This window comes from Mesorhizobium sp. BH1-1-5 (genome assembly GCF_020165615.1).
Classification (GTDB): Bacteria; Pseudomonadota; Alphaproteobacteria; order Rhizobiales; family Rhizobiaceae; genus Mesorhizobium.
The window spans coordinates 1-53222 of record NZ_JAIUIM010000011.1; the positions used below are offsets into that span (position 1 = coordinate 1).

Here is a 53222-nt window from a genome sequence, read left to right on the forward strand (position 1 = left end):
GACCAGGGTCCGGCCGCCTCGAACAAATCCGTTATTTCCTCGCGAGCAGGTCGCGGATTTCGGTCAGAAGCTGCACGTCGGCCGCCGGCGGGGCCGCGGCGGCGGGCTTCTCGCGCTCCAGGCGCTTGCGCAGGTTGTTCACCGCCTTGACCATCAGGAAGATGATGAAAGCAAGGATCAGGAAGTTCAGCACGACGGTGATGAAGCTGCCATAGGCGAAAACCGCGCCCTCTTTCTTGGCGTCGGCCAGCGCGGCCGAGTGGACGTTCGAGGACAGTCCGAAGAAGTAATTGTTGAAGTCCAATCCGCCGAAGATCGCGCCGACGATCGGCATGATGATGTCGTTGACCAGGGAATCGACGATCTTGGAGAAGGCGGCGCCGATGATGACGCCGACGGCCAAGTCCATCACATTGCCCTTGGAAATGAATTCCTGGAATTCTTTCAGCATCCCCATCTCCTGTTAGGGCGTTTCACCGTTTCACGGAAACGGCGAACCGCCCTATCTCCTTGTTTTGACGCAATTCCAGACGGAAGGTTACGGCGAAGACGCCGAACTTAACCGCACACGCTTTTCCTGGAATTGCTCTAGCCCATTTGCCTGTTTTGCGCCGTCAGGCGAAGACGCTCTCGCGCCTGAAATGCTTGACGAGCAGGTAGTAGAAGACCGCGCGATGTTTGTTGCGATTGGTCCGGCCGTACTGGTCGATGACCCTGGCGAGCCCCGAGTCCAGGCCGGCGTCTTCGGCCAGCCCCAGTCTTTTGACGAGAAAGTTCTTCTTGACCCGTTCCAGCTCCTCCTTGTCTGAGGCCGAGACGGTGGATGCATCCTTGTCGTAGATCGCCGGGCCGCAGCCCTTCGTCACCTTGGTCAGGAGATCCATGTCCGCCGTGAGGCCGCACTTCACCTTCAGGTCCGCCGCATATTTGCTGATCAGTTCGTCTTGCTTGCTCACACGCTTGTCCTCTCGTTTTCGGCTGAACGGCGACGCTGCCGTCGAGCCGCGCGGCCTGGTTGCCGCAAAGCCATGTCTGGATTGTCTTGCTGTTCGTCGGTGTCAGCCGCGGCCCGTCGCAAGCGCCCCGTCCGGGCTGGCCTGGTCGACGGCGGCCGGAAGATGCTGCGCCAGGGCGCCGGCCACCTGATCCAGCGGAATCCCGAACTGGCTCGCCAGTTGCTGAAGACGCTGGTCGCCAAGGGCCGCCTTGATCTCGTCGGGCGCGATCGGAAGATTTGCGGCGTTGGTGCTCAGCCAGGATTCGACGCGGTCGCCGAGACCCGACTTCTGCAGCATGGCAAGCACGCCCTGATAACCGCCGACGCTGGTCAGCGCATCGGCCAGGAGGTTCGAGCCTCCGCCCTGCTGCCCGCCCTGCAACGCGCTTTGCAGACTGTCCAAAAATCCCATCCGGAAACCTCCCGTCGAAAATCGCGCACGCCGTCGCGCTGCCGTTCAGGCGTGGTGGTCTAGGCCGTTTCGTGGGGTCGCGACACCTGACGAAGGTCAGGACCGAAAATGACGAAGGTCATATTCGCCAGCGGCCGATCGCATTCAAACCGGGCATCGCTCCTGGCAAGGCGGCTTCGCGTCTTTCGCGGCATAGCGGGGGGGCCGCTCGGCCCGGATCCGATGCGGCTCGAAGGACGACTGGCGTCAGCGCAGTCATTGCGATAGGTGACGATGGACATGACAGCGCAAATGCCACGCCCGACGTGTGACAGCCCGCGACTGCAACAAGTCGATTGCCTGTCACACGAATTAGGATTTGATATAACGGCCGTCACAGTATCAGTGAGCGTGGAAACCACGGGGAATGAAAATGAAAGCCGCCGAGCAAGCCGCAAAAGCCACGGATGGAGCCGCATCCGCGAACGGATCGGAAGCGACAATCCATCCCGAGGCGACGATCGATCAGGTTCGCAATCTCCTGTTCGGAGGCGCGCAGCGATCGCTCGAGACCAACCTTGCCGGCCTGCGCGAGGAAATGCAGGCCACCATCAAGCAGATCCAGGCGGACTTCGCGAAGGAACTCGCGACCCTGCAGGCGCATGTCCTGGAACTCGAGCGGGAGACCGAACAGAAGCGGCTCGCCTCGCAAAGGGACATCGGCGCCGCGATTTCGAACCTTGGAGCAACCATCAGCGGGCTAGGGTCCGGCCGCGCGGGAAAGTAGCATGACGTCCGCCGCCGGCCAGAACCGCGAGATCGAGCAGCTTAGAAAACTGCTCTTTCAAACGGAGGCGGCGCGTCTCGAGGCGCTGGGGGCGGACGTCGCCCTGCTTCAGCAATACATAGGCAACCCCGACCGTCTGGAAACGGCAACGGCCGACATCCTCGTCGCGGCGTTGGAGCGCGCCGAAGTCGTTCGGCCGCGCGAACTGGCGAACGTCATCGCGCCGTCCGTGGTTTCCGCGATCCGCAGCGAGATCAGGAACTCACGCGACCTCATGGTCGACGCGCTCTACCCGATCACGGGCAGGCTGGTCAGCGCGGCCGTGGCAAACGCTTTCAAGGAACTCGTGGCGCGGCTGGAACAGCGCCTCAATGCCCTGACATCGACGGAGCTTTGGATCGGGCGCATCAAGTCGCTGGCGACCGGCCGCCCGATCAGCGAGTTCGTTCTGGCTAACGCCAGTCCGCCGCGCGTCGACCGGCTGCTGATGATCGAGCGCGGCAACGGACGCCTCGTCGCGGATTGGAAGCGCGAAGCGACCTCCGACGAGCGGGCCGACCTGTTGAGCGCGATGGTCGCGGCGATCCTGGAGTTTTCCGTTCAGGCCCTCGCGGGAGAGGGCAACCTGCAGCAGCTCGATTTCGGCGGACGCGAGATCGTGCTTCGCGCCTCGCCCCGGTTCATCCTGGCTGCCGAGTGCATCGGTCCCCTTCGCCCCGTCGACGACGCCAGGATCAATTCGCTTTTCTTCGACACGATCGAGAATATGGATCGCGGCCTCGACTGCGACGCCGCCATGCTGGGGTCCCTGGCCGCCTCCATCGAAGCCGGTCCGGCCGCGGAGCCCAAATCGCGCCGGGGCGGAAAGGTCGTCCTGTTCGTGCTCGCGGCTCTCGTCGCCGCCGGGCTGGCATGGCTGGCGAGCGTCTATTTGACCCGCACGATGCTGGAGCGGCGCACGAACGACGCGCTCGTGGAACTGGCCGGCAAGGAACCGTTGCTGGAAACATTTCCGCTGCATCTGGATTTTGACCACCGCAACCGCAGCGTCTCGGTCTCCGGCATGGAGCCAGGCCAGGTGCGGACGGCTCCGCTGATCGACGCTCTGGCCAAAGCCGCCGCGCCCTATCGGGTCGTCGGCCGGATCGGAGTCGTGCCGGGCACGGAACAGGTGGCGGCGCTCAACGCCGATATCGACGCCCTGCGGCAATCGGTGACCGGCCTCCAGGCGGGCATCGACGAAAACCGCCAGGCGATCGCCGAGCTGCGGCAATCTCTTGCCGGTCTGCGGAAGTCCACCGGCGAAACCAGCGAAGCGGTTGCCGGCCAGCGGCAGTCTCTCGCAGGCTTGCAGGCCCGCATCGATCAGACGCGCGGGCCGAGCCAGGAAGAGCTGCAGTCCCTTGCCGGCCTGCGGGCGGGCATCGACGAAACACGCGCGGCGATCGCCGCGGAAACAAAATCCAGGAACCAGCAATACGAGGCCGTGCGGTCGATCGCCGACGGCCCCGCCGAGCGGCTCGACCGCTTCATGGCCTCGACGGCGATCTTCTTCGGCACGGGCGATGCGTTCGCCGACGACAACGAGGCCGGGCAACAGATCCGCGATCTGGCCGGCCTTCTTGCGGGCAACGACCTGAGGATCCGTGTCGTCGGGCACGCGGACGATACCGGAACGGAATCGACCAACCGCGCGGTCGCCCGCAAGAGAGCCGATCAGGTGGTGAGAGGATTGACCTCGCTCGGCATCGAACCGTCGCGGCTGTTCGTGGTTTCGCGCTCGTCATCGATGCCGATTTCCGACGTGCCGAGCGAAGGCAACCGCCGCGTCACCTTCGAAAATGTGTTCCGCGCCGAGCGCCCTCAATGATGCTCAGCGCAAAGGTCATGCTGCTTGGCGATATGGGTGTAGGCAAGACGTCCATCATGTACCGCCTCGTGCATGATCGTTTCGACGGCGAATACAAATCCACGCTCGGTGTCGAGGTGCTCAGCTACGATGTTCCGGCCGATCCGCTTCGCGGCGGCGACGCGGCGCGCCTCGTTCTGTGGGACACCGACGGCGATTTCGGGACCCGTATCTTCGACACCGTCTACGTCACCGGCGCGTCGGCCGCGATCGTCGTGTCGGACGTGACGCGCCCGCAAACCGTGACGCGCATGGTCGAGCTGGTGCGCAGCTTCGAGGCGAGATTTCCGGGCAGGCCATACAGGGCCCTCGTGAACAAGATCGATCTCGCCGAAGCCCCCGGCAGCGCCGAAGAGATCGGCCAGTTGCCGCGATCGAGCGTCACTTTCGTGAGCGCCAAGAACGGCGAGGGAATCGTCGATGCCTTTGCGGAGCTCGCCGAAACGATACGGCGTAGGCAGCTTTAGAGTGATCGGCGGCCCTGCCTTGCCGACAACAATATTGCCAAATCGTATCCCATAAGATACATATGCTCATGATCGAAGTCATCACGACCAATGTATTCGACGCATGGTTCGAGAGCCTTCGTGATCGCCGGGCGAAAGCCCGGATTCAGGCGCGCATCAGCCGTGTCGAGTTCGGAAACCTTGGCGACGCCAAGTTTTTTGACGGCATTGGCGAGCTGCGCATCGACTAGGGGCCAGGCTACAGGATTTATTTTCTGAAACGCGCAGACGTCATCGTCATCCTTCTGTGCGGCGGCGATAAGGGCAGTCAGAATCGCGACATAAAGCGAGCGCTGTAAATCGCCAAGGAGGTTTAAAATGGCAATCACGAACAGCAAGTGGGACGCGGCCAAATTCCTCGACACAGAAGACGACATCGTCGCCTACCTCGATGCCGTCATGGAGGAAGGCGATCTCTCTTTCCTGTGCAAGGCGCTTGGCGATGTCGCCCGATCCAGAGGAATGACGGAAATCGCCAAGAAAACCGGCATGTCCCGCGAAAGCCTCTACAAGGCGCTCAGCGAAAAAGGGAACCCTTCCCTTTCCACCGTAGCGGCGGTCCTCGACGCCATGGGACTTCGTCTCTCCGTCGCGCCTCGCGACCAAACGCACGCTGCATGATGCCTGGCGTTCGTCGGACATTGCGAAGTAATTTGGAAGCTTGGTACGCCCAAGGGGAATCGAACCCCTGTTCCCGCCGTGAGAGGGCGGTGTCCTGACCGCTAGACGATGGGCGCGCTCAAGAACCGGCTACATAGGCTGGCGGCCGGGAAAAAGCAACTGGGGTTTCTGGCACCCGAACCACTTTACGGATTGGCTGTGTCAGCCCTGGCGTTTCGGCTCGATCAGGTCCCAGAGATTGCCGTAGAGATCGGCGAAGACCGCCACCGTGCCATAGGCCTCGAAGCGAGGCGCTTCGCGGAACTCGACACCCCTGCCGAGCATCGCCTGATGGTCGCGGGAAAAATCGTCGGTCTCGAGGAACAGGAAGACCCGGCCGCCCGTCTGGTTGCCGATGCGGCTTGCCTGCTCTTCGCCGGATGCTTCCGCCAGGAGCAACCGCGCGCCTTGGCCCTTCGCCGGCGCGACGGTGACCCAGCGCTTGCCGCCGCCGAGATCGACATCCTCGGTGAGCAAGAAGCCGAGCCGCTCGACATACCAGGCGATCGCCTCGTCGTAATTGCCGACGACGAGCGCGACGGTCGCGACGCTGCGGCGTTCGGCAAAGACGCTCATTGGTGCGGGCTCATTTGTTGCGGATCGCGAACTGGCCGATGATGCGGCGCTCGGCAATGTCGTAGACGAAGATCGAACGGCTGCCGTCCGCCAACTCGGCATCGATCGACAGGCGGTTGCCGGAGAGCGACTGGCTGACCACCTTGGCGCCCACGGGAAGCACGATGTCGCCCGACAGCGGCGCGCCGGCCGGAGCCTGGACATCGCCGGCGGGCGCTAAGCCGGCCACCGGCGCGTTGCGGGCTTTGTAGACAAGCGCCCCGATCACCACCATAAGGGCGAGGAACAGAAGGCCGAGATTGACGATCATGAAGCGGACGAGCTTGCGGCGCACGTTCTCGGCCGCGGGGTCGAGCGGCTTTTCCTCGTCTTCTTCGGTGATCGGCCGGGCCATGGCTAAGCAATCCGCAACGGGTTTCGATGAGCGCTCATAACGAAGAGGCCCCGATATTGATAGAGGACGAATTGGCGGACGAGGAATCCGGCGAAGCTGTCGTGCTCGAAGCCGGCGCCGATGCCGTCGGCCAGCGTCTCGACCAGTGGCTTGCCGCCCGGCTCGGGCCGGAACTCTCGCGCAGCCGCGTGCAGGCGCTGATCCGCCAAGGCGCCGTCTCCATAGCCGGCAAGCCGGTGCTGGAGGCCAAGCGCAAGCTGGTCGCCGGTGACCGGATCGAAATCCTGGTGCCCGCGCCGGAGCCCGCCGCGCCGCAAGGCGAGGACATCCCCCTCGACATCCTCTACGAGGACGACGAGCTGATCGTCATCGACAAGCCTGCGGGACTGGTCGTCCATCCCGGCGCCGGCAATTGGACCGGCACGCTGGTCAATGCGCTGATCCATCATTGCGGCGACAGCCTGTCCGGCATCGGCGGCGTCAGGCGGCCGGGCATCGTCCACCGGCTGGACAAGGAGACCAGCGGCGTCATGGTCGTGGCCAAGACCGACCGCGCGCACAGGGCTCTGTCGGAGGCCTTTGCCGACCACGGCCGCACCGGCAATCTCGAACGCGCCTATTTGGCGCTGGTCTGGGGCATCCCGCAACGGCCGAACGGCACCATCGACGCCGCCTTGGGCCGTGCCGCCGACCGCGTGCGCCGCGCGGTGGTGCCGGAAAGCCGCGACGACGCGCGCCACGCCGTCACCCATTTCAGCGTCGTCGAGCGCTTCGGCGAAGGGCAGCAGGCTTTCGCCGCCGCAAGCCTGGTCGAATGCCGGCTGGAGACCGGCCGCACCCACCAGATCCGCGTGCACATGGCCCATATCGGCCACCCCGTGGTCGGCGACCCTGACTATGGGCTGGCCTTCCGCACCAAGGCCAACCGGCTGCCTGAGCCCTTGAAAAGCAAGGTCAAAGCCTTCCCCCGGCAAGCCCTGCACGCCTGGCTCCTTGAATTCGAGCACCCGACCACCCATCTAACGATGAGGTTCGAAGCGCCGATGCCGGGAGACATGGAGGAACTCGTCGGCGACTTCCGGAAACTTTGAACCCACCCGCCACGAACAAGCTGCAAACCAGCCATCAAAAAACCTGACCGGCGTTGTTCACTTCAACGTGACAGACTGTTTAGCGTTGAACAAATGCCTGTCTTTTCTGGTTTTGTTCCTATATATTGAGGTTGTCTGCGGATGAGCCTTTTGGCATCCGCGACGAATGCCCGCCGCGTTTCGGGGGCATCCACTCCAAAGAGAGAGGGGGCGCTATCATGGCCCAATCATTACCCAGTATCGTTTCCGGTGAAGGCGGTCTCGCCCGCTACCTGGAAGAAATCCGCCGCTTTCCGATGCTTCAGCCGCAGGAAGAGTACATGCTCGCGAAACGTTACGCCGAGCATCAGGACACCACGGCTGCCCACAAGCTCGTCACCAGCCACCTGAGGCTCGTCGCCAAGATCGCCATGGGCTATCGCGGCTACGGCCTGCCGATCGGCGAGGTGATTTCGGAAGGCAATGTCGGCCTCATGCAGGCCGTGAAGAAATTCGAACCGGAGCGTGGTTTCCGGCTTGCCACATATGCCATGTGGTGGATCAAGGCCTCGATCCAGGAATACATCCTGCGCTCGTGGAGCCTGGTCAAGATGGGCACCACCGCCAACCAGAAGCGTCTGTTCTTCAACCTGCGCAAGGTGAAGGGCAAGATCCAGGCGCTCGACGATGGCGACTTGAAGCCCGACCAGATCGCCGAGATTGCCACGCGCCTCAACGTTTCCGAGGCCGAAGTGGTGTCGATGAACCGCCGCCTGTCGGGCGACGCTTCGCTCAACGCCCCCATCCGGGCGAGCGAAGGCGAGTCCGGCGAATGGCAGGACTGGCTGGTCGACGACCACGAAAGCCAGGAAGAGATGCTGATCGAGCAGGACGAGCTGGAGAATCGGCGCGGCATGCTGTCTGGCGCGTTGTCGGTGCTCAACGATCGCGAACGGCGCATCTTCGAGGCCCGTCGTCTGGCCGAAGAGCCGCTGACGCTGGAAGAGCTGTCGGCCGAGTTCGACATCAGCCGCGAGCGCGTGCGCCAGATCGAGGTGCGCGCCTTCGAGAAGGTGCAGGACGCGGTCAAGGCCGCCGCCAAGCGCCAGATGCAGGCGCTGCGCACCATCGAAGCGCAGCCGGCGGCTTAACCGGCTCAAGGCAGAAATCAAAAGGCGGCGCTCCGGCGCCGCCTTTTTTGTTGTTTTCTTCGAATTTGGCTCCCGGTTAGGGCGTGCTGAGATTCAGGCTAGGCCGAGTCGAAAATGGTGGGTTTCGAGAACCGGAGCGGAGCGTACTTAAGTACGTGAGCACCGGAAGCGCAGAAACCCGCCGTTTGCAGACGGGCATCACCTGAATATCGGCTCGCCCTAGGCCGAGGGCTGCTTGGTCTTCCTGAGATAAGGCAGCACCGTCTCGTACGCCCCGAAGCGCTTGATCGCGTCCTCGTTGGAGACGGCGGCGGTGATGATGACGTCGTCGCCTTGCTTCCAGTTGGCCGGCGTCGCCACCTGGTGCTTGGCGGTCAGCTGGATGGAATCGATGACGCGCAGGATCTCGTCGAAGTTGCGGCCCGTGGTCATCGGATAGGTCAGCACCAGCTTGATCTTCTTGTCGGGGCCGATGACATAGACCGAACGCACGGTGGCGTTGTCGGCCGGCGTGCGGCCCTCCGAGCTCTCGCCGGCGCCGCCTGGCAGCATCTCATAGAGCTTTGCGACATGGAGATCTTTGTCGCCGATCAGCGGATAGCTCACCGTGTGGCCGGTGGCGGTCTTGATATCGGCCTGCCACTTGTCGTGGCTCGACACCGGATCGACCGAGATGCCGATGATCTTGACGTTGCGCTTTTTGAAATCGCCTTCCAGGCCGGCCATGGTGCCGAGCTCGGTGGTGCAGACCGGGGTGAAATTCTTCGGATGGCTGAACAGCACCGCCCAGCCGTCGCCGATCCAGTCGTGGAACTTGATGGTGCCCTGCGTGGTCTCGGCCGTGAAATCCGGCGCGACATCGTTGATACGAAGACTCATGACCTATCCCTACCCTTTTTTATGAAACGGTGGCCGGCGCGGCCGGCACGCGTTCTAAGCTAGCACCATCCCCGTATCGGTCAAACGCGGGGAGCCGTAGCCGAGGCCGCTGCAGGCGATTTTTTTTCGCGAGCGCCGGCAATCCGCGGCAGGATTTTCCACTTGCGAGAGGCAGAGACGCTCAGGCCTTCTTTATCGCCAGCGTCGCCGTGAGATCTTCCATGCGCTGCGCAAGCGCGCCGAGCGCGGTGGTGAGCACGCTGTCGCTCTTGTCGGCCTTGGTCAGCGCCTCGTCGCGCGTCTTGCGCAAGGTCAGCACCTCGCTCTCCATGCCCTTGACGCGCTTGATGAGCTCCGAAAGCTCGTCCATCACCATGATGCCGGCCATGACGGTGAGCCTCTGGTCGCCGATCTCGCCGAACGAATCCTTCAGATGCGAGACATAGCGGTCGAAGCGCTCGGCAAGGTCGATCAGGTGCTCTTCCTGGCCCTCGTCGCAGGCCATGCGGTACTGCTTGCCATCGATGGAAACGGTGACCTGTGCCATTGCCTTACCTGTCCAGAACCGCGCGGATGGTTTCCATGGCGGTCACCAGCCGCCGCGACACTTCCTTGTTGGCGTCTTCGAGACGCTCGGCGCGCGATTCGGAATTGTCGAGCTCCTGCGCCAGGCGCGAACGGTCGGCGTTCATGCGCTGCACCTCGGCCTCGGCTTCCGAATAATCGCGCTCATGCTCGAGCTTCGCCGCCACGGCGTTTTCCAGCCCTTCCATGGCCTTGCCCAGCCTGGCGATGACTTCCTTGAGGGTCGTTTCCCCGGTCATGGCCTCGTCCTATGCCCTGCCCATCACCGAATCGCGCGCATTCAGAACGCGTTACCTCGGAAAGATTAGGCGCCGGGTGAAGGGCGCGTCAACAAAGCTCTCGCGACTGTCCCCCGCTATCGCTAATGTAGGGCGCTCGATGCCATCACAAGCCCGGCAAAATCCGTCCCGATTTGTTGACTAAAAGGCCGTGCCTGCTATGTGTCGCGCACCCTTTCCCTAGGGTTCTCCCAAGCCCAACCCGTTCCCGGAGGAAGCATGAGCTCGCGCGAACAACATGACCGGATGGCCAATGCGATCCGTTTTCTTTCCATGGATGCCGTCGAGAAGGCGAACTCCGGTCATCCAGGCCTGCCGATGGGCTGCGCCGACATCGCCACTGTGCTGTTCAGCCGTTTCCTGAAATTCGACGCCAAGGCGCCGCACTGGGCCGACCGCGACCGCTTCATCCTGTCGGCCGGCCACGGCTCGATGCTGCTCTATTCGCTCCTCTACCTCACCGGCTATGAGGACATGACGATCGACCAGATCAAGAATTTCCGCCAGCTCGGCTCCAAGACCGCCGGCCATCCCGAGTACGGCCATGCCGCCGGCATCGAGACCACCACCGGTCCGCTCGGCCAGGGCTTGGCCAATTCGGTCGGCTTCGCGCTCGGCGAGCGCATCATGAACGCCGCCTTCGGCAACGATCTCGTCAGCCACTACACCTATGTGCTGTGCGGCGACGGCTGCCTGATGGAGGGCGTTTCCCAGGAAGCCATCGCGCTGGCCGGGCATCTGAAGCTCAACAAGCTGATCGTCTTCTGGGACAACAACAACATCTCGATCGACGGCCCCGTTTCGCTGGCCGACAACACCGACCAGGTCGCCCGCTTCCAGGCCTCGGGCTGGAACGCCAGCCACATCGACGGCACCGATCCGGAAGCGATCGCCTACGCCATCGAGGCGGCGCGCCATTCCGACAAGCCGACGATGATCGCCTGCAAGACCACCATCGGCTTCGGCGCCCCGACCAAGGCCGGCACCAACAAGGCGCATGGCTCGCCATTGGGTGCCGACGAAATCGCCGGTGTGCGCAAATTCTTCAACTGGGAGTCGCCGCCCTTCGAGATTCCCGCCGACATCCTCGACGCCTGGCGTGCCATCGGCAAAGGCGGCGCCAAGCCGCGCGCCGACTGGGAAGGCCGTCTGGCCAAGGCCGAGCCGAAGCTGAAGGCCGAGTTCGAGCGCCGCCTTGCGGGCAAGCTGCCGTCGAACTTCGACGCCGTCATCGCCGACTACAAGAAGAAGCTCTCGGCCGACAAGCCGAAGGTCGCCACCCGCAAATCCTCGGAAATGGCGTTGGAAGTCATCAACGGCGCGGTTCCCGAAACCATCGGCGGCTCGGCCGACTTGACCGGCTCCAACAACACCAAGACCAGCCAGACCAAGAACATCACGCCCGACGATTACGGCCAGCGCTATGTCCACTATGGCATTCGCGAGCACGGCATGGCGGCGGCGATCAACGGGCTGACGCTGCATGGCGGCCTGATCGCCTATGGCGGCACCTTCCTGTGCTTCTCCGACTATGCCCGCCCCTCGATGCGCCTTGCCTCGCTGATGGGCATCCGCTCGATCTTCGTCATGACGCATGATTCGATCGGCCTCGGCGAGGACGGCCCGACCCACCAGCCGGTCGAGCATCTGGCCGCGCTTCGCGCCATCCCGAACCATAACGTCTTCCGGCCGGCCGACGCGGTCGAAACTGCCGAATGCTGGCAGATCGCGCTCGAATCCGAAAAGACGCCCTCGACGCTGGCGCTGACCCGCCAGAACCTGCCGACCTTGCGCACCGAGCATTCGGCGAAGAACCTCTCCAGCCAGGGCGCCTACGAGCTGGCCGCCGCCAGCGGCGAGGCCGTGGTGACGATCTTCGCCACCGGCTCCGAGGTCGAGATCGCCCTCGGCGCGCGCGACCTGCTCGAAAAGCACGGCCATCCGACCCGCGTCGTCTCGGTGCCGTGCTTCGAGCTGTTCGACCAGCAGAACGAGGATTACCGCAAGAAGACGATCGGCAACGCCAAGGTGAAGGTCGCGATCGAAGCCGGCATCCGCCAGGGCTGGGACCACCTGATCGGCACCGACGGCATCTTCGTCGGCATGCACGGCTTCGGCGCCTCCGGCACGATCGAGCAGCTCTATCCGCATTTCGGCATCACCGCCGACGCCGCGGCCAAAGCGGTCGAAGCCCGTCTGCACGGCAAATAGGAATTGGCCCGGGCCCGGCAACGCCGATTGACGGTCTTGCCGGGCTGGATCAACCTAATCGATTTAGATGCGACCTTCTGCGGCTGGATTCTTGCGCCTTCCGCCGTTATGAAACTGCGGACCCATCCGCTTTCCAGCCCCAAGGGAGAGAACAATGACCGTCAGAGTTGCCATCAACGGATTTGGCCGCATCGGCCGCAACATCCTGCGCGCCATCCACGAATCCGGCCGCAAGGACATCCAGGTCGTCGCCGTCAACGACCTCGGCCCGGTCGAGACCAACGCGCACCTCTTGCGCTACGACAGCGTGCATGGCCGCTTCCCGCATGAGGTGACCGTCGACGGCGACCAGATCTCCGTCGGCAAGGAGAAGTTCAAGGTCACCGCGATCAAGGATCCGACCCAGCTGCCGTGGAAGGAGCTGGGCATCGACATCGCGCTCGAATGCACCGGCATCTTCACTGCCCGCGACAAGGCCGCCGCGCATCTGACCGCTGGCGCCAAGCGCGTCATCGTCTCGGCCCCGGCCGAAGGCGCTGACTTGACCGTCGTCTACGGCATCAATCACGACAAGCTGACCAAGGACCACATCGTCATCTCGAACGCGTCCTGCACCACCAACTGCCTGGCGCCGCTGGCGGCCGTGCTGCACGAGACTGTCGGCATCGAGAAGGGCATGATGACGACGATCCACTCCTATACCGGCGACCAGCCGACGCTGGACACCATGCACAAGGATCTCTACCGCGCCCGCGCCGCGGCGCTGTCGCAGATCCCGACCTCGACGGGTGCCGCCAAGGCGATCGGCCTCGTGCTGCCCGAGCTCAAGGGCAAGCTCGACGGCATTTCGATCCGCGTGCCGACCCCGAACGTCTCGGTCGTCGACTTCAAGTTCATCGCCAAGCGCTCGACCACCGCGCAGGAGATCAACGAAGCGGTCATCGCCGCCTCCAAGGGCAAGCTGAAGGGCGTGCTGTCGGTCACCCATCACCCGAACGTCTCGATCGACTTCAACCACGATCCGCATTCCTCGATCGTCGCCCTCGACCAGACTAAGGTCATGGACGGCAATTTCGTCTCGGTCTTGTCCTGGTACGACAACGAATGGGGCTTCTCGAACCGCATGAGCGACACCGCCGTCGCCTTCGGCAAGACCATCGCCTGATCCCACAGTTCCTTTTGATCGTGTGAAACGCCCGGCTTCGGCCGGGCGTTTTTCGTTTAGTCTCGGCCGTGCACCATTGAGATTAGCCGCAACACCAGTCGCTTCATCATTCTAGGGTGAAGCCCGTGGATGACGACGCAAAAGCGGCTCCTCCATTTTTCTGATATCGCCAGAACCCAAAAAACCACGCTGTCGCCTTGCACTGGTCATGTCTTCGCCCCACTCTCTGGTAAAGCGGGAAACAGTGGGGATTCTGGAGGGGCAATAACGGATGGAGCATGCGATCTATCTCGTGACGCTGGTCGGCACGACGCTCATTGTCGCCGCCGCGTTTTCGAGCTTGATCGCCTTCCGCTTCGGCGCTCCCTTGCTGCTGCTCTTCCTCTGCATCGGGCTTGCCACCGGCGTCGATGGCCTCGGCATCGAATTCGACAATGCCCGCCTTGCTTATTTTGCCGGCTCGCTGGCCTTGGCCATCATCCTGTTCGATTCCGGTTTCGGCACGCCGCTCAACGCGCTCAGGCAAGCGGCCGGGCCGGCGCTGTCGCTGGCCACGATCGGCGTCATCCTGACCACCGGCATCTTCAGCGTCGCCGCTTCCTATTTCCTCAAGCTCAGCTGGCTGGAGTCCTCCCTGCTTGGCGCCGCCGTCGCCTCCACCGACGCGGCCGCCGTGTTCTTCCTGCTGCGCGCCGGCGAGATCCATCTGCGCGAGCGCGTTCGCGCGACGCTCGAAGTGGAATCCGGCACCAATGACCCGATCGCCATCTTCCTCACCATCACCCTGGTCGAGATCATCGCCGCGCATGCCAACCCGGAAGCCAATGTGCTGGCAACCAACCTTTTGCTCGGCTTCCTCGCCAATATGGGACTCGGCGCCGTCGTCGGCGTGCTCGGCGGCTTTGGCATCGTGCGCCTTGTCGAGCGGCTGAATCTCGACCACGGCCTGTTGCCGATCTTCGTGCTGACGCTGTCGCTGATGGTGTTCGCGGCGGCCGGCGCCATCGGCGGCTCGGGCTTCCTCGCCGTCTATCTTGCCGGGCTGATCGCCGGCAATTCCGACATCCGCGCCGTCACCATCCTGAAGCGCTTCCAGGACGGCATGTCGTGGCTGGCGCAGATCATCATGTTCCTGATCCTCGGCCTGTTCGCCACGCCCTCGCAATTTCCGGCGATCCTGCTGCCGGCGATCCTGCTTGGCCTGTTCCTGATCTTCGTCGCCCGGCCTCTGGCCGTCTGGCTCTGCCTGATCCCGTTTCGCCTGCCGCGTCCCGAGGTCGCCTTCGTCTCCTGGGTCGGCCTGCGCGGCGCGGTCTCGATCCTGCTCGCCATCACGCCGCTGCTCGGTGGGCTCGAGCATGGCCGCCTGATCTTCAACGCCGCCTTCATCATCGTGCTGGTGTCGCTGGTGGTGCAGGGCTGGACCGTCGGCCCGCTGGCGCGGCGCCTTGGCCTGATCGTGCCGGCCCGTCTCGGGCCGCTGGACAAGGTGGAGCTCGAATTGCCGGGCTCGGCCCATCACGAGCTGCTTGCCTATCGCGTCGCGCCCGGCAGCCCGGTGGCGCGCGGCGAGCGCATCCCGCGCTGGGCGCGGCCCTCGCTGGTGCTGCGCGACGGGCGCTCGATGCGCTTCCAGGACATGGGCCGGCTCGCCGCCGGCGATCAGGTCTACATCTTCGTGCCGGACCGCTACCCGCGCCTGCTCGACAAGCTTTTCGCCAGCCGCGCCGTGGTCGATCCGGAGGATGCCGACTTCTTCGGCGCCTTTGCCGTCGATCCCGCCCGCTCCGCCGCGGAGCTGGAAGCGGCCTACGGGCCAGGCCTGACCGAGGCGGAACAGAAGCTCAGTGTTGCCGCGATGGTTTCGGATCGGCTCGGCGGCCGCCCCGAATACGCCGACCGCGTGGTGATCGGCCCGATCGAGCTGATCGTGCGCGATGTCGACGAAAAAGGCAGGATCACCGGCCTCGGCCTGTCCTTCGAGCCGACCGCGCCGGTGGCGCGTGTGCCGGTCTTCATGAGCGCCGGCGAGATCGGCGACCGCCTGGCCGCCCTCATCCGCAACTGGCGCAGGCCGGCGGAACAACAGGCGGCAGGAGACGTGCCGATCGACACCGTGGCTCCCGGACCGGACGGGCAGAAGGCAACCGGCGAAGGCTGATGTCTCACGCCGACATCATTTTTGCGCGCGCGCCGTCAACGCGGTGCTTGCATCGTCTTTCGCGCCGGGTATGGTCCCCGCGTTTTCACTAAAAAGGAACGACAATGGCCGGCTTCAAGACACTCGATGATATCGGCGCCGTCAGCGGCAAGCGCGTGCTCGTGCGCGTCGACCTCAACGTTCCCGTCGCCGACGGCAAGGTGACTGACGCCACCCGCATCGAGCGCGTCGCGCCGACCATCGCGGAGCTCTCGAAAAAGGGCGCCAAGGTCATTCTGCTGGCGCATTTCGGCCGCCCCAAGGACGGCCCATCGGCAGAATTCTCGCTGGAGCCGATCGCCAGGGCCACGGCTGAAGTTCTCGGCCGCCCGGTCGGCTTCGCCGCCGACTGCGTCGGCGAAAAGGCCGCGGATGCCGTCGCCGCCATGAAGGACGGCGACGTGCTGCTGTTCGAAAACACCCGCTTCTACAAGGCCGAGGAGAAGAACGAGCCGGCCTTCACCGAAAAGCTCGCCGCCAATGGCGACATCTATGTCAACGACGCCTTTTCCGCCGCGCATCGGGCGCATGCCTCGACCGAGGGCCTGGCCCGTCATTTGCCGGCCTATGCGGGCCGCACCATGCAGGCGGAGCTCGACGCGCTGGAAAAGGGTCTCGGCAATCCGGTTCGGCCGGTGGTCGCCATCGTCGGCGGCGCCAAGGTCTCGAGCAAGATCGACCTGTTGATGAATCTGGTGAAGAAGGTCGACGCGCTGGTGATCGGCGGCGGCATGGCCAACACGTTCCTGGCAGCGCGCGGCACCGACGTCGGCAAGTCGCTCTGCGAGCATGATCTTGCCGGCACCGCCAAGCAGATCATGATCGAGGCGGCCGAAGCCGGCTGCGCCATCATCCTGCCCGCCGACGGCGTGATAGCCAGGGAATTCAAGGCGGGTGCGCCCAGCGAGACCGTCGCCATCTCGGACGTGCCGGCCGATGGCATGATCCTCGATGTCGGCGCAAAGACCGTGCAGAGCGTCAACGACTGGATCGACCGCGCCGCCACCTTGGTCTGGAACGGCCCGCTTGGCGCTTTCGAGATCGAGCCCTTCGACCGCGCCACGGTAGCGGCGGCCAAGCATGCGGCGGCCCGCACCAAGGCAGGCAAGCTGGTGTCGGTCGCCGGCGGCGGCGACACGGTGGCGGCGCTCAACCATGCCGGCGTCGCCGACGACTTTACCTATGTCTCGACCGCCGGCGGCGCCTTCCTCGAATGGATGGAAGGCAAGCCGCTGCCCGGCGTCGAGGTGCTCAAGCGGTAAACAGTCCGGGAGCGGTAAAAGCGCCCGGGACTTTCAATCGATTCACGCTTTCCGGGGTCATTCCTTTGGCAGTAATGTTCTGCTAGCGCGGAACAAACGCACCATAGGAGAGCACCCATGAGCGAACGTCTCGAAGACATTGCCGCTGCCATCGTGGCCGATGGCAAGGGCCTGCTGGCCGCCGATGAGAGCTCCGGCACCATCAAGAAACGCTTCGACGTCATCGGCGTCGAATCGACCGCCGACAACCGGCGCGACTATCGCGAGATGATGTTCCGCTCCAAGGAAGCGATGACAAAATACATCTCCGGCGTCATCCTCTATGACGAGACCATCCGCCAGAACGCCGCCGACGGCACGCCGCTGGTCGACATCATCAAGGCGGCCGGCGCCATCCCGGGCATCAAGGTCGACGCCGGCGCCAAGCCTCTCGCGGGCTTTCCCGGCGACACCATCACCGAGGGCCTGGATGGGCTGCGCGAGCGGCTCGCCGACTACTACAAGCTTGGCGCCCGCTTCGCCAAATGGCGCGCGGTGATCGACATCGACACCGCCAGGGGCGTGCCGTCGGCCAATTCGACCGCCTCGAACACCCATGCGTTGGCCCGCTATGCCGCGCTTTGCCAGGAAGCCGGCATCGTGCCGATCGTCGAGCCGGAAGTGCTGATGGACGGCGCGCATTCCATCGATGTCTGCTACGACGTTTCGAAGGCGACGCTGGTCAAGCTCTATGACGAGCTCTATGCGGCGCGCGTCGTGCTGGAGGGCTCGATCCTGAAGCCGAACATGGTCATCTCCGGCAAGAAGTCCGGCAGGACCGACAGCCCCGAGGAAATCGCCGAGAAGACGATAAAGCTGTTCCGCGAAGTGGTCCCGGCGGCGGTGCCGGGCATCGCCTTCCTCTCCGGCGGCCAGGAGGACGAGGAGGCGACGGCCAACCTCAACGCCATCAATGCCATCGGCCCGCACCCGTGGAAGCTGACCTTCTCCTACGGCCGCGCGCTGCAGGCCGCGCCGCAGAAGGCATGGAGCGGCAAGGCCTCGAACGTCGCCGCCGGCCAGGCAGCCTTCACCCACCGCGCCCATATGAACCATCTGGCGGCGCTTGGAAAATGGCAGCCGGCGCTGGAAAAGGCCGCCTGACGCTACTCTCTTTCGTGTACCGAAAACCCGGGCCACCAGCCCGGGTTTTGTTTTTTGTGCGCCGCATTCCTACCTGATGCAGCGAAACAGCGGCTGCTGTGTCGGGTTGAGCCGATGTCGAACGTCCTTGGCAGGAGAGGACAGGAGATGGTCATGCAACGCAATGCCGTGGTTTCGCGCGAAGACTGGTTCGAGGCGCACAGAAAGCACCTTGAGCGCGAGAAGGAACTGACAAAGCTCCGCGAAGTTATCGCCGCCGAACGGCGGCAGTTGCCCTGGTTCAAGCTGCGCAAGGACTACGTCTTCGAAAGCGAAGCGGGACCGAGGCGCCTTGGCGACCTGTTCGCCGGCAAGAGCCAGCTCATCGTCTATCATTTCATGATGGCTCCGGGTTGCGACCACCGTTGCCAGGGCTGCTCGTTCCTTGCCGACCATATCGACGGCGCCAACCAGCATCTGAAGCATCATGACGTGTCGCTGGTCGTCGTCGCACGCGCGCCGCTGGCCGAGATCCTGCCTTACAAGCAGCGCATGGGCTGGAAGTTCGGCTGGGTGTCGTCCTATGCATCCGATTTCAACTTCGATCTGCAGGTTTCCTTCACCGACAAGCAGATCGCTGCAGGCGAGACCACCTACAATTTCGAGAAGCGTTCGTTGCGGTCGAAGGACCTGCCCGGCACCAGCATCTTCTATCGCAACGAGTGCGGCGACATCTTCCTCACCTTCATGTCGCGCGCCCGCGGCGGCGACGCGCTGATCGGCGCCTATCATTACCTCGACATGACCCCGAAGGGCCGCGACGAGGCCGGTCCATATCACAACCTGATGGACTGGGTGCGCCTGCACGACGAATACCAGGACAAAAGTGGAGAGCAACCGGACTGCTGCGAGTAATCGGCCTCGTTCACCTCGGACGAAACATGCGCTAATGGCTTGCGGGTCACGGCAACGGAACCGCCATGCAGCGCCTGCTTGCTCTTCTCACCTGGTTCGCCTTCCCGGTCTATGTCTGGCAGGGCCTCGGCGTGCGCCGGCGCACCACGCGCATGCTGCCGGCGCGAGGCCCGGTGCTGCACGAAACACCGGGGCAGGCGCCGGCCATCGCATTGCTGGTCCTGGGCGACTCTTCCGCCGCATCGGTCGGCATCGAGCAATCCGAATATGGGCTTGCCGCGCAGCTTGCCGGCCTGATCGCCGAGCGCACCGGCAGCGCCGTGCGCTGGCGCGCCGCCGGCTTCAATTCGGCGACCTCCGGCCAGATCCGAGACTTCGTCCTGCCAAACCTGTCGGCCGATCCGTGGACGCATATCGTGCTCGCCATCGGCACCAACGACACCAAGAATTTTCATTCCGCGCCGCGCTTCAAGAAGGAGTTCGGCGGCCTGCTCTACGCGCTGCGCGCCAAATGGCCGGAAGCGCGCGTGGTGTGGTCGCCGGTGCTGGAATTCACCCGTGCGCCGGCCATGCCGAGATTGCTCGGCAAAATCCTCGAAATCCGCGCCGCGGAGATGAACGGCATGGGCGTGCGGCTCTGCAACGAGCGCGGCGCCATTGCCGCCGCGCGCCTGCCGATCACCAATCCCGAGGCCGGCTTCGCTTCCGATGGGTTCCACGCCTCGGAAGCAGGTTACCGCGCCTGGGCGGAGCATCTGCTGGATTTCGTGTTGGGCGATTAAGCAAGCAGCCCAGCTTAGGTCCAATGTCCGAGTATGGCGGCAAGCGAGATTGCGGCCATGGCCAGCAGCGCCAGCTTCCAGAAATCGCCGCGCCGCTTCAGCCCCGGCCATCCCAGCGGCTTGATGACCTGGATCAGCATGATGCCGATGATGACAAGGGCGAGCAGTTTCGTCATGCCGCCTTTGACCAGCAACGATGGCGACTGTCAAAGCCGTTCTTAAGGCACCCTTGGGGCGCAACATTCCCGACAGAAATCGGGGGCATTTGAACCCTTCGAAGGGCGCCGCACCGCCTTCTTCGATACCCTGCCAACCTCCTGACAGACTGCTGTCAGGAGGGGTGTGAGATACTCCTCTCGTCAAAAGAGAGGAGTGAGGTCAATGAACGGTTTTACAATTCTGCGCAGCGTGCAGCATTATGTCGGCAGGATCCGCACCGTGCGCAACGAGATCCGCACCCAGCGTTTCCTGAACACCTTGCCGGCGGACATCCGCAAGGACATCGGCTGGCCGGACCTTTACACCGGCCGCGTGCGCGAAAACTGAAATTTTCCCGCCGCGACTTGGATTATGGCGGCACGGCGCCCAGATGTAATGGCAGCCAGTGATGTTGAGTTCAGAGAAAGAAGCTTTTGTTTGCCGGTAGCGTCGCCGCATTCCTCCTGACAGTATGTTGTCAGGAGGAATGCGGTAATTGGAGCAGCTTCGATCCTGACAACAACGAACATGATCCGACGATCCGGAGTAGTCCGCGTATGGTGAAAAGCTGGAACGACAGGCTGAACACGCCAGGCATCAACGGCATCAAGCCGTCGCCGCGCACGGTCGGCGATGTCGTTGAAGGCCAGTCGATGCTGGTGCCGACCGCGCGCCAGGTCGACGACTTCATCCGCTCGATTCCCGAAGGGGTGGAGATGGATGTGCGCGCGCTGCGCACCGCCCTAGCCGTCGAGCACGGCGCCGAAGTGACGTGTCCGGTGACGATCGGCTATCATCTGCGCACCGTTGCCGAGGCCGCCCACGAGGATATCGAGCGCGGCATGGCGCTGAGCGACGTCGCGCCGTTCTGGCGCGTGCTGGATGCCGAGACGCCGACCACGGGCAGATTGTCCTTTGGTGCGAAATTCGTCGCCGCGCAGCGCAAGCGCGAAGGGCTGAAGCCATAAACCCCGGGGGAGAAACAGATGCGCCGCGCAGACAGGCTTTTCCAGATCGTGCAGCATTTGCGGGGCGGCCGGCTGGTCACCGCGCAGAAGCTCGGCGCGTGGCTAGAGGTTTCCGAGCGCACCATTTACCGCGACATTGCCGACCTGCAGTCGACCGGCGTGCCGATCGACGGCGAAGCGGGCGTCGGCTACATGATGAGGGAGGGGTTCGACCTTCCGCCGCTGATGTTCACGCGTGACGAGATCGTGGCGCTGGTTGCCGGCGCCCGCATGGTGCGCGCCTTTGGCGGCGCCGCTATGGCGAGGGCCGCCGACGAGGCGCTGGTCAAGATCGGCGCCGTGCTGCCCGACACCGAGAAAGACCGCATCGCCCGCACCGAGATCCACACGCCGATGTGGGTGGTGAGCGACGCCGCGCGCGAGGCCATCGACTTGATCGAGCGTGCCGTCGAGAAACGCCAGGTGCTGACGATCGACTATTCCGACGAGGCCGGCCGCGGCACCGCGCGCGACATCAGGCCGCTCGGCCTGTGGTTCTGGGGCAAGGTCTGGACCCTCGTCGCCTGGTGCGAGATGCGCGACGATTTTCGCGCCTTCCGCATCGACCGCATCGCCTCGGTCGTCATCGCCGGCCGCATCTTCAAGCCGGAGCGCGGCAAGCAGCTCGCCGATTTCTACCGCGCCGTCGAGCGCAGCGAGGATTACGGCATGGCGCCCGACCGCGCCGCGCGGACGTGACTTCCTCCCAAGCCATTGTCCGACAAAAAAGCCCGCCTCGAAGCGGGCTTTTTTGTTGGTCGCGCCGGGCGCTTACTCCTGGTCGTCGTCCTCGTCCTTGTCCTTCGACTTGAGCGCCGAGAGCTTGGCGAAGACGGCGTTGGCGTCGAGCTCCTGATCCTCGTCCTTCGGCTTCTCCGGCGCCGGCACCAGCCGTTCGGTGAGCGCGGCGGGCAGCAGCGTGTCGCCGACCGGCTGCGCCGGCTCGCGGCCGCGCGAGGCGCGGTTGACTTCGAGGTCGAGGTCGATCTGCGAGGTGAGGCCGAGCGTCACCGGATCCATCGGCTGCAGATTGGCCGAATTCCAGTGCTTGCGCTCGCGGATCTGCTCGATCGTCGACTTGGTGGTGCCGACAAGACGCGAGATCTGCGCGTCCTTGAGCTCGGGATGGTTGCGCACCAGCCACAGGATGGCGTTCGGCCGGTCCTGGCGCTTCGACAGCGGCGTGTAGCGCGGGCCCTTGCGCTTCGATTCCGGCACCCGCACCTTCGGCTCCGACAGCTTCAGCCGGTAGTTGATGTCCTTCTCGCCGCGAGCGATCTCGTCGCGCGTCAGCTGGCCGGTGATGATCGGGTCCATGCCCTTGATGCCCTGCGCCGACTCGCCGTCGGCGATCGCCTTGACCTCGAGCGGATGCAGCCCGCAGAACTGCGCGATCTGCTCGAAGGAGAGCGCGGTGTTGTCGACCAGCCAGACGGCGGTCGCCTTGGGCATCAGCAGCGAATTGGCCATATCAAAAATCCTTCTCGTTCGCCCGCGTTCCCGCGCGGGCGGTGGTTTAGAGCCACCAAAATGGGAAATTCGCGGCCTGTATAAACGCTCCCTGGAGTTTTCGCAATGTTTTTGGGAAAGCGGTCGATCGCAGCACGTCACCCGGGCGCGGTGCGCTTTTAATGCATGTCGCCCAAAAGTGCGCAGCGGTTTTGGCGGGACGACATGCATCAAAACAAAGACTTAAAGCGCGTCGCCTGAATCCGTTTCAGCGCGGTGCGCTTTTAGACCTTAAAAAGACAAAACCCGCTGGACGAGGTCCAGCGGGCTCGGAACCGGAAACAAAGCAAGCGTCTCGACGGCTCTGGCTTGCATGTCGCAGCCCGGCCTTGCGGTCGGGCCGGGTCTGATTACACCGCCTGGCGGGCGATACGCTCGATGTCGGCACGGTTGATGCCGAGGTCGCTCAGCTGGCGGGCATTGAGCTTGTTCAATTCACGCACGGTCTCGTTGTACATGCGCCACTTACGGAAAGCACTGATGGGGTTCATTTTGGTTCTCCAGTCGTTTGGTCAAATCGTTTGATGCCGCGTAAATAGGCATGCTTGCTCAAGAAATGAACGGACGCTTTTGCATGGCCGCAATGCGTTTTGTGCATTGCACCATTAAGCCTTCGTTCAGCTTGGAATGGGGGACACGCGCCAACCCCAGGATGGGTCGACATTCAGGTCAGGCCGAGTCGAAAACGGTGGGCTTCGAAAACCGGAGCGGAGCGTACTTCCGCATGTCCCGGAAAAGTGGGTTCCGGTTTTCCGACAAGGATATGCGGCAACCAAAAAATACGTGAGCACCGGAAGCGCAGAAGGCCAGCATTTGCAGGCAGGCCTCACCTGGATATCGACCCATCCTAGCCTACGTCGAGGACGATCTTGCCGATATGCTCGCCCTCTTCCATCCGCTCATGCGCCCGCCAGGCTTCGGTCAGCGGAAAGATCATGTCCATAACGGGGGCAACCTTGCGCGTGCCGAGCAGCGGCCACACCTGGGCCTCGAGCGCCGCGGCGATCGCCGCCTTGAACTCGACGGTGCGCGGCCTCAGTGTCGAGCCGGTGTGGGTCAGGCGCTTGACCATGAGCGTTGCGAAATTGGTGCTTGCGACAGCGCCGGCCTGCACGGCGATCTGGACGATGCGCCCCTCGACGGCCGCGGCTTCGTAGTTGCGCGCGACATAGTCGCCGCCGACCATGTCGAGGATGACGTCGGCGCCTTTGCCGCCGGTCGCATCCTTCACCGCGGCGACGAAATCCTCCTCGCGATAGTTGACCGCCCGGTCGGCGCCGAGCTTGAGGCAGGCGTCGCATTTCTCCTTGCTGCCGGCTGTGGTGATCACAGTGGCGCCGAAGGCCGAGGCAAGCTGGATGGCGGTGGTGCCGATGCCGGACGAGCCGCCATGGACAAGCAGCGTCTCGCCCTTCTTCAGCCCGCCGCGCTCGAACACGTTGTGCCAGACGGTGAAGTAGTTCTCCGGAACCGCCGCGGCTTCCGTATGCGTGAAACCCGCCGGCAACGGCAGCACGCTGCCCTCATGAACCTTGACATATTCGGCGTAGCCGCCGCCTGGCGTCAGCGCGCAGACCCGGTCGCCGATGCGCCAGCGCGATATCTCGCCGCCGAGCGCGGCGACCTCGCCCGAGACTTCCAGGCCGGGCAGGTCGGACGCGCCGGGCGGCGGCGGATAGGCGCCCTTGCGCTGCTGGACGTCCGGCCGGTTGACGCCGGCGGCGTGCACCCGGATCAGCAATTCGCCAGGACCGGGGACGGGAACGTCGCGCGTTTCCGGCTTCAGTACCCTTGGGCCGCCGGGTTGCGAGATAGCGATGGCCGTCATCTTCGCCGGCAGCTTCTGTCCGTTTGCCATGATGTCGTGTTCTCCCAACATGCCGGTCTATCGCCGGCAGTTTGCATCGGCGCCCCAACTCTTTGTTCTTACGCTATTCCGGACGGAAAACCGCTACGCACTTTTCCTGGAATTGCTCTATGTATGCTGATTGTCAAATCAGGCAAATGGCCAAGTAAGGGAGGAGCGACGGATGGCGATCTTCGACGACGAACCCAAGAAGAAGCAGCGCCCGCACGAGATCGGCCAGGACCTGTCGCTGCTTTCCGTGGACGAATTATCCGAGCGCATCGCATTGCTGCGCGACGAGATCGCCCGGCTGGAAGCCGAGCGTACCGCCAAGGGCGCCACCAAATCCGCCGCCGAGTCGCTGTTCCGCCGCGGATAAATTCTTCGGCGTGCTCGCTCGCCGCCGAAAAGCCCGAATACATCTGTCTTCAGACCCTGTGTCTCGAACCCGGATCAAGCGATGTTTGCAACCTACCGACCGATCCTCTCGCTGCTGCGCGGCACGGCCTTCCTGTTGGCGGCGTCCGGCCTGCACGGCCTGCTGCTCCCGCTGCGCGGCCAGGTGGAAGGGTTCTCGACCGCTTCGCTCGGCCTGATGGGCACGGCCTGGGCGGGCGGCTTCGTCGCCGGGTGTTTCTTCGCGCCGCGTCTCGTGCGCCGCGCCGGCCATGTCAGGGCCTTCGGCGCCTTCGCCGCGTCGGGCGCGATCGTCGCGCTACTCACCGGCCTCATCATCGACGAATATTTCTGGATCCTTTTGCGCGCCTTCACCGGCTTCACCATGGCCGGCGCCTTCATGGTGATCGAGAGCTGGCTGAACGAGAAGGCCACCAACGAGAACCGCGGCACCGTCTTCGGCCTCTACATGATGGTCACCTATGCCTCGATCATGGGCGGCCAGATGATCGTCGCCGGCGGCGATGTGCGATCGGCCTCGCTGTTCATGATCACCGGCATCCTGTTTTGCCTGTCGCTCATTCCGACCGCCGTGTCGACGCAGTCGCATCCCAAACCCCTGCAGGACGTCAAGCTCGACGTCAAAGGCCTCTACGCCAATTCGCCGGTGTCGGCGGTGGCCTGCCTCCTGATCGGCATCGCCAACGGCGCCTGGGGCACGCTTGGCGCCGTCTACGGCGCGCGCATCGGCATATCGACCGCCGAGATCGCGCTGATGATGAGCCTTGTGGTCGTCGCCGGCGCCGCCATGCAGCTCCCGGCCGGACGCCTGTCGGATACGACCGACCGCCGCTTCGTCCTGGCCGGCGCGGCCTTCGGCGCGGCCCTGGTCGCGGTGCTGATCTTCCTGGTCGCGCCGCGTTCGGGTGTCTTCGTTATCCCGCTAACCGCCGCCTATGGCGCTTTCGCCTATACGCTCTATTCGATCGCCGTCGCGCATGCCAACGACCACGCCCGCGCCGAGGACTTCGTCAAGATTTCCGGCGGCCTGCTCCTGCTCTACGGCTTCGGCACGATGATCGGCCCGCTTTTGGCCGCGGCGCTGATGGGCTCGGTGCGGCCGGAAGGGCTTTTCCTGGCAACCGCGCTCGCCCATCTCAGCCTCGCCGGCTACACGCTGCTGCGTATCCGCGCCCGCGCGCCGGTGCCGATCGAAAACCGCGATGCCTTCAAGACGCAACCCGCGGACCGCGCTGTCACGCCCGAGGCGACCCGGCTCGATCCGCGCAGAAAGGTTGAAACCAATAGTTGAGATTCGCAAGACTTTGCCTCACAAATAAAGGCATGATGTTTTCTGACGCCTTCGTGGCGATAGCCGATCCCAACCGGCGCTATCTCTTGGAAGAACTCCGGCGCGGCCCGAAGACGGTGAACGAATTGGCTGCCGGCTTGCCGGTCTCGCGCCCTGCGGTTTCCCAGCATCTCAAAGTCCTGCTCGACGCCGGCCTGGTCAACGCCAAGGCCGAAGGCACAAGGCGCGTCTATGCCGTCAGCAGCGCCGGCTTCCTCAGGCTCAACATCTGGCTCGACCAGTTCTGGGAAACGGCGCCGGGCGAATGATTTGTAGAGCGGCTCGCTCTGATGAAGCCGCTCCAATATCCGCTTGACGCAATTGTGGACTAGAATCGCTGCGGTTTCCCGAAATTGCTCTTGGAGGATACCCGATGCGCCGCGACACGATTCTTGGCGCCTTGACGGCGATCAATCTGCTTTTGCTTGCCGGCATAGTCTTGACGCAAGTCCTGCCAGCAAGGGCACAGGACCAACCAGGCATCCTGCGCGGCAGCGGGCTTCAGATCGTTGACGGCCAGGGGCGGGTACGCTCCAGCATTTCGATCCTGCCGGCGAAAGACGGACAAGCTGAGACCGTGCTGTTCCGTCTTATCACCGAGGATGGCCAGCCATCGGTCAAGATAGCCGCATCGAGCGCCAGCGCCGGATTGAGTTTCGTCGGCGGCAATGATGAAAGCTATGTCATCCTCGACGCCGACGGACCCAAAACCCGGCTCAGGATGGTGGAACCGCAGGGCGCGAAAAGCTGATCGGGCCATAGAGCAATTCCAGGAAAAGTGTGAGCGGTTAAGTTCGGCGTCTTCGCCGTAACTTTCCGTCCGGAATTGCGTCAAAACAAAGAGATAGAGCGGTTCGCCGTTTCCGTGAAACGGTGAAACGCTCTAGGCCGCAACCGGCGCCGGCAGCTCGGAACTCAATTCGCCGCCAAGGCCGCCCCGAGCGCATCCAGCAATTCGCCGGTGCCATGCTCGCGGGTGGCCGGCGTATCGATGCCGTCGAAGAAGGCGCCCTGCTCCGTCAGGACAAGTCGCGTTCCCTTGCCCTGCGCGATGAGCTCGATCGTCGCGAGCGACACCGAGACCCGGGTTTCGCCGAACAGGAGCTCATAGCTGTAGACGATGCGCCGGTTGGGCACGATATCCTGATAGACCGCGTTGTAGAAATGCATCTGCCCGTCGCTGGGACAGCCGGCATTCACTTCCTTGCCGCCAACGCGAAAATCCATCTCATGCCGGCTGGGCATCGGGTTGTCGGGATCGACGAACCAGCGCTTCTTGGCCGCCGGATCGCTCAGCGCGAAATAGACCTTCTCCGGCGCCGCCGGATAGACGCGCTCGATGACGAAGGTGGAATGGACGACGGATCGTTCGCTCATGAGGGGGACCCTTCAGCTTTCATCGTTGGTTTCAGCGAGGAAATCGCCGAGGCGGTCGAGCCGGCGCTCCCAGGCGAGCCGCCGCTCGTTGATCCAGTGCTCGGCGGCCCGAAGCGCCTGCGGCTCGATCTGGCAGGTTCGGACCCGGCCAAGCTTCTCGGTCCTGACCAGGCCGCTCGCCTCGAGCACGTTGAGGTGCTGGACGACGGCCGAAAGCGACATCGCCAGCGGTTCCGCCAACTGGCTAACCGATGCCGGTCCGCGCGACAGCCGTTCCACCATGCTGCGCCGGGCCGGGTCGGCGAGCGCCTGGAACATCAGGTCGAGCTGGGTGGGATCGTGCAGCATGGCCGCCGGTTAGCCGTTGTTGTAGGGGAAGAACTTGAAATAGGGCTGCGCTTCCTCGATCACGCGGGCGAAGGACGGGCGTGCGAGAAGCCGATCGTGATAGTGTTTCACGGCCGGGAACCTGTCGCCGAACGGCTCGACCTTGTTGGCGTAGAACAGCGCCGGCGAAGCGGCGCAGTCGGCCATGGTGAAGGTCTCGCCCATCGCCCAGGTCTTGCTCTGCATGTCGTCTTCGACGATGGCGTAGGAATTGCGCAGCTGCGCGCGGGCCTCCTCGACCCCGAACGGATCGGTCTGATCCTTTGGCCGCAGCCTGTCGCCGACGATCTTCTGCATCGGATGCTGCACGTAGAAATCGTAGAAGCGATCGGCCTGCCGGACCTCGAGGGCGAGATCGACATCGGCGGGAACGAGCTCGACCGGCCCCGGATAATGCGCGGCGAGATATTCGACGACGATGGTGGATTCCAGCACCGTGCGGTCCCGCGCGTCGTCACGCAGCGCCGGCATCTTGCCGGTCGGCGACACCTTCAGGAAGGCGGCGCGGGAAGCCTCGTCGCCGAGGTCGACGATCACCGGCTCGAACGGCGTGCCGTTCTCGTAGAACGCGATCAGCGGCTTCCAGCAGAACGAGGCCAGCGGATGGAAATGCAGCGTCAGGGACATTTTCGCTCTCTTTCGCGCTCGGGAAATACTGAAGTGATCACTTAACTATTATCGCAGACATGTTGAGTCAAGCCGGAGCCTCCACGCCTAATGATGCGCGACGATGGCGTCGACGATCTGCGGCCAGTCGTTGCGGTGCAGTTCATGGCCGCCGCCTTCGACCTTGACCAGACTTGCGCCGCGAACCGCCTTTGCCAGCCCTTGGCCATGCTCGATCGGAAAGAGCGGATCGGCGGTGCCGTGGATGACGAGCAGCGGCGCGGTCAGGTCCCGCACCGTGCGCTGCGGGCCGCCGCCCATGAGCAGGAAATGGTTGGTCGCGCTGGCGAGGCCGCCGGAGCGGTCGTAGTCCGCCTCGATCATCGCGCGCGTCCGCTCCTCGTCGAACGGATGGCGCGTGCTGGCGATCGCTCGCGCGTCCTTGACCATGAAGTCCAGGACCTGCTCCCGGTTCGACCAGTCGACGTCGCCGCCTTGCGCTGAATGCTCCCTGTAGGCCTCGGTCATTCCGGGCAGAGCGGACGTATCGACGCCGAGCGGCGAGCTTGAAATCACGGTGAGCGCGCTGACGCGTTCGGGGTATTTCAGCGCCACGCTCTGCGCGAGCATGCCGCCCATCGACATGCCGACGACATGGGCCTCGGCGACGCCGTGGTCGTCGAGCACGCGCATGGCGTCGTCCACCATGTCCTCGAATGTGTAGGCCGGCGCACCTGGCGGATATTTGGTCGACAGGCCGGTATCGCGGTTGTCGTAGCGGATGACGAAGCGGCCGTGCCCGGCGAGTTGCCGGCAGAAGACTTCGGGCCACCACGACATCGAGGCCATGGCACCCATGATCAGAAGGATCGGCGGATCTTCCGGACTGCCGAAGGTCTCCGAAACGATGTCGGGGCGCTGCGCTGCGGTGGTCATCTGCTCCTCCAATCCGATTGCATTTTGCAATCAGTTGCACGATAATCAAACCGATATCATAATGCAACTGGTTTTTCTGGAGAGAGTGCCATGAGCATCGACCGCCGGTCCGGCTGCCCGATCAATCTGTCGCTGGAGGTCTTCGGCGATCGCTGGAGCCTGATCATCCTGCGCGACATGATCTTCGGCGGCCGGCGCCATTTTCGCGAGTTGCTCAACGGCTCGCTGGAAGGCATCGCCTCCAACATCCTGGCCGACCGTCTGAAGCGGCTGATGGAGCTCGGGCTTCTGACCAAAGCCGACGATCCCAGCCACAAGCAGAAGGCGATCTACAGCCTGACCGAGATGGCGATCACGCTGGTGCCGATCATGGCGCAGCTCGGCGCCTGGGGACGCGTCTGGCTGCCGGTTACGGAAGAATTGTCGATCCGCGCCGAGCTCTTGGAAAAGGGCGGTCCGCCGCTATGGGAGCAATTCATGGACGAGTTGCGCCACGAGCATGTGGGAGCGCCTTCGAAGACGCCGCCGGGCACGCCGACCGTGCGCCAGCAACTGCGCGCAGCCTACGAGGAAGTGGTCGCCCGCAAGGCTGAGGCGCCGTCAGTTTAGGTTGATATCCCGGCTCGCCGACCGCATCGACACGGAGAAGCCGGCCAGCACGTCGAACAGCGCGATGATCATCAGCGTGAAGAAGACCGAGTGCGCCGCGCCCTTCACCAGCAGGAATTCGACCAGGAAGGCGATGAAGACCAGCGTCGACAACAGATGATCCAGGATCGAGGCATTGGTCGTGCGCACCGATTTCGAGATCTCGATGAACAGGAAGATCAGGCCGATCACCACCATCAGGTCGCCGAGTGTCATCGAGAACACGCCGCCCGACATCATGCGGAAGGAGAACATTTCGGCCATCCAGGGATCGTCGCCGCCGCCGAACAATCCGAGCAGTCCGAGATTGTAGAGGACGAAAGGCACGATCAGCAGTGGGATGGCACCGAACATCTGGGCGACTCCAATGGGGCACCCTTTTGTAAAATCCGCCGCAGGCGCGCCGTCAAGGGTTTTCGCCAGCGGCGGCGAACACGCTCTAAGACCTAATGAAATAACGATGTCAGCCGGTTGTCCGGCCGACATCGCGCCCCTCATATTGCCCTTAGCGCTTGAAATAGCCGGCGCGCACGGCCGCGCCTATGACATTCAGGATGATATGGCCGGCCGTCATCGAGGTGATCTCGTTGACATCGCGCGCCGGCGCGATCTCGACGATGTCCATGCCGACCAGTCTGCCCTTGCCGACCAGGCCCTTAATCAGCTCTATCGTCTGCCGGTAGGTGATGCCGCCCGGCTGCGGGCCTTCCACCGCCGGCATCACCGAGGGGTCGAGCCCGTCGGCGTCGATGGTGAGATAGTAGCGGCCGCCATCCGGGATACGCTTCAACAGCGCCGCGGTGCCGATATCCTGCCATTCATTGGTGGTGATGATGTTGGCGCCGTAGGCGCGTGCCGCCTCGACCTCCTCGGTGCGCGCGCTGCCCTGTCCGCGGACGCCGACCTGGAAGATCTTGTCGATATGCTTCATCTCCGAGGCGCGGCGGATGGTGCTCGAATAGCCTTCCTTGACGCCGTTGACGTTGTCGCGCCAGTCGAGATGGGCGTCGAGCTGCACCAGCGTGATCGGTCCCTCGCCGTCCAGCGCGCGGAAGATCGGGATCGGGATGCCGTGGTCGCCGCCAATGGTGATCGGCATGGCGCCGGCGGCCAGGATCTTGCGGATCGCCGCCTCGGCTCTGCCGTAGTGCCCGACATGATCTGCGGCATTGCCGGGCACGTCGCCGACGTCGACCACCTTGATGTCCTGCCCGGCGAAGACCGGCCCGCCGATATCGAAATCATAGCGGTCGAGCGCCTGGCTGATGCGCTTGGAAGCACGCCGCACCGCGGTCGGCGCATTGGTCTGGTCGTTGATCAGCTCGTCGATCGTGTAGGGATCGCCATAGGGCATGCCGATGACGGCGACATCGGCCTTCAGCGTGTCGAGGTCCTCGACCAGCGGAAAGTTCATGAATGTCTGGAAGACATCGCGTGGCGCGGTGGTGAGCTTGGACATGTGGTCTCCTTCTGTGTTGAAAGCCTTGCGAATTCAGCCGCGCGAGACGGCGAGATGCGGTGTCAGCCAGCGCTCCAGCGCGCGCGCGGCGGCGGCCACCAGCACGGTGAGAGCCCAATAGAGCAGCGCGATCGCGGTGAAGATCTCGACCGGCGCGAAGGTGCGGCCGATGATGTCCTGCGCCATGTAGGTGAGCTCGGGCACCGTGATCGCCGACAGGATCGCCGATTCCTTGATGAGCGTGATGGTGAGGTTGACCGCCGCCGGCAGGATGTAGCCCGCCACCTGCGGCAGCAGCACCTTGCGCAGGATCAGCGGATAGCGCAGTCCGAGCGCATAGCCGGCCTCGGTTTGCCCTTTCGGAATGGATTGGACCGCGCCGCGCACGATCTCGGCGAAATAGGCGCTGGCATAGGCCGACAGCGCGATGACCGAGACGGCGATCGTCGACAGCCGCACGCCCGCCATCGGCAGCACATAGAACAGCAGGAACACCTGGATCAGGAACGGGATGTTGCGGAAGAGCTCGACATAGAAGGCGACGATCGATGCCGGCACCCGCCCTGCCCTCAGCCGCACCAGCGCCAGCACCAGGCCGAGCGCGAAGCCGAGCGGCAGCGTGACGGCGCAGATGACGAGCGTGTTGCCGAACCCCTTGGCCAGCGCCGGCCAGTTGTCGGTGATGACGGCGAAGTCGAAGCTCATGCCCGCGCCCTCTCCGCCTGGCGCTCGAGCCGCCGCACCAGCAGGCTGCAGGCGAACAGCACGATGAAATAGAGCGCGGCCGCCACCGCGAACGCCTCGACCGGCCGGTAGGTCACGTTCATGATGTTCTGCGCCGTGCGCGTCAGCTCGACGACGGTGATGACCGACAGGATCGACGAGGCCTTCACCAGCATGGTGAACTCGTTGACCATCGGCGGGATGATGATGCGGAAAAGCTGCGGCAGGATGATCTTCAGCCAGGTCACCGCCGGCTTCAGCCCGAGCGCCTTGGCAGCCTCGTACTGGCCGGCCGGGATACGCGTCAGCCCGGCCCTGAGGATCTCGGCGACGAAGGCCGCGCTGTTGAAGGAGAGCGCCAGCACGCCGGCAAGCAGCGGCGGCAGGTCGAGGCCGACCAGCCCTGGCAGCACGTAATAGACGACGAAGATCTGCACGATCAAAGGCGTGCCGCGGATGAAGCTGGTGTAGAGCGCGCCGATGAAACGCACCGCCCGCCAGCGCGAGCGGCGGCAGGCGAGCAGGCCGAAGCCGATGACGGTGCCCAGCGCGAAGCCGAGCGCCGAGACCGCGAGCGTGATGCCGGCGCCGGTCAGGAACTGTGGCAGGAAGGCGATGGTTCTGGAGAAGTCGACCATGGCTCTGGCTCGAGACACGCGGAGAGAACGGCCTCACCGCGAGGCCGGTCTCCCGCCTTGTGGGAAGCGGCTAGAACATGATTCCGAAAAGTGGGAACCGGTTTCCGGAAAAGATCATGCTCCAACTAAGAGTTAGATCAGGGTGACGATTCGACGAAACGTCATCCTGATCTAAAGGGCGCCCGCAGGCAGGTAACCCTGGTCGGGCGTCTGCATCTCGAAGCCGAACCATTTCAGCTGCAGCTCCTTGAGCTTGCCGCTGTCCTTCAGCTCGCCGATGCTGGCGTTGATGAGGTCGCGCAGGTCCTTGTCTTCCGGCCGCACCACCCAGGCGAGATACTGGAACTCGCCGATCGAGCCGACGATCTTGTAGGTGTCGGGCACGTTCTTCATCAGCACGGCCGCTGAAGGCGAAGCGATGACGATGGCGTCGACCTGGCCGGAGGCGAGCGCCACATGCGTTTCCGGGAACGAGGTGAACAGCTTGATCTCGCCGATGCCGCCGCCCTTGGCCTTGAGTTCCTTGTCATAGGCTTCGATCACCGGCTGCACCGAGGAGGCAAGCTGGGTGGCCACCACCATGCCGTTGATGTCCTCCGGCTTCTTGATGCGGTCCTCGTTGGCGCGCACGACGATGACGTTCTCGAACGAACCGGTCGGCCGCGTATAGGCATATTTCGCCGCGCGCTCGGCATTGATGCCGGTGGAGGTCGCCATCAGGTCGAATTTCTTGGCCAGCAGGCCCGGCAGCAGACCCTGGAACGGCAAATTGAGCTGGTCGAGCTTCACGCCGAGCTTCGCGACCACATAGTCGAGAATGTCCTTGTTGTAGCCGACGATCTGGCCGTCGCGCACGAATTCGAACGGCTCGAAGGCGGCTTCGGTGCCGACGACGATCGTGCCGCGCTGCTTGATCTGATCGACCAGCCCGTCGGCATGCGAGACGGTGGAAAGAATGAGAAGCGGCGCGGCGGCCAGCAGGCGAAGTGCCGAGCGGCACGCGGTGGAAAACAACCCAACCATTTTGTTACCCTCTTTTTTCTTCGGTTTTACTGCGCTGGTAAGCCCGGCCAGAGTGCTTGAACACGCGGCCGATCATGTAGCTCTCGGAATCCTTGATCCCGGGGACATTGGCGAGTTCGCTGACCAGGAAGTCATGCAGGGCCGTCGTCGACGGCAGGGTCAGCTGGATGATGATGTCGAAGGGTCCGGTCATCGCGTAGACCGAGTCGACGAAGGAATATTCGGAGAGTTTGCGCGCCACGCTGATGATGTGCTCGCGGTCGACGTCGAGCCCGACGATCGCCGCGATGCCGAGATCGCTGCGCAGCGGCCGCACGACCGCCTGGATGCAAATATCGGGATCTTCGAGGATGCGCGCCATCTTGCGCCGCACCGTCGCCTCGGTCACGCCGATGCGCTTGGCAATGTCGACGCTCGACATCCGCCCGTCGGCCTTCAGCTGCGAAAGAACCGCCTGTTCGGTCTCGTCGAAGTCATTGGTGCTGACGAAATCCCACATAAATTCCCTCATTCATGTCGATTTCCGACTATGAATTTTAAATTTGCATAAGAATTCGTCATTTGCAAGCTGATTGCGAACGGAAACAAACGCGATGCCGGGATGGCGTCGACGTATGGGCGGGTTTGAAATGTTTAGCAGGGAGACGGCTCAGGGCCGCGCGGACGCGAAGTCAGGCCGTGCCGATTTCGGGTCGGCCGCCATGGGGTCGCCAAAGCAAAAAGACCGGCCAGAGGCCGGTCTTTTGAAACGTCGGAAATCCTTAGAGGCTTCTCAGCTTTCCTTCGGCTCCAGAACCTGGCGGCCGCGATACATGCCGGTCTTCAGGTCGATGTGGTGCGGGCGGCGCATTTCGCCGGAATTCTTGTCCTCGACATAGGTCGGGGCCTTGAGGGCGTCGGCCGAGCGGCGCATGCCGCGCTTCGACGGAGAGGTTTTTCTTTTTGGAACGGCCATGGATATGCTCCACTACATGGTCAAAATGCCCCGGCAACCCTCGCGAAAGGGCCGCATCGAGGCCATAATCTGAGAAAGTCGGGTGCCTATACACGCCTTGCGCCGTTTTGGCCAGCGTCGCCCGCGAATTTTTTTGAGCCGGCGCCGCTTCGCCCTAATCAAGACATCCCACATAGGCGCCGGATCGGCTGGCACGGCGTTCGATCAGGCTCGCAAGTCGCCGCAGTCCGGGCCCAGGCTTGGCCGGATTGCGCGCGATCGGGTTGGGCAGGCTGACGGCAAGCAGCGCCGCCTGCCTTCGCGACAATTGCTTGGCCGAGACGCCGAAATGGTGCTGGGCGGCGGCCTCGATGCCGTAGATGCCCGGCCCCCATTCGGCGATGTTGAGATAGATCTCCATGATCCGCCGCTTCGACATCACCGCGTCGAAATAGACGGCGAGCGGCAGCTCGACCACCTTGCGCACGCTGCCCAGCGGTCGCGACCACAGGAAAAGGTTCTTCACCGTCTGCATGGTGATGGTGGAGGCGCCGCGCGTCGCCTCGCCGGCCAGCGCGTCGTCGACCACGCCGCGCAACTCGCCGAGATCGACACCGCGATGGAAGCAGAACTGCCCGTCCTCCGACATGATCACCGAATGCGCCAGCACCGGCGCCACGTCGTCGATCGACACCCAACGCCGGTCGTAGCCGGAGAAAGTCACGAGGTCCTTCAGCATCAAGGTCGAGACCGGATGCACGAAGGACGGCAGATAAAGGAAGGTGAGCACGGCCGGGATAGCCGCCAGCACTAGCGCCACGACCAGGCAGCGCCGGACGATGCGCTTCAGACCGGCGCGGTTCAGGCGCCGACGTCGCGCCATGTCCAGCCCTTCGCTTTCATATTCGACGATCGGTTCCGTCAAGCCGTCCCACCCGTGCCTCGCCCCCTCCGGCATAAAGGCGCGCGCCTGCTTGCGCAATGTCTGAGTGTCGGCTACCGCTCCCGGCCATGAGCAAAGACGACCAGATCGCCTTCGAATCCGCGCTTTTCATGCGTGCCGCCGCCGTCGAGGCCGAGCTGCGGCGGACCCTCGACGCCCGTCCGCTCACCAGTGAGATCGCACGGCCGGAGCGCCTGATGGCGGCGATGCGCCACGGCGTGCTCAACGGCGGCAAGCGGCTGCGCCCCTTTCTGGTCATGGAAAGTGCTGCACTGTTTTCGGCCGATGATGACGCGGCGGTTCGAGTCGCCGCCGCATTGGAATGCGTGCACTGCTACTCGCTGATCCATGACGACCTGCCGGCCATGGACGACGACGATTTGCGCCGCGGCCAGCCGACGGTGCACAAGGCTTTCGACGAGGCGACCGCGATCCTCGCCGGCGATGCGCTGCTGACTTTGGCCTTCGATATCCTCGCCGACGAGGCAACGGCATTGCCGGCGGAGCGCCGCGCCACCCTGGTTCTCGCCCTTGCCCGCGCGGCCGGCGCCGGCGGCATGGTCGGCGGCCAGATGCTGGACCTCGAGGCCGAGAGCAAGCGGCCGGACGAGGCGGGCATCATCACCTTGCAGGCGATGAAGACCGGCGCGCTGATCCGCTTCGCCTGCGAGGCCGGCGCCATCCTTGCCGGCGCGTCGCCCACCGATCGCGAGAGGCTGGCGGAGTTCGGCTCGGCGATCGGCCTTGCGTTCCAGCTCGCCGACGACCTGCTCGACCTGACGGCGGACGCCAAGCAGATGGGCAAGGCGACCAACAAGGACGCCGCCGCCGGCAAGGCGACGCTTGCCGCGCTGCACGGACCTGCCTGGGCGCGCAGCCAGCTCCACGGCCTCATCGACCAGGCGCATGCGCTGCTCGAGCCCTTTGGCGATGCGGCCGAGCTGCTCAAACAAGCCGCGACCTTCGTGGCGACCCGCAGCAAGTGAACAGCGGCGCAGGCCGGCTGCCAATGCCGGCCGACAGCGGCTCGATTGTTCGCTCGATCCGAATACTGCTGTCGATAGCTGGGTGATTATCCGGCATCTGCGGCGGTCTATATCCGCTCCAGGACAACGGACGGACATCGATCCGGTCGATGACGCTTCCCCGGCCCTTTCCATCCAGAGCCGTGATATCCAACCCGAAAGGACCCTGGAAATGCCCTTCGCCAACTTCAAGATGCCCGAGGCCGCGCTCACGAAAGCGCAGAAGGAGGACCTCGTCCACAAGACCACGCAGATGTTCGTCGACTATTTCGGCGAGGGCGTGCGCCCCTACACCATGGTGCTGATCGAGGAAGTTCCCGACGGAGGCTACGGCCGTGCCGACGAGGTCTTCATTCTTCCCGACGCCTACCGCGCCAAGGACACAGCCTAATTGGAAACAGGCGAGCAGCTCCTCCACACCTGAATAATCCTGGTGATGCGCATCCATTCGTGCAAGATCGCCGACTTACAAATGCCGGAGGATGCCGGAACCGATGCTCAAGCTGCAAGCCTGGCTGGCCGATTATTGGGTCATCGGCGCGGGGTTCATGGCAGCATCGCTTATAGCGGCTGCGCCGGTTGTACCGCTTTCGCTGCCGGTGTTCCTGATCTTCCTGCACAGCCCGGTCTACATGGTCCATCAGGTCGAAGAGCACACCGGCGACCGATTCCGCAAATTCGCGAACGAGCATGTTTTCGGCGGCCGCGACGCCCTTACCGTCGGCTCGGTTCTCGTCATTAACCTACCGTTTGTCTGGGGCATCAACCTGCTGGCTCTTTACGCGGCATTCCTATGGGGACCCGCTTGGGGCCTGGTTGCTCCCTATGTCATGATCGTCAACGCGCTCGCGCACCTCGTCACATCGGCGCGGCTCCGCAAATACAATCCCGGCCTCGTTACCAGCGTCATCCTGTTTTTGCCGCTGAGCGTCGTCACGATCTGGATGATCGGCTGGACGGCAGGTCTTGTCCCGCAATTGACCGGGGCAGTTCTCGCGATCCTGCTTCACCTGGCGATCATTGCGGGGGTGAGTGCCCGATACCGCTCTCTCGTCGCCACCTCGCCGCAGGGCTTCAACGTCTCCCGACGCGATGCCTAAAATGTGATCCCACGGAACCTACCTGCGAAGCTTCGGTCCCCTACCCTTTGACGAAGACGTTCCGCCGTTGCGTGGACTTCATTCCGATCAGGGAGGAAGAGGTGCTCACCCTTACAATCAACGGACAATCGCGCGACGTCGATGTGCCGGAAGACATGCCGCTTCTGTGGGTGCTGCGCGACCATCTCAACCTGGTCGGCACCAAATATGGCTGCGGCGTCGCCCAATGCGGTGTCTGCACGGTGCATGTGGGCGGCAAGCCGGTGCGGTCCTGCCAACTGACGGTCGGCGACGTCGGCACCCGCGCCGTCATCACCATCGAGGGGATCGGCTCGACGCCCAATGGCGCGAAGGTCCAGCAGGCCTGGATGGAGGCCGCGGTGCCGCAATGCGGCTATTGCCAGGCCGGCCAGATCATGTCGGCCACGGCGCTATTGGACACCAATCCGCAGCCCGACGATGCCGATATCGATGCGGCGATGGCGGGGAATCTGTGCCGCTGCGGGACCTATATCCGCATCCGCCGCGCCATCAAGAACGCCGCCGCCAAATCGGCCTGATCCATGAAAAGAGCCGTCGGCATTCTCGTTACGGTTATTGTCGTGGTCGCGCTTGGCGTTGCCGGCTGGCTTTATCTTGGCCGCAACCCGCTTGCGTTTGCCGGCGGCTCGACCGTGGCGCTGGCGGACTACCATGAGGCCGAGGTCTCCGGCGTGCCGGCGACACTTGCCAGCGCCGACCTGGTGAAGCGCGGCGAATATCTTACCCACGCCGCCGACTGCCAGGCCTGCCACACCGCGCCGGGCGGCGCGCCTTTCGCCGGCGGTTTTGCCTTCAACATGCCGTTCGGCACGATCTATTCCACCAACATCACCCCGGACAAGCAGACCGGCATCGGCAATTACAGCGACGCCCAGTTCCTGGCGGCAGTCCACCGGGGCATTCGCGCCGATGGCACAAAACTCTATCCGGCCATGCCCTACGCCTCTTACAGCCTGATGACGGATGCCGACGCGCTGGCCATCAAGGCTTATCTGTTCACGCTGGCGCCGGTGAATGCCCCGGCAAAGCAGAACCAGCTTTCGTGGCCCTTCGACCAGCGCAGCCTGATCGCGCTATGGAACGTGGCGTTCAACCCGGACCGGCGCTTTCGTCCCAACACCGGCCAGAACCCGCAATGGAACCGGGGCGCCTATCTTGCCGAGGCGATGGGCCATTGCGGGGAGTGCCATACACCGCGCAACCTCGCCTACGGGCTCGACAATCACGGCAAGTTCGCCGGGGCTCTGACCGCGGGCTGGCGCGCCTACAACATCACCGGCGACAAGGTTTCCGGCATCGGCGACTGGAGCGACGACGATCTCTATGCCTATCTGTCGACCGGCCACGCCAACGGCCATGGCGGCGCCGCGGGGCCGATGGGTGAAGCGGCGGACGACAGTTTGAGCTACCTTGTGCCGGACGACACGCATGCGCTGGTCGCCTATCTGCGCAGCATTCCGGCGCATGCCAGCGACCTGCCGCGCACCGTCACCACGGCGGCGCCGGCCTCCTACAAGCAAGGCGCCGTGGCCGATGCAAATCTGCGCGGCGAGAAGATCTTCGCCGGCGCTTGCGCCTCATGCCACGACTGGACGGGTGTGAGCCCGGTCACCGGCTTTGCCACGCTGACCGGCGTGCGCGCGGTGAACGATCCCGGCGCCACCAATGTGGCGCAGACGGTGATCAACGGCGTCAGCCGCAAGACCGCCGACGGCAGGATCTTCATGCCGGCCTTCGGCGAGGGCTATTCCGACGACGACATCGCCGCCGTCGCCAACTACGTCACCGCCCGCTTCGGCGCCAAGGGTGCGCATCTGACGGCCAAGGACGTGGCCGCGCTCAGAGAGCGGGCGGCGCAGCAATCGAAAGAGGCTCCCAATGGCTGAAACGCATTTCGCCCAGTCCGACGCCTATCTCTCCGCCCTGCTCAACGAGGTTCATTCGGTCGGCGCCGCCAGGACGGCAATGACGATGGGACGGCGCACCTTCTTCAAGCTGACCGGGGCAAGTGTCGCGGGACTGGTGCTGGGCTTCCATATCGGCGACGCGGCATTCGCGGCGGCAGCGGCCGACGGTGACGCCGCAGCCGCCAAGGACGAGGCGATGAACGCCTTCATCCGCATCGCGCCGGACAACACGATCACCATCTATTCGAAATGCCCGGAGATCGGCCAGGGCATCAAGACCTCGTTCGGTGTCATCATTGCCGACGAGCTCGATGCCGACTGGAACCATGTCGTCATGGAACAGGCCGACATCAATCCGAAGGTCTATGGCAGCCAGGGCGCGGGCGGCTCGACCTCGATCCCGCGCGCCTGGAACCAGCTGCGCCAGGCCGGCGCCGGCGCCAAGGCGATGCTGGTTGCCGCGGCCGCCCAGGCATGGTCGGCCGACCCGTCGCAGATCACAGCGCAGGCCTCGATGCTGACGCACGCCGCCAGCGGCCGCTCCGCCACCTATGGCTCGTTGGCGGCAGCGGCGGCAAAAATGCCGGTGCCCGATCCGAAAAGCCTGAAGCTGAAGACTCGCGCCGAGTACCGGCTGATCGGCAAGCGCTTTCGCGGCGTCGACGATCCCAAGGTGGTCAGCGGCAAGCCGCTGTTCGGCATCGATGTCCAGCGTCCCGGGATGGTCTATGCCACCTACACCAAATGCCCGGCGGTCGGTGGCAAGGTCCGATCCTTCAACGCCGACGAGATCAAGCGGCAGCCCGGCGTGCTCGACGCCTTCGCGGTCGAGGGCACCGGCCTTGCGGTCGAAGTGATGCCGGGCGTGGCGATCATCGCCAGGGACACCTGGAGCGCCTTCCAGGCCAGGGACAATCTCAAGGTGGACTGGGACCTCAGCGAAGCCTCGACGGACTCCTCCTCGCGCTTTTCAGCGGAAGCGAGAAAGATCGCGGCGAGCTTCCCGCAGACCCCGGACGACAATGTCGGCGACGTGGACAGGTCCTTCGCCAATGCCGCCAAGACGGTCGAGGCCTATTACGAATATCCCTTCGCAGCGCATGCGCCGCTGGAGCCGATGAACACCACGGCACACTGGCATGACGGCATCATGGAACTGTGGGTGCCGACGCAGCAGCCGGATCGCGGCCTGCCGCTCATCGGCAAGGTCGCCGGCATTCCCCCCGAGAAAGTCGTGATGCACCAGACCCGCGTCGGCGGCGGCTTTGGGCGGCGGTTGGTCAATGACTATGCCTGCGAGGCCGCTGCCATCGCGCTGAAGGTCAACGCTCCGGTCAAGCTGCAATGGAGCCGCGAGGACGATTTCAGCCACGACTTCTACCGGCCCGCCGGCTACCACCAGTTCAAGGGCGCAATCGACAAGAGCGGCAGGCTCGATGCCTGGCGCGAACATTTCATCACCTTCACCGCCGACGGCAAGAAAGAGGCCTCGGGCGCCAACCTCACCGACAATCTGAGATATTCCATCAAGGCACCGAACCTGCGCCGCGCAAAGACGATGTTCCCGCTGAAGATCCCGACCGGCGCCTGGCGCGCGCCGGGCGACAACGCCCAGGTTTTCGCTGCCCAGAGCTTCATGCACGAATTGTCGCTCGCTTCGGGGCGCGACCATGTCGAGTTCCTGCTCGATGCGGTGAACCGCGACGTGCCCGAACTTGCGCCCAAGGACGGAAGCGTCAATTTCAGCCCCAGGCGAGCGACCGACGTCATCAGGATGTGCGCCGAAAAGGCGGGCTGGGGAAAGACGCTGCCGAAAGGCAGCGGCCTCGGGCTTGCCTGGTGCTATTCGCACGCCGGCCATGTCGCGCAGGCCGTCGAGCTGAGCATCGACGCCGACAAGCGGATCAGGATCGCTCGCATCGTGGTTGTGCTCGATGTCGGCCCGATCATCGACATGGCGGGCTCCGAAGCCCAGGCGCAAGGCGCATCCACGGACGCTCTCTCGACCGCGATGGGGCTCAAGATCAACATCGAGGATGGCCGTATCCGGGAGCAGAACTACAACGCCTATCCTATCCTGCGCATGCCCTTCGCGCCGATGTCGATCGACGCCTATTTCATCCAGTCGGACAATCCGCCGACCGGCATGGGCGAGCCTGCTTTCCCGGCGCTGGCGCCGGCGCTCGGCAACGCGATCTTCGCCGCCACCGGCGAGCGTGTCCGCCGACTGCCGCTGCGCGATCTCGGCTATTCGCTGGCAACCTGAGCCCGGTTGAGCGCTTATGGGTTTTTCTGGACGCGCTTTTCGAGTTCGGCCGTGCGTGCGCTCAAATCGTCAAGTTCAAACCCCTGCGAGTCGAGGAAGGCGGCCGATCCGTTGTCGGGATCGGCGGCAAGACGTTTCGTCTCCTGCAAATGATGTTTCAGCCAGGCGCGCTGCTCGCGCTGCAGCCGCGCACGTTCGGACCCATGTTCGCGATGCATCAAGGTATTGTAGGCCGCGTTCAACCTGGCATCGAACTTGTCGATCTCGACTTTCCCGCAATCCAGCATGGCCGTGGAGACGCCGCCGGACCGATCGATGCACGCTTTCATTTCGGCATCGCTTTGCGCCATCGCGGGGTGGGTCGTCGTTATGGTCGCAATTGCGAGAAGGCGGGCATATCGAAGCATGGAGGCAGTTCCTTGATTTCCGAACCTGAAGGCGATCGGCCGAACACGGTCATCTGCTTATCGAACCGAAGTCGCCTTAGGGTCAAAGCCGTTATTCGTCGACAAGGCACCCACCCCGCCACCAACGAAATCTTAATGTAAATCAAGCGTAATCCCGACCATTAAAATTGTGCGTATGTGTTGGGGTTGCGCATGCCGGAATATTCCTCCTTCCTCGGGTCGATCCGGATCCGCTACATTTCGGGACTGCTTGTCTTCGCGCTGGCCTCCGCCGCCGTCATGTTCGCGCTCAACCGTGTGAATTCTTACCGTCACGAGGTCGATGCCCTCAGCGGCAATTTCGTCATCTTCGCCCGCGACCTGCGCAACGCCACCAATTTCGCCGAGACCACCGGCACCGCCTGGCGCAGCGAGACGCGCGACGCGCTGACGACCGCCGCGCGCGGCCATTCCGAACGCCTGATGGCCGAGATCGGCATCCTGGACGCCCAGCTTGCCGCGATCAGGCCGCGCCTGTCGAAGGGCACCCTCAACGCATTGGACACCGCTTCGGTCAATGACGACCTGTTCTGGTCGGCGCGCGACATGGTGCGCAACTTCAACCTGATGGCGGTCGCCCAGAAGGTCGACGAGTGGAGCTACCGCGAGATCCGCAACCAGAACGACCTTTTCGCCCAGCCCATGCTGGTGAAGGTGCGCACCGCGCTCGACGAGGAACGCCGCCTCGCCGATGCTTCCGGCGACCGGCTGCTTTTGTGGGCGAGCGGCCTTTTGTTCGCCGTGCTCGCCATCGCGGCGGTCCTGATCTTCCGGCCGATGGAGAATGCGATCCGCCGCGCCTTCGCCGAGACCGCCGCGTCCTTGTTCAAGGCCGAGGCCGCCGACCGCGCCAAGTCGGAATTCCTCGCCAATATGAGCCATGAGATCCGCACGCCGATGAACGGCGTGCTCGGCATGGCCGAACTGCTCGCCAAGACCGAGCTGACGCCGCGCCAGAAGACCTTCACCGACGTCATCGTCAAATCCGGCAACGCGCTGCTCACCATCATCAACGACATCCTCGATTTCTCGAAGATCAATGCCGGCCAGCTGACGCTCGATCCCGCCCCCTTCCGCCTGGCGGAAGCGGTCGAGGATGTGGCGACGCTGGTGTCGGCGCGCGTCGCCGAAAAGAACCTCGAGCTCATCGTGCGTGTCGACCCGCACCTGCCGGCCTTCGTCGTCGGCGATGCCGGGCGCTTCCGCCAGATCGTCACCAACCTGCTCGGCAACGCCGTGAAGTTCACCGAGAAGGGCCATGTGCTGATCGATGTCGGCGGCGATGTCGTCGACGGCGTGGTCCAGCTCAAGGTCCGCGTCGAGGACACCGGCATCGGCATTCCGGCCGAAAAACTGCAAAGCGTGTTCGAGAAATTCGCTCAGGTCGACGGCTCCTCGACTCGCCGCCATGAAGGCACCGGCCTTGGCCTCGCGATCGGCGCGCGTCTCGTCGACCTGATGGGCGGCAAGATCGGCGTCGAAAGCGAGATCGGCCGCGGTTCCGTGTTCTGGTTCGCCGTGCCGCTGCCGGCGCATAACCAGCAGTCGCGCGACGAGCTCGTGCCGGTGGATGTCACCGGCGCCCGGGTGCTGGTCATCGACGACAATCCGGTCAACCGCGAGATCCTGCTCGAGCAGCTGAGAAGCTGGAGTTTCGACTGCGCGGCCGCCGAAAGCGGCGCGGTCGGCCTCGCCTTCCTCGACCGCGCCTGCCAGCTCGGCGCCTCGGTCGACTGCATCATCCTCGATTACCAGATGCCCGGCATGAACGGCGCCGATGTCGCGAGGGCGATTGCCGCCGACAGCCGGCTTTCCTCCATCCCGGTCGTGCTGCTCACCTCGGTCGACCAGGTCGATTTCGGCAGGATGGTGATCGATTTCGGCATCGTCGCGCATCTCACCAAGCCGGCGCGTTCGGCGGTGCTGCTGGGCACCGTGATCTCCGCCATCCAGAAGGCGCGCACGCAGGGCGCCAAGGCACATTTCGTGCGCGAGCCGGCCGCGGCGCAGGCTGCCCCGCCGGCCTTCACAGTCATTCGCGGGCCGGCCGTTCAAGTTCCGGCGGCGCCGGAATCGACCGCCGCGCCAAGCGGTCCGATCGATATCCTGATCGCCGAAGACAATGACGTGAACCAGCTGGTCTTCGGCCAGATCCTCAACGGGTTCGGTCTGAGCTACCGCATCGCGGGCAATGGCCGCACGGCGGTCGAGATGTACCGCTCGCTGCGCCCCCGCCTGGTGCTGATGGACGTCTCCATGCCGGAGATGAACGGCTATGAGGCGACCCGCGCCATCCGCGCCATCGAAGCGCAGAACGGCGACCGCACGCCGATCATCGGCGTCACCGCGCATGCGCTCAAGGGCGACCGCGAAAAATGCATCGAGGTCGGCATGGACGACTATCTGCCGAAGCCGGTCTCGCCCGACCGCCTCGGCGCCAAGATCGGCACCTGGCTCAGCGAGACGGTGGCGGCGAAGACGGCATAGTCAGACCGCCGCGTCGAGACGGTAGCGGCGCATCCAGTCGAGGCTTGTCGCGTCGGAAAGCTTTGCTACGCCTGGTCTGATGTCGCCGACGCCCGGAGGTTGAACGCCCAGCGCCTCGCAGATCGAAATCAGCGTTGCGGCGGGATCGGTGGCGAGACGGTCATAGCCGATCCGCAGCGGAGCGATGTCCTGTTGCGCGAACCAGATGTTCCAGGCCGTGTCATAGGCTTCGAGCTCGCTCACCTCACCCCTGATGCGCTGGAAGTCATAGCGGAGCTCACCCGGCGGTCTGACCCTTTCGATCTCGGTCCCGTCGGGCGCGACGTGCCAAAGGCCGGTCTGCTCCGCCTTGATCAGGGAGACGGCCTGCGCAAGCTTGTCCTCGCGCGAAAGATGCATGTAGAGAATCCGGTCGAAGGCCCTCCCAAAACGCGCCTTGTCCGATTGCAGCCCCGGATGGATCCGGTCGAGGATCGCCGAGAGCTCGTCCAGGTTTTCCCGCATCAGGCGCAGTCCGAAGATGCCGGTGCCGCCCTTGCCGGCCTTGATCGCCGCGTTGAGATAGGCGGCATCGAAGTCGAGCCCGCTCATCGTGTCGCGGCCTGGAAGCTTCCATTCCTCGGCCCATTCCAAGATGTCCTGCCGGCGGTAGAATGAGTGCGGCGCCCCGGTCCGCCCGGTCGACGTCAGCAGATCGCACAGCAAAGTGCTGCCGGTTCTGGGCGTACCGCAGATAATATATGCGTCGAACATCTCGGCTCCTGCGCCCCCTCAAAGACGGCCCAATCCAGTGCCGCCTATAGCCGAAATTCCGGGACAGGAAAGCAGGACTCCCCGCGATCAGCCGCGCTTGAACGGATAGAGGAATTGCCGCCAGTATCCTTTCGGCACCGGATGGCCATGAATGCCGTATCCCTTTGGCCAGCGCCCCTCCGGCAGATGGTAGGTGCCGAACAGCCGGTCGAGCAGCGGGAAATGGATGGCGAAATTGACGTCGATCGCCTCTTTCTCGAGGCCGTGATGCCAGTGATGGAAGCGCGGCGACACCAGCACCTTTTCGACCGGGCCGAAGCTGGTTCCGATGTTGGAATGGATAAAGGACGAATAGACGTAGACGATCAGGATATAGGTCTGGATCGCCGACTCATCGAAGCCGAGCACGAACATCGGCGTGGCCGTCAGGCTGCGCAGAACGATGATCTCCAGGAAATGCATCCGCGCGCCGGCAATCCAGTCCATCGACTTGGCCGAATGATGCACGGCATGAAAATTCCACAGGAACGGTATGCGATGGAAGGCCCGGTGTACCCAATATTGGGCAAGATCGGTGAGGAACATCACGGCCAGCAGTTGCACGATCCAGGGCAGGTCGTGGACCCAGGCGCGCACCGAACCGAGACCGCTTTGCGCGTTGACGAAGTTTGACGGCGCGAGCGTCAGGTAGGTCAGTACCTGCACCAGCAGCGACGAGACCAGATAATAGAACAGGTCTTCGCGCCATTCGTCGCGGAACACGGTCTGAGCCTTGTTGCGGGCAAAAATGCGTTCGAGCGGGACGAACAGCACACCCATGAACAGGACGTTGAGAATGAAGAAATCGAGGCCGAAGAACACGCCGTCGACATGCAACTCGTGACGCGCCGGCAGCATGCCGATGAGCGAGGCCAGCAGCACGGTGACCATCGCCGCCACGCCGAGCGTCTTTTCCTTGCGCAGCATCATGCTCAGGATGGCCAGGACGTAGCCCGAGATAAGCACGAAATAGAGGACCGGCTTGAAGAACAGCATCTGGTGGATGGGCGCCAGATCCGGCATCGAGGTCAGCGACGGGTAGCGCAAGACTATGACCATCAGCAGGCCCGTGACGCCAGCCAGCAATGCGATCGAGCCGGACAGCCAGCCGGACCCGAACGGCCGCTCGGTACGCGGTGTTTCCAGCTCGCCCACAACCCTCTTAAGGAAATCCCCCGCCGGCATGATGCTCCCCCTGTAAGATTCGCGAATAAAGAATACGCCCCGGAAATACTGAGCCCGCTCTTACTATGGCAGGGCGTATTAAGGTTTAATCGCCGCCGCCCTGACAAGCCGATTCTCGTCGCAACATTAGAGCAATTCCAGGAAAAGTGTGGGCGGTTTGGCTCGGCGACTTCGCCGTAGCCTTCCGTCCGGAATTGCGTAAGGCAAAGAGATAGTGCGTTTCGCCGTTTCCGTGAAACGGTGAAACGCACCAGCAATTGGCAATCTGCGTTGTTGACGGCCGGGAAGCTCGATCCACCGCAAGGAATGCAGGTGGCTACAATTTAAATCGCTGCTGGATGAGTCGGGCGCATTCCTGCGCGGTCAGCATGCTGGTGTCGACCTCGAGATCGTAGCGTATCCCCCTGTGCACGCGCTCGAACTGCCAGCGCGCAAGTCCGGGCAATCGGTCGGTTCGCGCGCTTTCTCGGGCTTCGAGCATATCGAGCGGCGCGAACACGCCGATGCGGAAAAGCTCGAAGTCGGACAGCAATTCCTGATACCGCGCCATTTCGCCGTCGAGCATCACATCGTCGACGATGAGGTTGTTGCCCAGGCGCGCCATCGCCGCGATGGCGTGCCGCATGCCTTGCATGGCCCGCCTGCCGACCGGCCCTGCCTCGATCGCGACGGATGGCTTGCCGTCCTCCCAACTGGTCCTGAAGGCGAAACCTGGCAGGTTCTCCTGCAGCGCCTCCGGCAGCATTTCCAGGAAGGCGTCCATCGCGACATGCAGATACGGCTCGGCGGTCATTCCCTGCAAGGCCCGCGCGATCGAGCTTTTGCCGGCGCTGCCGACGCCGTTGAGCAGGACGATCTTGGCTCTCATCTCTCGCCCCCTGTCTTGACCCTGGCGTCACCGGTTGCGCAACACCACGCAGGCGCCGCCGACGCCCTGCAGCTTGTTGCAGATGCCGTTGGCCTCGCCGCGCGAATCGGCACCGATCCTGACCGCATAGATGCCGCGCCGGCCGATCGGCGTGCGCACCCGGCTCACCACCGGGTCATGGCTGGCGAGCAGAGCCGGGAACCGGCCCCTGACCCGCAGCCATTGGCCGATCGCAGCCGAGCGGCGGAAATTGCCCGCCACCTGCACGCCCCACGGCTTGACGTTGATCGAGGCCATGGCGACGGTTCGCGACATGATCACCGGCAGCCGGCGGCAGGCAACCGCGAAGCTCATCTTGGGATCGAGCGGCTGGACGGTGCCGGCATAGGACTTGTCCGAGAACTTGTCGACGGGTTCGCCCATGACGTCGAAGACATAGCTCTCCGTCTCCATCGGCAGGAAGCCGCCCGAACTAAGCCAGCGTGACACTCTGTTCTCGCCGGCATTATAGGCCGCCGCCGCGAGGCCGAGATTGCCGTAGCTGCCCTTCATTTCGGCGAGATACTTGGCGGAAGCCGGGATGGCCTGCTCGATGTCGAAGGAATTGGCCAGGCCGCGCATCTTGGCGGTTCCCGGCATGAATTGCGCGATGCCTTCGGCGCCGACCGGGCTCACCGCGTTCGGATCGAATCGGCTTTCCTTCCAGATCAGCCGGGCGAAGAAATCCTTGGGCAGGCCGTTCTGTTGGGCCTGGGTTTCGATCAGATCGCAGACACGGTTGATCAGCCGTTTGGCCGCGGACCGCGACTGCGGCGGATCGGCGAATGCCTGGCCGGCCGTGATCATCACGAAAAGCAAGAGCAGCGTTGCCTTCAGGAAACGCTGCATCGGCTCATTCCGCGGCGGCTTTGCCGTGTCCGTAGCGCTGCTCGATATAGTCGCCGACCATCTTCTCGAAATCCTGCGCGATCGAGGGGCCGCGCAAAGTCGCCGCCTTCTTGCCGTCGATGAAGACGGGCGCGGTCGGCGTCTCGCCGGTGCCGGGCAGCGATATGCCGATATCGGCATGCTTGGATTCGCCGGGACCGTTGACGATGCAGCCCATCACCGCGACCTTGAGGTTCTCGACGCCGGGATATTTTTCACGCCACACCGGCATGTTCTTGCGGATGTCGGCCTGGATGCTCTGGGCGAGCTCCTGGAACACGGTGGACGTCGTGCGGCCGCAGCCGGGGCAGGCCGCGACGATCGGCACGAACTGGCGGAAGCCCATCGTCTGCAGGAGCTCCTGCGAGACCTGAACCTCGCGCGTGCGGTCGCCATTCGGCTCCGGCGTCAGCGAAATGCGGATCGTGTCGCCGATGCCTTGCTGCAGGAGGATACCCATGGCGGCGGACGAGGCGACGATGCCCTTGGTGCCCATGCCGGCCTCGGTCAGGCCCAGATGCAGCGCATGGTCGGAGCGCGTGGCAAGCTCGGTATAGACGGCGATCAAATCCTGCACGCCGCTGACCTTGGCCGACAGGATGATCTTGTCGCGGCCAAGCCCGATCTCTTCGGCCATCTCGGCCGACAGGATCGCCGACTGCACGATCGCCTCGCGCGTCACTTCCTGTGCCGTCAGAGGAAAACCGTGGGCCTGGTTGTCATCCATCAGCCGGGTCAAAAGCTCCTGGTCGAGCGAGCCCCAGTTGACGCCGATGCGCACCGGCTTGTCATGCTTGATCGCCATTTCGACGATCGCCGCGAACTGGCGGTCCTTCTTGTCCTTGAAGCCGACATTGCCGGGATTGATGCGGTATTTCGCCAGCGCCTCGGCGCAGGCCGGGTGATCGGCCAAGAGCTTGTGGCCGATATAGTGGAAGTCGCCGACCAGCGGCACGTCGATGCCGAGCCGCAGCAGCCGCTCATGGATGCGCGGAACCGCGGCCGCGCTTTCGTCGCGGTCGACGGTGATGCGCACGATTTCCGAGCCGGCCCGGTGCAGCGCCGCCACCTGAGCGACCGTCTGGTCGACATCCGCGGTGTCTGTGTTGGTCATTGACTGAACGACGACGGGCGCGCCACCGCCGACGATGACGCCGCCGACATCGACGCCGACCGACGTCCGGCGCGGGAAAGGGGAGGAAAAATATCCGGTCATGCCGGCCGCCTCTTATCTGCAAGGTCCGGGCATGAGGTGGCGGAGCAAAGATGGCTTGTCAATGGCAAGCCATCGCCAATGTCTACAACGGCCACGCTTGATCGGTGGATCGCGCAGACAACGACAGCGCGTCAGGCCACGGGGGACGCGCCCAAACTTCAGGTGATTTCAGTCAAAAGCACCAAGCCGGTGGCAGTTCTTGCCACCGGACGACTTCACCGCGGCGGGTTGCGGTGATGGTGCCTGGAAGAGCTTCAGTGCGTGGTCGGGCTTCCCTTCAGCTTTTCAATCTCGTCCTTGATTGCCAGCTTGCGTCGCTTGAGATTCACGATTTCGAGGTCGTCCACCGATGGATGGTTCATCGCGTCGATGAGCTCGCGCTCGATGTCACCGTGTTTCCGCTGCAACTCATCAAGATGGGATGCAAGAGACATGATTGGTTCTCCCTTTCATGGTTTCCTCGATTGCAGCCGTCGCGGGCGCCTCCACCGCAGGTTGCGACTGTGACGGCACCATGACAGTTTGCCACCAACCGATCTCGATGTCGAATGCCACGTGGTAGCATTCCACGACAAAGTGAAATGTGATAAGGGCTGCGCGCCGGCTACAAATCTACAAGTCACGAACCCACCGGCCCCGCCCAAACAGCCCGATTGGGCGATGCATACGCAGACGGTAGATAATGTCCGAACAGGAACAGGCTGAAATACGCCTCGAATATTCCCGGCTCAAACAAGAACACGCCGATTTCGACGCCGCCATCAACGCGATGATCGCCACGGGCTGCGACCCGCTTCAGATCCAGCGCATGAAGAAGAAGAAGCTGATGCTGAAAGACCGGCTGTCGGCGCTGGAAGACCGCATCATTCCCGACATCATCGCCTAAAGCATGTCTCCCGAAGGTGGGGTCGCGGCAACGAGGTTGCGGGGCCGTGCGGGCAGCGAAGGGGCGCTCTTCGCGACAATCCTTGCGGCTATCGGCGAATTCCGCTAAGGCGCGCCTTTGCCGCCGGGGAGCGAAGCCTTGACCGATCAGCGTGCCGACGTCGCCATCATCATGGGCAGCCAGTCCGACTGGGCGACGATGCGCCAGGCTGCGGAAACGCTTGAGGCGCTGGGCATCCCGCACAAAAGGCTGATCGTCTCCGCCCACCGCACCCCCGACCGTCTCTATGCGTTCGCCAAGGGCGCCAAGGCCGCCGGCTTCAAGGTGATCATCGCCGGCGCCGGTGGCGCGGCGCATCTGCCCGGCATGACGGCCGCGATGACGCCGCTGCCCGTGTTCGGCGTTCCGGTCGAATCCAAGGCGCTGTCAGGCCAGGACTCGCTGCTCTCCATCGTGCAGATGCCGGCCGGCATCCCGGTCGGCACGCTGGCGATCGGCAAGGCGGGCGCCGCCAATGCCGCGCTTCTCGCCGCCGCCGTGCTGGCGCTCAACGACGACAAATTAGCGGCCCGGCTCGACGCCTGGCGCTCGGCGCAGACCGCCAAGGTCGCCACCGAGCCGACGGACGCGCCGTGAGCCTGGCTCCTGGATCGACCATCGGCATCATCGGCGGCGGCCAGCTCGGCCGCATGCTGGCGATGGCCGCCGCCCGCCTCGGCTACCGCATCGTGGTGCTGGAACCGCAGGCCGACTGCCCAGCCGCGCAGGCCGCCAACCGCCAGATCGTCGCCGCCTATGACGACCCCGCGGCGCTTGCCGAATTGGCCGCCGCCAGCGCCGTCGTCACCTATGAATTCGAGAACGTCCCGGTCACGGCGGCTGAAACGCTGGCGGTAAAGGTCCCGGTCTATCCGCCGGCACGCGCGCTCGAAGTCGCGCAGGATCGCGTGACCGAAAAGAGTTTCCTGAACGGCATCGGCATCCCCACGGCGGCATTCCGCCCGGTCGACAATGACGACCAGCTGACCGAGGCGTTGAAGACGTTCAGCGGCAGCGGCGTGCTGAAGACCCGCCGCATGGGCTATGACGGCAAGGGCCAGCGTGTCTTCCGCAACATGGAGACGGCCGGCTTTGCCGGCGTCTGCGAGGCCATGGGGAATGTGCCGCTGATCTTGGAATCGCTCGTCGCCTTCGAGCGCGAGATTTCGGTGATCGCCGCGCGCGGCCTCGACGGAGCCATCGCCGCTTTCGATCCGTCCGAGAACGTGCATCGCGAAGGCATATTGCGCACATCCACGCTGCCGGCGGCTATCGGGCCTGAAACGGCTGCGGCAGCCAAGGATGCCGCCGCGAAAATCCTTGCGGCGCTCGGCTATGTCGGCGTCATCGGCGTCGAGTTCTTCGTCCTTGCCGACGGCTCGCTTCTGGCCAACGAGCTGGCGCCCCGCGTGCACAATTCCGGCCATTGGACGGAAGCTGCCTGCGTTATCTCGCAGTTCGAGCAGCATGTCCGCGCCATCGCCGGCCTGCCGCTGGGTACGCCTGCCCGCCATTTCGACTGCGTGATGGAAAACCTGATCGGCGACGACATGCTTAAGGTGCCGGCGCTGCTCGCCGAACCCGACCTGATGCTGCATCTCTACGGCAAGGCCGAGTCACGCCCCGGCCGCAAGATGGGCCATTTCACGCGCCTCATCAGGCCGAAATAACGCCCTACTGCATGTCCTGGTCGTCGTCGCCCGCGTCCGAGCCGGCGCAGCTCGGATCGCTCAGCTTGCAGTTGGCGCCGGACGTCAGCTGCTTTATGCGCTCGTTGGTGAGCTTCGTCAGGCATTCCGAAACCTCCATCGGATGGATGGAGCCGCCTTCGCTGTCGGCGGTCGAATAGGTGCATTCGGCATCGCGGAAGGCGATCCAGGCGCGCTGCGCCGTCTGCAGCAGCTTGTTCGAGGCCTGATCGTTGCTGCCGACGATGTTCTTATATGCGGCATTGAGTTTGGCATCGGCGGCCTGATAGTCGGCATCGGCGCAGATGTTCAGCATCGACTGGCTGTCGTCGTTGCGGTCGCAATCCTCGGCAAAGGCGGCCGGGGCGGTCGCAAGCAGGACCAGACAGGCAGGCAAAAGCAGGCGGCGCATGTGGAATCTCCGGTCGTTTCGCCGAGACCGCACCATTCCAGCCGCTTTTGAGTCGCGCAATGGCGCGCCGCCGGGATGGCGAATATTTGATATGCCGCGTCCCTTATGGCATTCG

Annotated in this window: 62 protein-coding genes, 1 tRNA gene and 2 pseudogenes; 32 read left to right on the forward strand and 33 right to left on the reverse strand. The window is 63.9% G+C overall.

Going from position 1 to position 53222, the window contains the following annotated elements:
* Nucleotides 1-31: 31 nt before the first annotated feature.
* The 3 genes and pseudogenes from mscL to LB572_RS16080 all read right to left on the reverse strand — a co-directional run.
* The gene (gene mscL, locus LB572_RS16070; RefSeq protein WP_140804138.1) at nucleotides 32-451 is read right to left on the reverse strand and encodes a large conductance mechanosensitive channel protein MscL; all 420 of its coding nucleotides are present in this window, start codon (nucleotides 449-451) and stop codon (nucleotides 32-34) included.
* A gap of 163 nt (nucleotides 452-614) precedes the next feature.
* The gene (locus tag LB572_RS16075) at nucleotides 615-956 is read right to left on the reverse strand and encodes a DUF2853 family protein (protein WP_140804140.1); all 342 of its coding nucleotides are present in this window, start codon (nucleotides 954-956) and stop codon (nucleotides 615-617) included.
* A gap of 102 nt (nucleotides 957-1058) precedes the next feature.
* A pseudogene (locus LB572_RS16080) lies at nucleotides 1059-1415 on the reverse strand (YidB family protein); the annotation flags it as partial.
* A gap of 400 nt (nucleotides 1416-1815) precedes the next feature.
* Here LB572_RS16080 and LB572_RS16085 point away from each other — a divergent pair.
* The 5 genes and pseudogenes from LB572_RS16085 to LB572_RS16105 all read left to right on the forward strand — a co-directional run bounded on the left by LB572_RS16085 (nucleotide 1816) and on the right by LB572_RS16105 (nucleotide 5211).
* Nucleotides 1816-2175 carry a hypothetical protein gene (locus LB572_RS16085; protein ID WP_224668386.1) on the forward strand — a complete coding sequence of 120 codons (360 nt, stop codon included), beginning with the start codon at nucleotides 1816-1818 and terminating at the stop codon, nucleotides 2173-2175.
* A 1-nt stretch (nucleotide 2176) separates the two neighbouring features.
* Nucleotides 2177-4045, forward strand: a complete 1869-nt coding sequence (locus LB572_RS16090) for an OmpA family protein (RefSeq protein WP_224668387.1) — start codon at nucleotides 2177-2179, stop codon at nucleotides 4043-4045.
* Complete coding sequence (locus LB572_RS16095) at nucleotides 4042-4551, forward strand: Rab family GTPase (RefSeq protein WP_224668388.1); 510 nt, start codon at nucleotides 4042-4044, stop codon at nucleotides 4549-4551. Before LB572_RS16090 ends, LB572_RS16095 begins: the two co-directional genes overlap by 4 nt.
* 68 nt (nucleotides 4552-4619) lie before the next feature.
* Nucleotides 4620-4889: pseudogene (locus LB572_RS16100) on the forward strand (type II toxin-antitoxin system RelE/ParE family toxin).
* Nucleotides 4890-4908: 19 nt separating this feature from the next.
* Complete coding sequence (locus tag LB572_RS16105) at nucleotides 4909-5211, forward strand: addiction module antidote protein (protein ID WP_224668389.1); 303 nt, start codon at nucleotides 4909-4911, stop codon at nucleotides 5209-5211.
* Nucleotides 5212-5252: 41 nt separating this feature from the next.
* On the opposite strand, the gene LB572_RS16110 is transcribed toward LB572_RS16105, so the two are convergent.
* The 3 genes from LB572_RS16110 to LB572_RS16120 form a co-directional block, all read right to left on the reverse strand.
* Nucleotides 5253-5327: transfer RNA gene (locus tag LB572_RS16110), tRNA-Glu, on the reverse strand.
* An 85-nt stretch (nucleotides 5328-5412) separates the two neighbouring features.
* Complete coding sequence (locus LB572_RS16115) at nucleotides 5413-5826, reverse strand: VOC family protein (RefSeq protein WP_224668390.1); 414 nt, start codon at nucleotides 5824-5826, stop codon at nucleotides 5413-5415.
* Nucleotides 5827-5836: 10 nt separating this feature from the next.
* The gene (locus tag LB572_RS16120; RefSeq protein WP_224668391.1) at nucleotides 5837-6220 is read right to left on the reverse strand and encodes a fimbrial protein; all 384 of its coding nucleotides are present in this window, start codon (nucleotides 6218-6220) and stop codon (nucleotides 5837-5839) included.
* Nucleotides 6221-6246: 26 nt separating this feature from the next.
* Here LB572_RS16120 and LB572_RS16125 point away from each other — a divergent pair, with 26 nt between their 5' ends.
* A complete protein-coding gene (locus LB572_RS16125; RefSeq protein WP_224668392.1) occupies nucleotides 6247-7311 on the forward strand; it encodes an RluA family pseudouridine synthase in 1065 nt (354 codons plus the stop codon).
* Nucleotides 7312-7529: 218 nt separating this feature from the next.
* On the forward strand, nucleotides 7530-8441 hold the full coding sequence (gene rpoH, locus LB572_RS16130) for an RNA polymerase sigma factor RpoH (protein WP_140804154.1): 912 nt from the start codon (nucleotides 7530-7532) through the stop codon (nucleotides 8439-8441).
* A 219-nt stretch (nucleotides 8442-8660) separates the two neighbouring features.
* On the opposite strand, the gene LB572_RS16135 is transcribed toward rpoH, so the two are convergent.
* From LB572_RS16135 to LB572_RS16145, 3 genes are all read right to left on the reverse strand, one after another.
* Entirely contained in the window at nucleotides 8661-9320 is a 660-nt protein-coding gene (locus LB572_RS16135) for a peroxiredoxin (protein WP_224668393.1), read from the reverse strand.
* 181 nt (nucleotides 9321-9501) lie between these two features.
* Nucleotides 9502-9867, reverse strand: coding sequence for a cell division protein ZapA (locus LB572_RS16140; protein WP_224668394.1), 366 nt, complete (start codon nucleotides 9865-9867; stop codon nucleotides 9502-9504).
* A gap of 4 nt (nucleotides 9868-9871) precedes the next feature.
* Nucleotides 9872-10144: a DUF4164 domain-containing protein gene (locus LB572_RS16145; protein ID WP_140804159.1), complete on the reverse strand. Its 273-nt coding sequence runs from the start codon at nucleotides 10142-10144 to the stop codon at nucleotides 9872-9874.
* A gap of 258 nt (nucleotides 10145-10402) precedes the next feature.
* Between LB572_RS16145 and tkt the strand changes: the two genes are divergently transcribed.
* From tkt to LB572_RS16180, 7 genes are all read left to right on the forward strand, one after another.
* The gene (gene tkt / locus LB572_RS16150) at nucleotides 10403-12394 is read left to right on the forward strand and encodes a transketolase (RefSeq protein WP_224668395.1); all 1992 of its coding nucleotides are present in this window, start codon (nucleotides 10403-10405) and stop codon (nucleotides 12392-12394) included.
* Nucleotides 12395-12548: 154 nt separating this feature from the next.
* The gene (gap, locus tag LB572_RS16155; RefSeq protein ID WP_224668396.1) at nucleotides 12549-13559 is read left to right on the forward strand and encodes a type I glyceraldehyde-3-phosphate dehydrogenase; all 1011 of its coding nucleotides are present in this window, start codon (nucleotides 12549-12551) and stop codon (nucleotides 13557-13559) included.
* Nucleotides 13560-13830: 271 nt separating this feature from the next.
* Nucleotides 13831-15720 (forward strand): potassium/proton antiporter, encoded by a 1890-nt coding sequence (locus LB572_RS16160; protein WP_224668397.1) that lies wholly within the window; start codon nucleotides 13831-13833, stop codon nucleotides 15718-15720.
* 104 nt (nucleotides 15721-15824) lie between these two features.
* The gene (locus LB572_RS16165) at nucleotides 15825-17021 is read left to right on the forward strand and encodes a phosphoglycerate kinase (protein WP_224668398.1); all 1197 of its coding nucleotides are present in this window, start codon (nucleotides 15825-15827) and stop codon (nucleotides 17019-17021) included.
* A 117-nt stretch (nucleotides 17022-17138) separates the two neighbouring features.
* Nucleotides 17139-18164, forward strand: a complete 1026-nt coding sequence (locus LB572_RS16170; RefSeq protein WP_224668399.1) for a class I fructose-bisphosphate aldolase — start codon at nucleotides 17139-17141, stop codon at nucleotides 18162-18164.
* 153 nt (nucleotides 18165-18317) lie between these two features.
* A complete protein-coding gene (locus LB572_RS16175; protein ID WP_224668400.1) occupies nucleotides 18318-19058 on the forward strand; it encodes a DUF899 domain-containing protein in 741 nt (246 codons plus the stop codon).
* 65 nt (nucleotides 19059-19123) lie between these two features.
* A complete protein-coding gene (locus LB572_RS16180; RefSeq protein WP_140804169.1) occupies nucleotides 19124-19840 on the forward strand; it encodes an SGNH/GDSL hydrolase family protein in 717 nt (238 codons plus the stop codon).
* Between the two features lie 14 nt (nucleotides 19841-19854).
* Here LB572_RS16180 and LB572_RS16185 read toward each other — a convergent pair whose 3' ends face one another.
* The gene (locus tag LB572_RS16185) at nucleotides 19855-20016 is read right to left on the reverse strand and encodes a hypothetical protein (RefSeq protein ID WP_140804171.1); all 162 of its coding nucleotides are present in this window, start codon (nucleotides 20014-20016) and stop codon (nucleotides 19855-19857) included.
* Between the two features lie 205 nt (nucleotides 20017-20221).
* On the opposite strand from LB572_RS16185, the gene LB572_RS16190 reads away from it, so the two are divergent.
* The 3 genes from LB572_RS16190 to LB572_RS16200 all read left to right on the forward strand — a co-directional run bounded on the left by LB572_RS16190 (nucleotide 20222) and on the right by LB572_RS16200 (nucleotide 21744).
* Nucleotides 20222-20386: a hypothetical protein gene (locus tag LB572_RS16190; RefSeq protein ID WP_116397974.1), complete on the forward strand. Its 165-nt coding sequence runs from the start codon at nucleotides 20222-20224 to the stop codon at nucleotides 20384-20386.
* A gap of 209 nt (nucleotides 20387-20595) precedes the next feature.
* Nucleotides 20596-21006 (forward strand): hypothetical protein, encoded by a 411-nt coding sequence (locus LB572_RS16195; protein ID WP_181179406.1) that lies wholly within the window; start codon nucleotides 20596-20598, stop codon nucleotides 21004-21006.
* Nucleotides 21007-21024: 18 nt separating this feature from the next.
* On the forward strand, nucleotides 21025-21744 hold the full coding sequence (locus tag LB572_RS16200; protein WP_224668401.1) for a helix-turn-helix transcriptional regulator: 720 nt from the start codon (nucleotides 21025-21027) through the stop codon (nucleotides 21742-21744).
* 72 nt (nucleotides 21745-21816) lie between these two features.
* On the opposite strand, the gene LB572_RS16205 is transcribed toward LB572_RS16200, so the two are convergent.
* The 3 genes from LB572_RS16205 to LB572_RS16215 all read right to left on the reverse strand — a co-directional run bounded on the left by LB572_RS16205 (nucleotide 21817) and on the right by LB572_RS16215 (nucleotide 24412).
* Nucleotides 21817-22515 carry a DUF1013 domain-containing protein gene (locus tag LB572_RS16205; protein ID WP_140807200.1) on the reverse strand — a complete coding sequence of 233 codons (699 nt, stop codon included), beginning with the start codon at nucleotides 22513-22515 and terminating at the stop codon, nucleotides 21817-21819.
* 389 nt (nucleotides 22516-22904) lie between these two features.
* The gene (locus LB572_RS16210; RefSeq protein WP_095767350.1) at nucleotides 22905-23045 is read right to left on the reverse strand and encodes a DUF1127 domain-containing protein; all 141 of its coding nucleotides are present in this window, start codon (nucleotides 23043-23045) and stop codon (nucleotides 22905-22907) included.
* Nucleotides 23046-23401: 356 nt separating this feature from the next.
* Nucleotides 23402-24412: an NAD(P)H-quinone oxidoreductase gene (locus LB572_RS16215; protein WP_263498056.1), complete on the reverse strand. Its 1011-nt coding sequence runs from the start codon at nucleotides 24410-24412 to the stop codon at nucleotides 23402-23404.
* A gap of 172 nt (nucleotides 24413-24584) precedes the next feature.
* Between LB572_RS16215 and LB572_RS16220 the strand changes: the two genes are divergently transcribed.
* From LB572_RS16220 to LB572_RS16235, 4 genes are all read left to right on the forward strand, one after another.
* Entirely contained in the window at nucleotides 24585-24779 is a 195-nt protein-coding gene (locus tag LB572_RS16220) for a DUF1192 domain-containing protein (protein ID WP_140807198.1), read from the forward strand.
* 81 nt (nucleotides 24780-24860) lie between these two features.
* Nucleotides 24861-26108, forward strand: a complete 1248-nt coding sequence (locus tag LB572_RS16225; RefSeq protein WP_140807197.1) for an MFS transporter — start codon at nucleotides 24861-24863, stop codon at nucleotides 26106-26108.
* Between the two features lie 32 nt (nucleotides 26109-26140).
* On the forward strand, nucleotides 26141-26416 hold the full coding sequence (locus LB572_RS16230; RefSeq protein WP_040985209.1) for an ArsR/SmtB family transcription factor: 276 nt from the start codon (nucleotides 26141-26143) through the stop codon (nucleotides 26414-26416).
* A gap of 104 nt (nucleotides 26417-26520) precedes the next feature.
* Nucleotides 26521-26898: a hypothetical protein gene (locus tag LB572_RS16235; RefSeq protein WP_224668402.1), complete on the forward strand. Its 378-nt coding sequence runs from the start codon at nucleotides 26521-26523 to the stop codon at nucleotides 26896-26898.
* A 164-nt stretch (nucleotides 26899-27062) separates the two neighbouring features.
* On the opposite strand, the gene LB572_RS16240 is transcribed toward LB572_RS16235, so the two are convergent.
* The 4 genes from LB572_RS16240 to LB572_RS16255 form a co-directional block, all read right to left on the reverse strand.
* Nucleotides 27063-27524, reverse strand: a complete 462-nt coding sequence (locus LB572_RS16240; RefSeq protein WP_224668403.1) for an SRPBCC family protein — start codon at nucleotides 27522-27524, stop codon at nucleotides 27063-27065.
* A gap of 12 nt (nucleotides 27525-27536) precedes the next feature.
* Entirely contained in the window at nucleotides 27537-27872 is a 336-nt protein-coding gene (locus LB572_RS16245; protein ID WP_224668404.1) for an ArsR/SmtB family transcription factor, read from the reverse strand.
* Between the two features lie 9 nt (nucleotides 27873-27881).
* Nucleotides 27882-28538, reverse strand: a complete 657-nt coding sequence (locus LB572_RS16250) for a glutathione S-transferase family protein (RefSeq protein ID WP_224668405.1) — start codon at nucleotides 28536-28538, stop codon at nucleotides 27882-27884.
* 87 nt (nucleotides 28539-28625) lie between these two features.
* Nucleotides 28626-29453 (reverse strand): alpha/beta fold hydrolase, encoded by an 828-nt coding sequence (locus tag LB572_RS16255; protein WP_224668406.1) that lies wholly within the window; start codon nucleotides 29451-29453, stop codon nucleotides 28626-28628.
* Between the two features lie 90 nt (nucleotides 29454-29543).
* Here LB572_RS16255 and LB572_RS16260 point away from each other — a divergent pair, with 90 nt between their 5' ends.
* The gene (locus LB572_RS16260; protein WP_140807192.1) at nucleotides 29544-30062 is read left to right on the forward strand and encodes a winged helix-turn-helix transcriptional regulator; all 519 of its coding nucleotides are present in this window, start codon (nucleotides 29544-29546) and stop codon (nucleotides 30060-30062) included.
* On the opposite strand, the gene LB572_RS16265 is transcribed toward LB572_RS16260, so the two are convergent.
* The 8 genes from LB572_RS16265 to LB572_RS16300 all read right to left on the reverse strand — a co-directional run bounded on the left by LB572_RS16265 (nucleotide 30054) and on the right by LB572_RS16300 (nucleotide 35761).
* Nucleotides 30054-30455, reverse strand: a complete 402-nt coding sequence (locus tag LB572_RS16265; RefSeq protein ID WP_224668407.1) for a hypothetical protein — start codon at nucleotides 30453-30455, stop codon at nucleotides 30054-30056. The genes LB572_RS16260 and LB572_RS16265 overlap by 9 nt on opposite strands.
* Nucleotides 30456-30606: 151 nt before the next feature.
* Nucleotides 30607-31560, reverse strand: coding sequence for an agmatinase (locus LB572_RS16270; protein ID WP_140807190.1), 954 nt, complete (start codon nucleotides 31558-31560; stop codon nucleotides 30607-30609).
* A gap of 33 nt (nucleotides 31561-31593) precedes the next feature.
* Complete coding sequence (locus LB572_RS16275; RefSeq protein WP_224668408.1) at nucleotides 31594-32265, reverse strand: amino acid ABC transporter permease; 672 nt, start codon at nucleotides 32263-32265, stop codon at nucleotides 31594-31596.
* On the reverse strand, nucleotides 32262-32921 hold the full coding sequence (locus LB572_RS16280; protein WP_224668409.1) for an amino acid ABC transporter permease: 660 nt from the start codon (nucleotides 32919-32921) through the stop codon (nucleotides 32262-32264). The genes LB572_RS16275 and LB572_RS16280 overlap by 4 nt, the downstream gene beginning before the upstream one ends.
* Nucleotides 32922-33092: 171 nt before the next feature.
* Nucleotides 33093-33944: a transporter substrate-binding domain-containing protein gene (locus tag LB572_RS16285; RefSeq protein WP_224668410.1), complete on the reverse strand. Its 852-nt coding sequence runs from the start codon at nucleotides 33942-33944 to the stop codon at nucleotides 33093-33095.
* A 4-nt stretch (nucleotides 33945-33948) separates the two neighbouring features.
* Complete coding sequence (locus LB572_RS16290) at nucleotides 33949-34455, reverse strand: Lrp/AsnC family transcriptional regulator (protein WP_224668411.1); 507 nt, start codon at nucleotides 34453-34455, stop codon at nucleotides 33949-33951.
* A gap of 261 nt (nucleotides 34456-34716) precedes the next feature.
* Complete coding sequence (gene rpmF, locus LB572_RS16295; protein ID WP_006203806.1) at nucleotides 34717-34899, reverse strand: 50S ribosomal protein L32; 183 nt, start codon at nucleotides 34897-34899, stop codon at nucleotides 34717-34719.
* A gap of 154 nt (nucleotides 34900-35053) precedes the next feature.
* Nucleotides 35054-35761 (reverse strand): transglycosylase domain-containing protein, encoded by a 708-nt coding sequence (locus LB572_RS16300; RefSeq protein WP_224668525.1) that lies wholly within the window; start codon nucleotides 35759-35761, stop codon nucleotides 35054-35056.
* Nucleotides 35762-35889: 128 nt separating this feature from the next.
* Between LB572_RS16300 and LB572_RS16305 the strand changes: the two genes are divergently transcribed.
* The 6 genes from LB572_RS16305 (at nucleotide 35890) to LB572_RS16330 (ending at nucleotide 42161) form a co-directional block, all read left to right on the forward strand.
* Complete coding sequence (locus tag LB572_RS16305) at nucleotides 35890-36807, forward strand: polyprenyl synthetase family protein (protein ID WP_224668412.1); 918 nt, start codon at nucleotides 35890-35892, stop codon at nucleotides 36805-36807.
* A 211-nt stretch (nucleotides 36808-37018) separates the two neighbouring features.
* Nucleotides 37019-37237, forward strand: a complete 219-nt coding sequence (locus LB572_RS16310) for a tautomerase family protein (RefSeq protein WP_140807183.1) — start codon at nucleotides 37019-37021, stop codon at nucleotides 37235-37237.
* A 103-nt stretch (nucleotides 37238-37340) separates the two neighbouring features.
* A complete protein-coding gene (locus tag LB572_RS16315; protein WP_224668413.1) occupies nucleotides 37341-37946 on the forward strand; it encodes an HXXEE domain-containing protein in 606 nt (201 codons plus the stop codon).
* 101 nt (nucleotides 37947-38047) lie between these two features.
* Nucleotides 38048-38506, forward strand: a complete 459-nt coding sequence (locus LB572_RS16320) for a (2Fe-2S)-binding protein (RefSeq protein WP_224668414.1) — start codon at nucleotides 38048-38050, stop codon at nucleotides 38504-38506.
* A gap of 3 nt (nucleotides 38507-38509) precedes the next feature.
* On the forward strand, nucleotides 38510-39874 hold the full coding sequence (locus LB572_RS16325) for a c-type cytochrome (protein ID WP_224668415.1): 1365 nt from the start codon (nucleotides 38510-38512) through the stop codon (nucleotides 39872-39874).
* On the forward strand, nucleotides 39867-42161 hold the full coding sequence (locus tag LB572_RS16330; protein WP_224668416.1) for a xanthine dehydrogenase family protein molybdopterin-binding subunit: 2295 nt from the start codon (nucleotides 39867-39869) through the stop codon (nucleotides 42159-42161). The genes LB572_RS16325 and LB572_RS16330 overlap by 8 nt, the downstream gene beginning before the upstream one ends.
* 14 nt (nucleotides 42162-42175) lie before the next feature.
* Here LB572_RS16330 and LB572_RS16335 read toward each other — a convergent pair whose 3' ends face one another.
* Nucleotides 42176-42568 (reverse strand): lysozyme inhibitor LprI family protein, encoded by a 393-nt coding sequence (locus tag LB572_RS16335; RefSeq protein ID WP_224668417.1) that lies wholly within the window; start codon nucleotides 42566-42568, stop codon nucleotides 42176-42178.
* A 192-nt stretch (nucleotides 42569-42760) separates the two neighbouring features.
* Here LB572_RS16335 and LB572_RS16340 point away from each other — a divergent pair, with 192 nt between their 5' ends.
* Entirely contained in the window at nucleotides 42761-45094 is a 2334-nt protein-coding gene (locus LB572_RS16340; protein ID WP_224668418.1) for a response regulator, read from the forward strand.
* On the opposite strand, the gene LB572_RS16345 is transcribed toward LB572_RS16340, so the two are convergent.
* The 6 genes from LB572_RS16345 to LB572_RS16370 all read right to left on the reverse strand — a co-directional run bounded on the left by LB572_RS16345 (nucleotide 45095) and on the right by LB572_RS16370 (nucleotide 50516).
* On the reverse strand, nucleotides 45095-45847 hold the full coding sequence (locus LB572_RS16345) for a Stf0 family sulfotransferase (protein ID WP_224668419.1): 753 nt from the start codon (nucleotides 45845-45847) through the stop codon (nucleotides 45095-45097).
* Nucleotides 45848-45934: 87 nt separating this feature from the next.
* On the reverse strand, nucleotides 45935-47071 hold the full coding sequence (locus LB572_RS16350) for a sterol desaturase family protein (protein WP_224668420.1): 1137 nt from the start codon (nucleotides 47069-47071) through the stop codon (nucleotides 45935-45937).
* A 316-nt stretch (nucleotides 47072-47387) separates the two neighbouring features.
* Nucleotides 47388-47939, reverse strand: coding sequence for a chloramphenicol phosphotransferase CPT family protein (locus LB572_RS16355; protein WP_224668421.1), 552 nt, complete (start codon nucleotides 47937-47939; stop codon nucleotides 47388-47390).
* Between the two features lie 27 nt (nucleotides 47940-47966).
* Nucleotides 47967-48827 carry a lytic transglycosylase domain-containing protein gene (locus LB572_RS16360; RefSeq protein ID WP_140807174.1) on the reverse strand — a complete coding sequence of 287 codons (861 nt, stop codon included), beginning with the start codon at nucleotides 48825-48827 and terminating at the stop codon, nucleotides 47967-47969.
* A gap of 4 nt (nucleotides 48828-48831) precedes the next feature.
* Nucleotides 48832-50082, reverse strand: coding sequence for a flavodoxin-dependent (E)-4-hydroxy-3-methylbut-2-enyl-diphosphate synthase (ispG, locus tag LB572_RS16365; protein WP_224668422.1), 1251 nt, complete (start codon nucleotides 50080-50082; stop codon nucleotides 48832-48834).
* A gap of 254 nt (nucleotides 50083-50336) precedes the next feature.
* Nucleotides 50337-50516: a YdcH family protein gene (locus LB572_RS16370; protein ID WP_140807172.1), complete on the reverse strand. Its 180-nt coding sequence runs from the start codon at nucleotides 50514-50516 to the stop codon at nucleotides 50337-50339.
* 248 nt (nucleotides 50517-50764) lie between these two features.
* Between LB572_RS16370 and LB572_RS16375 the strand changes: the two genes are divergently transcribed.
* From LB572_RS16375 to LB572_RS16385, 3 genes are all read left to right on the forward strand, one after another.
* Nucleotides 50765-50968, forward strand: a complete 204-nt coding sequence (locus tag LB572_RS16375; protein ID WP_040985243.1) for a YdcH family protein — start codon at nucleotides 50765-50767, stop codon at nucleotides 50966-50968.
* Nucleotides 50969-51106: 138 nt separating this feature from the next.
* Nucleotides 51107-51604 carry a 5-(carboxyamino)imidazole ribonucleotide mutase gene (purE, locus tag LB572_RS16380; RefSeq protein WP_140807171.1) on the forward strand — a complete coding sequence of 166 codons (498 nt, stop codon included), beginning with the start codon at nucleotides 51107-51109 and terminating at the stop codon, nucleotides 51602-51604.
* Entirely contained in the window at nucleotides 51601-52677 is a 1077-nt protein-coding gene (locus tag LB572_RS16385; RefSeq protein WP_224668423.1) for a 5-(carboxyamino)imidazole ribonucleotide synthase, read from the forward strand. The genes purE and LB572_RS16385 overlap by 4 nt, the downstream gene beginning before the upstream one ends.
* Nucleotides 52678-52681: 4 nt before the next feature.
* Here the strand turns inward: LB572_RS16385 and LB572_RS16390 are convergent, their stop codons facing one another.
* On the reverse strand, nucleotides 52682-53107 hold the full coding sequence (locus tag LB572_RS16390; RefSeq protein WP_224668424.1) for a lysozyme inhibitor LprI family protein: 426 nt from the start codon (nucleotides 53105-53107) through the stop codon (nucleotides 52682-52684).
* Nucleotides 53108-53222: the final 115 nt, after the last annotated feature.

What these genes read in the sequence shown, in the direction of transcription:
- LB572_RS16190 (WP_116397974.1), top strand. Translation starts at nt 20,222, where the DNA reads ATGAACGGTTTTACAATTCTGCGCAGCGTGCAGCATTATGTCGGCAGG.
- LB572_RS16225 (WP_140807197.1), top strand. Translation starts at nt 24,861, where the DNA reads ATGTTTGCAACCTACCGACCGATCCTCTCGCTGCTGCGCGGCACGGCC.
- LB572_RS16335 (WP_224668417.1), bottom strand. Translation starts at nt 42,568, where the DNA reads ATGCTTCGATATGCCCGCCTTCTCGCAATTGCGACCATAACGACGACC.
- LB572_RS16245 (WP_224668404.1), bottom strand. Translation starts at nt 27,872, where the DNA reads ATGCTGCACGATCCCACCCAGCTCGACCTGATGTTCCAGGCGCTCGCC.
- LB572_RS16350 (WP_224668420.1), bottom strand. Translation starts at nt 47,071, where the DNA reads ATGCCGGCGGGGGATTTCCTTAAGAGGGTTGTGGGCGAGCTGGAAACA.
- LB572_RS16200 (WP_224668401.1), top strand. Translation starts at nt 21,025, where the DNA reads ATGCGCCGCGCAGACAGGCTTTTCCAGATCGTGCAGCATTTGCGGGGC.
- LB572_RS16205 (WP_140807200.1), bottom strand. Translation starts at nt 22,515, where the DNA reads ATGGCCAATTCGCTGCTGATGCCCAAGGCGACCGCCGTCTGGCTGGTC.
- LB572_RS16250 (WP_224668405.1), bottom strand. Translation starts at nt 28,538, where the DNA reads ATGTCCCTGACGCTGCATTTCCATCCGCTGGCCTCGTTCTGCTGGAAG.
- ispG (WP_224668422.1), bottom strand. Translation starts at nt 50,082, where the DNA reads ATGACCGGATATTTTTCCTCCCCTTTCCCGCGCCGGACGTCGGTCGGC.
- LB572_RS16230 (WP_040985209.1), top strand. Translation starts at nt 26,141, where the DNA reads ATGATGTTTTCTGACGCCTTCGTGGCGATAGCCGATCCCAACCGGCGC.
- LB572_RS16255 (WP_224668406.1), bottom strand. Translation starts at nt 29,453, where the DNA reads ATGACCACCGCAGCGCAGCGCCCCGACATCGTTTCGGAGACCTTCGGC.
- LB572_RS16330 (WP_224668416.1), top strand. Translation starts at nt 39,867, where the DNA reads ATGGCTGAAACGCATTTCGCCCAGTCCGACGCCTATCTCTCCGCCCTG.
- LB572_RS16280 (WP_224668409.1), bottom strand. Translation starts at nt 32,921, where the DNA reads ATGGTCGACTTCTCCAGAACCATCGCCTTCCTGCCACAGTTCCTGACC.
- LB572_RS16305 (WP_224668412.1), top strand. Translation starts at nt 35,890, where the DNA reads ATGAGCAAAGACGACCAGATCGCCTTCGAATCCGCGCTTTTCATGCGT.
- gap (WP_224668396.1), top strand. Translation starts at nt 12,549, where the DNA reads ATGACCGTCAGAGTTGCCATCAACGGATTTGGCCGCATCGGCCGCAAC.
- LB572_RS16265 (WP_224668407.1), bottom strand. Translation starts at nt 30,455, where the DNA reads ATGTTCGGTGCCATCCCACTGCTGATCGTGCCTTTCGTCCTCTACAAT.
- LB572_RS16375 (WP_040985243.1), top strand. Translation starts at nt 50,765, where the DNA reads ATGTCCGAACAGGAACAGGCTGAAATACGCCTCGAATATTCCCGGCTC.
- LB572_RS16260 (WP_140807192.1), top strand. Translation starts at nt 29,544, where the DNA reads ATGAGCATCGACCGCCGGTCCGGCTGCCCGATCAATCTGTCGCTGGAG.
- LB572_RS16220 (WP_140807198.1), top strand. Translation starts at nt 24,585, where the DNA reads ATGGCGATCTTCGACGACGAACCCAAGAAGAAGCAGCGCCCGCACGAG.
- LB572_RS16145 (WP_140804159.1), bottom strand. Translation starts at nt 10,144, where the DNA reads ATGACCGGGGAAACGACCCTCAAGGAAGTCATCGCCAGGCTGGGCAAG.
- LB572_RS16135 (WP_224668393.1), bottom strand. Translation starts at nt 9,320, where the DNA reads ATGAGTCTTCGTATCAACGATGTCGCGCCGGATTTCACGGCCGAGACC.
- LB572_RS16345 (WP_224668419.1), bottom strand. Translation starts at nt 45,847, where the DNA reads ATGTTCGACGCATATATTATCTGCGGTACGCCCAGAACCGGCAGCACT.
- LB572_RS16275 (WP_224668408.1), bottom strand. Translation starts at nt 32,265, where the DNA reads ATGAGCTTCGACTTCGCCGTCATCACCGACAACTGGCCGGCGCTGGCC.
- LB572_RS16325 (WP_224668415.1), top strand. Translation starts at nt 38,510, where the DNA reads ATGAAAAGAGCCGTCGGCATTCTCGTTACGGTTATTGTCGTGGTCGCG.
- mscL (WP_140804138.1), bottom strand. Translation starts at nt 451, where the DNA reads ATGCTGAAAGAATTCCAGGAATTCATTTCCAAGGGCAATGTGATGGAC.
- LB572_RS16390 (WP_224668424.1), bottom strand. Translation starts at nt 53,107, where the DNA reads ATGCGCCGCCTGCTTTTGCCTGCCTGTCTGGTCCTGCTTGCGACCGCC.
- LB572_RS16360 (WP_140807174.1), bottom strand. Translation starts at nt 48,827, where the DNA reads ATGCAGCGTTTCCTGAAGGCAACGCTGCTCTTGCTTTTCGTGATGATC.
- rpoH (WP_140804154.1), top strand. Translation starts at nt 7,530, where the DNA reads ATGGCCCAATCATTACCCAGTATCGTTTCCGGTGAAGGCGGTCTCGCC.
- LB572_RS16370 (WP_140807172.1), bottom strand. Translation starts at nt 50,516, where the DNA reads ATGTCTCTTGCATCCCATCTTGATGAGTTGCAGCGGAAACACGGTGAC.
- LB572_RS16095 (WP_224668388.1), top strand. Translation starts at nt 4,042, where the DNA reads ATGATGCTCAGCGCAAAGGTCATGCTGCTTGGCGATATGGGTGTAGGC.
- LB572_RS16235 (WP_224668402.1), top strand. Translation starts at nt 26,521, where the DNA reads ATGCGCCGCGACACGATTCTTGGCGCCTTGACGGCGATCAATCTGCTT.
- LB572_RS16300 (WP_224668525.1), bottom strand. Translation starts at nt 35,761, where the DNA reads ATGGCGCGACGTCGGCGCCTGAACCGCGCCGGTCTGAAGCGCATCGTC.
- LB572_RS16180 (WP_140804169.1), top strand. Translation starts at nt 19,124, where the DNA reads ATGCAGCGCCTGCTTGCTCTTCTCACCTGGTTCGCCTTCCCGGTCTAT.
- LB572_RS16140 (WP_224668394.1), bottom strand. Translation starts at nt 9,867, where the DNA reads ATGGCACAGGTCACCGTTTCCATCGATGGCAAGCAGTACCGCATGGCC.
- LB572_RS16315 (WP_224668413.1), top strand. Translation starts at nt 37,341, where the DNA reads ATGCTCAAGCTGCAAGCCTGGCTGGCCGATTATTGGGTCATCGGCGCG.
- LB572_RS16290 (WP_224668411.1), bottom strand. Translation starts at nt 34,455, where the DNA reads ATGAGGGAATTTATGTGGGATTTCGTCAGCACCAATGACTTCGACGAG.
- LB572_RS16240 (WP_224668403.1), bottom strand. Translation starts at nt 27,524, where the DNA reads ATGAGCGAACGATCCGTCGTCCATTCCACCTTCGTCATCGAGCGCGTC.
- LB572_RS16185 (WP_140804171.1), bottom strand. Translation starts at nt 20,016, where the DNA reads ATGACGAAACTGCTCGCCCTTGTCATCATCGGCATCATGCTGATCCAG.
- LB572_RS16210 (WP_095767350.1), bottom strand. Translation starts at nt 23,045, where the DNA reads ATGAACCCCATCAGTGCTTTCCGTAAGTGGCGCATGTACAACGAGACC.
- LB572_RS16105 (WP_224668389.1), top strand. Translation starts at nt 4,909, where the DNA reads ATGGCAATCACGAACAGCAAGTGGGACGCGGCCAAATTCCTCGACACA.
- LB572_RS16195 (WP_181179406.1), top strand. Translation starts at nt 20,596, where the DNA reads ATGGTGAAAAGCTGGAACGACAGGCTGAACACGCCAGGCATCAACGGC.
- LB572_RS16170 (WP_224668399.1), top strand. Translation starts at nt 17,139, where the DNA reads ATGAGCGAACGTCTCGAAGACATTGCCGCTGCCATCGTGGCCGATGGC.
- LB572_RS16090 (WP_224668387.1), top strand. Translation starts at nt 2,177, where the DNA reads ATGACGTCCGCCGCCGGCCAGAACCGCGAGATCGAGCAGCTTAGAAAA.
- LB572_RS16285 (WP_224668410.1), bottom strand. Translation starts at nt 33,944, where the DNA reads ATGGTTGGGTTGTTTTCCACCGCGTGCCGCTCGGCACTTCGCCTGCTG.
- LB572_RS16310 (WP_140807183.1), top strand. Translation starts at nt 37,019, where the DNA reads ATGCCCTTCGCCAACTTCAAGATGCCCGAGGCCGCGCTCACGAAAGCG.
- LB572_RS16120 (WP_224668391.1), bottom strand. Translation starts at nt 6,220, where the DNA reads ATGGCCCGGCCGATCACCGAAGAAGACGAGGAAAAGCCGCTCGACCCC.
- rpmF (WP_006203806.1), bottom strand. Translation starts at nt 34,899, where the DNA reads ATGGCCGTTCCAAAAAGAAAAACCTCTCCGTCGAAGCGCGGCATGCGC.
- LB572_RS16160 (WP_224668397.1), top strand. Translation starts at nt 13,831, where the DNA reads ATGGAGCATGCGATCTATCTCGTGACGCTGGTCGGCACGACGCTCATT.
- LB572_RS16340 (WP_224668418.1), top strand. Translation starts at nt 42,761, where the DNA reads ATGCCGGAATATTCCTCCTTCCTCGGGTCGATCCGGATCCGCTACATT.
- LB572_RS16085 (WP_224668386.1), top strand. Translation starts at nt 1,816, where the DNA reads ATGAAAATGAAAGCCGCCGAGCAAGCCGCAAAAGCCACGGATGGAGCC.
- LB572_RS16355 (WP_224668421.1), bottom strand. Translation starts at nt 47,939, where the DNA reads ATGAGAGCCAAGATCGTCCTGCTCAACGGCGTCGGCAGCGCCGGCAAA.
- LB572_RS16215 (WP_263498056.1), bottom strand. Translation starts at nt 24,412, where the DNA reads ATGGCAAACGGACAGAAGCTGCCGGCGAAGATGACGGCCATCGCTATC.
- tkt (WP_224668395.1), top strand. Translation starts at nt 10,403, where the DNA reads ATGAGCTCGCGCGAACAACATGACCGGATGGCCAATGCGATCCGTTTT.
- LB572_RS16125 (WP_224668392.1), top strand. Translation starts at nt 6,247, where the DNA reads ATGAGCGCTCATAACGAAGAGGCCCCGATATTGATAGAGGACGAATTG.
- LB572_RS16175 (WP_224668400.1), top strand. Translation starts at nt 18,318, where the DNA reads ATGCAACGCAATGCCGTGGTTTCGCGCGAAGACTGGTTCGAGGCGCAC.
- LB572_RS16115 (WP_224668390.1), bottom strand. Translation starts at nt 5,826, where the DNA reads ATGAGCGTCTTTGCCGAACGCCGCAGCGTCGCGACCGTCGCGCTCGTC.
- LB572_RS16270 (WP_140807190.1), bottom strand. Translation starts at nt 31,560, where the DNA reads ATGTCCAAGCTCACCACCGCGCCACGCGATGTCTTCCAGACATTCATG.
- LB572_RS16165 (WP_224668398.1), top strand. Translation starts at nt 15,825, where the DNA reads ATGGCCGGCTTCAAGACACTCGATGATATCGGCGCCGTCAGCGGCAAG.